Source organism: Ruegeria sp. AB5 (genome assembly GCF_056542645.1).
Genome location: NZ_JBQGAE010000008.1, coordinates 1 through 57,671, shown reverse-complemented (window position 1 = coordinate 57,671; position 57,671 = coordinate 1). Strand labels below are relative to the sequence as shown.

General features: G+C 57.5%; 48 protein-coding genes and 3 tRNA genes (1 of these 51 running past the window's edge). 28 read left to right on the top strand and 23 right to left on the bottom strand.

Annotation, left to right across the window (positions count from 1 at the left end):
• Window positions 1–893, bottom strand: partial view of a DUF1214 domain-containing protein gene (locus tag ACR0L4_RS14670; protein WP_480513760.1) — the 5' portion only. 118 nt of this gene lie to the left of the window's left edge; 893 of the gene's 1,011 nt are visible here — the first part of the coding sequence; it begins with the start codon at window positions 891–893; the stop codon falls past the left edge of the window.
• Between the two features lie 17 nt (window positions 894–910).
• A complete protein-coding gene (locus ACR0L4_RS14665) occupies window positions 911–1,969 on the bottom strand; it encodes a DUF1214 domain-containing protein (protein WP_480513758.1) in 1,059 nt (352 codons plus the stop codon).
• A 451-nt stretch (window positions 1,970–2,420) separates the two neighbouring features.
• On the opposite strand from ACR0L4_RS14665, the gene ACR0L4_RS14660 reads away from it, so the two are divergent.
• Together ACR0L4_RS14660 and ACR0L4_RS14655 are read left to right on the top strand one after the other, a co-directional pair.
• Window positions 2,421–3,497, top strand: coding sequence for an AraC family transcriptional regulator (locus ACR0L4_RS14660; protein ID WP_480513756.1), 1,077 nt, complete (start codon window positions 2,421–2,423; stop codon window positions 3,495–3,497).
• 95 nt (window positions 3,498–3,592) lie between these two features.
• Window positions 3,593–4,312: a porin family protein gene (locus ACR0L4_RS14655; RefSeq protein WP_480513754.1), complete on the top strand. Its 720-nt coding sequence runs from the start codon at window positions 3,593–3,595 to the stop codon at window positions 4,310–4,312.
• 445 nt (window positions 4,313–4,757) lie between these two features.
• On the opposite strand, the gene ACR0L4_RS14650 is transcribed toward ACR0L4_RS14655, so the two are convergent.
• Window positions 4,758–4,832: transfer RNA gene (locus ACR0L4_RS14650), tRNA-Thr, on the bottom strand.
• 83 nt (window positions 4,833–4,915) lie between these two features.
• Between ACR0L4_RS14650 and ACR0L4_RS14645 the strand changes: the two genes are divergently transcribed.
• The 11 genes from ACR0L4_RS14645 (at window position 4,916) to ACR0L4_RS14595 (ending at window position 11,834) form a co-directional block, all read left to right on the top strand.
• Window positions 4,916–5,071: a hypothetical protein gene (locus tag ACR0L4_RS14645; protein WP_170752452.1), complete on the top strand. Its 156-nt coding sequence runs from the start codon at window positions 4,916–4,918 to the stop codon at window positions 5,069–5,071.
• A gap of 6 nt (window positions 5,072–5,077) precedes the next feature.
• Window positions 5,078–6,346: a UDP-N-acetylglucosamine 1-carboxyvinyltransferase gene (gene murA / locus ACR0L4_RS14640; protein WP_170752453.1), complete on the top strand. Its 1,269-nt coding sequence runs from the start codon at window positions 5,078–5,080 to the stop codon at window positions 6,344–6,346.
• The gene (locus ACR0L4_RS14635) at window positions 6,343–6,819 is read left to right on the top strand and encodes a DUF2948 family protein (RefSeq protein ID WP_480513751.1); all 477 of its coding nucleotides are present in this window, start codon (window positions 6,343–6,345) and stop codon (window positions 6,817–6,819) included. The genes murA and ACR0L4_RS14635 overlap by 4 nt, the downstream gene beginning before the upstream one ends.
• Before the next feature lie 46 nt (window positions 6,820–6,865).
• Window positions 6,866–7,336 (top strand): GNAT family N-acetyltransferase, encoded by a 471-nt coding sequence (locus tag ACR0L4_RS14630; RefSeq protein ID WP_480513749.1) that lies wholly within the window; start codon window positions 6,866–6,868, stop codon window positions 7,334–7,336.
• A gap of 53 nt (window positions 7,337–7,389) precedes the next feature.
• The gene (gene hisD / locus ACR0L4_RS14625; protein ID WP_480513747.1) at window positions 7,390–8,691 is read left to right on the top strand and encodes a histidinol dehydrogenase; all 1,302 of its coding nucleotides are present in this window, start codon (window positions 7,390–7,392) and stop codon (window positions 8,689–8,691) included.
• Between the two features lie 98 nt (window positions 8,692–8,789).
• A complete protein-coding gene (locus ACR0L4_RS14620) occupies window positions 8,790–9,269 on the top strand; it encodes a UPF0262 family protein (RefSeq protein WP_170752459.1) in 480 nt (159 codons plus the stop codon).
• Between the two features lie 3 nt (window positions 9,270–9,272).
• Entirely contained in the window at window positions 9,273–9,725 is a 453-nt protein-coding gene (locus ACR0L4_RS14615; RefSeq protein WP_170752461.1) for an arsenate-mycothiol transferase ArsC, read from the top strand.
• A gap of 3 nt (window positions 9,726–9,728) precedes the next feature.
• Window positions 9,729–10,127, top strand: a complete 399-nt coding sequence (locus ACR0L4_RS14610; protein WP_170752463.1) for a ketosteroid isomerase-related protein — start codon at window positions 9,729–9,731, stop codon at window positions 10,125–10,127.
• Entirely contained in the window at window positions 10,120–10,713 is a 594-nt protein-coding gene (locus tag ACR0L4_RS14605; protein WP_480513744.1) for a GNAT family N-acetyltransferase, read from the top strand. Before ACR0L4_RS14610 ends, ACR0L4_RS14605 begins: the two co-directional genes overlap by 8 nt.
• A 332-nt stretch (window positions 10,714–11,045) precedes the next feature.
• Window positions 11,046–11,303, top strand: coding sequence for a YjhX family toxin (locus ACR0L4_RS14600; protein WP_170752467.1), 258 nt, complete (start codon window positions 11,046–11,048; stop codon window positions 11,301–11,303).
• 9 nt (window positions 11,304–11,312) lie between these two features.
• A complete protein-coding gene (locus ACR0L4_RS14595; protein WP_170752470.1) occupies window positions 11,313–11,834 on the top strand; it encodes a GNAT family N-acetyltransferase in 522 nt (173 codons plus the stop codon).
• Window positions 11,835–12,269: 435 nt separating this feature from the next.
• Here ACR0L4_RS14595 and ACR0L4_RS14590 read toward each other — a convergent pair.
• A tRNA-Ser gene (locus ACR0L4_RS14590) sits at window positions 12,270–12,359 on the bottom strand.
• Between the two features lie 362 nt (window positions 12,360–12,721).
• The gene (locus ACR0L4_RS14585; RefSeq protein ID WP_480513741.1) at window positions 12,722–13,363 is read right to left on the bottom strand and encodes a TetR/AcrR family transcriptional regulator; all 642 of its coding nucleotides are present in this window, start codon (window positions 13,361–13,363) and stop codon (window positions 12,722–12,724) included.
• Window positions 13,364–13,450: 87 nt separating this feature from the next.
• Between ACR0L4_RS14585 and ACR0L4_RS14580 the strand changes: the two genes are divergently transcribed.
• The 3 genes from ACR0L4_RS14580 to ACR0L4_RS14570 all read left to right on the top strand — a co-directional run bounded on the left by ACR0L4_RS14580 (window position 13,451) and on the right by ACR0L4_RS14570 (window position 24,710).
• A complete protein-coding gene (locus tag ACR0L4_RS14580) occupies window positions 13,451–14,611 on the top strand; it encodes an efflux RND transporter periplasmic adaptor subunit (RefSeq protein ID WP_480513739.1) in 1,161 nt (386 codons plus the stop codon).
• 12 nt (window positions 14,612–14,623) lie between these two features.
• Window positions 14,624–17,767 carry an efflux RND transporter permease subunit gene (locus tag ACR0L4_RS14575; RefSeq protein WP_480513737.1) on the top strand — a complete coding sequence of 1,048 codons (3,144 nt, stop codon included), beginning with the start codon at window positions 14,624–14,626 and terminating at the stop codon, window positions 17,765–17,767.
• A 481-nt stretch (window positions 17,768–18,248) separates the two neighbouring features.
• Window positions 18,249–24,710, top strand: a complete 6,462-nt coding sequence (locus tag ACR0L4_RS14570; protein WP_480513735.1) for a choice-of-anchor I family protein — start codon at window positions 18,249–18,251, stop codon at window positions 24,708–24,710.
• A gap of 453 nt (window positions 24,711–25,163) precedes the next feature.
• Here the strand turns inward: ACR0L4_RS14570 and ACR0L4_RS14565 are convergent, their stop codons facing one another.
• Together ACR0L4_RS14565 and ACR0L4_RS14560 are read right to left on the bottom strand one after the other, a co-directional pair.
• Complete coding sequence (locus ACR0L4_RS14565; RefSeq protein WP_170752478.1) at window positions 25,164–25,580, bottom strand: VOC family protein; 417 nt, start codon at window positions 25,578–25,580, stop codon at window positions 25,164–25,166.
• A gap of 101 nt (window positions 25,581–25,681) precedes the next feature.
• On the bottom strand, window positions 25,682–26,608 hold the full coding sequence (locus ACR0L4_RS14560; RefSeq protein ID WP_480513733.1) for a LysR family transcriptional regulator: 927 nt from the start codon (window positions 26,606–26,608) through the stop codon (window positions 25,682–25,684).
• Window positions 26,609–26,712: 104 nt separating this feature from the next.
• Here ACR0L4_RS14560 and ACR0L4_RS14555 point away from each other — a divergent pair, with 104 nt between their 5' ends.
• Genes ACR0L4_RS14555 through ACR0L4_RS14515 form a run of 9 tightly spaced genes read left to right on the top strand, consistent with a single transcriptional unit; the run spans window position 26,713 to window position 36,023 of the window.
• Window positions 26,713–27,774, top strand: coding sequence for a maleylacetate reductase (locus ACR0L4_RS14555; protein WP_480513731.1), 1,062 nt, complete (start codon window positions 26,713–26,715; stop codon window positions 27,772–27,774).
• Between the two features lie 25 nt (window positions 27,775–27,799).
• Window positions 27,800–29,074: an ABC transporter substrate-binding protein gene (locus tag ACR0L4_RS14550; RefSeq protein WP_480513728.1), complete on the top strand. Its 1,275-nt coding sequence runs from the start codon at window positions 27,800–27,802 to the stop codon at window positions 29,072–29,074.
• Between the two features lie 50 nt (window positions 29,075–29,124).
• The gene (locus ACR0L4_RS14545; protein ID WP_170752486.1) at window positions 29,125–29,844 is read left to right on the top strand and encodes an ABC transporter ATP-binding protein; all 720 of its coding nucleotides are present in this window, start codon (window positions 29,125–29,127) and stop codon (window positions 29,842–29,844) included.
• Window positions 29,844–30,554, top strand: coding sequence for an ABC transporter ATP-binding protein (locus tag ACR0L4_RS14540; RefSeq protein ID WP_480513726.1), 711 nt, complete (start codon window positions 29,844–29,846; stop codon window positions 30,552–30,554). The genes ACR0L4_RS14545 and ACR0L4_RS14540 overlap by 1 nt, the downstream gene beginning before the upstream one ends.
• Window positions 30,551–31,414, top strand: a complete 864-nt coding sequence (locus ACR0L4_RS14535; RefSeq protein WP_480513724.1) for a branched-chain amino acid ABC transporter permease — start codon at window positions 30,551–30,553, stop codon at window positions 31,412–31,414. Before ACR0L4_RS14540 ends, ACR0L4_RS14535 begins: the two co-directional genes overlap by 4 nt.
• Window positions 31,414–32,499 carry a branched-chain amino acid ABC transporter permease gene (locus ACR0L4_RS14530; RefSeq protein ID WP_480513722.1) on the top strand — a complete coding sequence of 362 codons (1,086 nt, stop codon included), beginning with the start codon at window positions 31,414–31,416 and terminating at the stop codon, window positions 32,497–32,499. The genes ACR0L4_RS14535 and ACR0L4_RS14530 overlap by 1 nt, the downstream gene beginning before the upstream one ends.
• Before the next feature lie 13 nt (window positions 32,500–32,512).
• Window positions 32,513–34,270, top strand: a complete 1,758-nt coding sequence (locus ACR0L4_RS14525) for an FAD-dependent oxidoreductase (protein WP_480513720.1) — start codon at window positions 32,513–32,515, stop codon at window positions 34,268–34,270.
• 39 nt (window positions 34,271–34,309) lie between these two features.
• Window positions 34,310–35,194 carry a dioxygenase family protein gene (locus ACR0L4_RS14520; protein ID WP_480513718.1) on the top strand — a complete coding sequence of 295 codons (885 nt, stop codon included), beginning with the start codon at window positions 34,310–34,312 and terminating at the stop codon, window positions 35,192–35,194.
• A gap of 1 nt (window position 35,195) precedes the next feature.
• The gene (locus tag ACR0L4_RS14515) at window positions 35,196–36,023 is read left to right on the top strand and encodes a 3-oxoadipate:acetyl-CoA acetyltransferase (RefSeq protein WP_480513716.1); all 828 of its coding nucleotides are present in this window, start codon (window positions 35,196–35,198) and stop codon (window positions 36,021–36,023) included.
• 50 nt (window positions 36,024–36,073) lie between these two features.
• Here the strand turns inward: ACR0L4_RS14515 and ACR0L4_RS14510 are convergent, their stop codons facing one another.
• Complete coding sequence (locus ACR0L4_RS14510; RefSeq protein WP_480513714.1) at window positions 36,074–37,354, bottom strand: cytochrome-c peroxidase; 1,281 nt, start codon at window positions 37,352–37,354, stop codon at window positions 36,074–36,076.
• A gap of 3 nt (window positions 37,355–37,357) precedes the next feature.
• Here ACR0L4_RS14510 and ACR0L4_RS14505 point away from each other — a divergent pair, with 3 nt between their 5' ends.
• Window positions 37,358–37,828 (top strand): tetratricopeptide repeat protein, encoded by a 471-nt coding sequence (locus ACR0L4_RS14505; RefSeq protein ID WP_480513712.1) that lies wholly within the window; start codon window positions 37,358–37,360, stop codon window positions 37,826–37,828.
• A 31-nt stretch (window positions 37,829–37,859) separates the two neighbouring features.
• On the opposite strand, the gene ACR0L4_RS14500 is transcribed toward ACR0L4_RS14505, so the two are convergent.
• The 6 genes from ACR0L4_RS14500 to ACR0L4_RS14475 are packed head-to-tail and all read right to left on the bottom strand — an operon-like array spanning window position 37,860 to window position 43,436.
• Window positions 37,860–38,921, bottom strand: coding sequence for a TRAP transporter substrate-binding protein (locus ACR0L4_RS14500; protein WP_480513710.1), 1,062 nt, complete (start codon window positions 38,919–38,921; stop codon window positions 37,860–37,862).
• A gap of 24 nt (window positions 38,922–38,945) precedes the next feature.
• Window positions 38,946–40,235: a TRAP transporter large permease gene (locus ACR0L4_RS14495; RefSeq protein WP_170752503.1), complete on the bottom strand. Its 1,290-nt coding sequence runs from the start codon at window positions 40,233–40,235 to the stop codon at window positions 38,946–38,948.
• Window positions 40,236–40,823, bottom strand: coding sequence for a TRAP transporter small permease (locus ACR0L4_RS14490; RefSeq protein ID WP_480513707.1), 588 nt, complete (start codon window positions 40,821–40,823; stop codon window positions 40,236–40,238). It lies immediately after the preceding gene.
• A gap of 53 nt (window positions 40,824–40,876) precedes the next feature.
• Window positions 40,877–41,392, bottom strand: coding sequence for a flavin reductase family protein (locus ACR0L4_RS14485; RefSeq protein WP_170752506.1), 516 nt, complete (start codon window positions 41,390–41,392; stop codon window positions 40,877–40,879).
• Window positions 41,392–42,282, bottom strand: coding sequence for an aldo/keto reductase (locus ACR0L4_RS14480; RefSeq protein ID WP_480513705.1), 891 nt, complete (start codon window positions 42,280–42,282; stop codon window positions 41,392–41,394). Before ACR0L4_RS14480 ends, ACR0L4_RS14485 begins: the two co-directional genes overlap by 1 nt.
• Window positions 42,282–43,436: an LLM class flavin-dependent oxidoreductase gene (locus ACR0L4_RS14475; protein ID WP_480513703.1), complete on the bottom strand. Its 1,155-nt coding sequence runs from the start codon at window positions 43,434–43,436 to the stop codon at window positions 42,282–42,284. Before ACR0L4_RS14475 ends, ACR0L4_RS14480 begins: the two co-directional genes overlap by 1 nt.
• Before the next feature lie 107 nt (window positions 43,437–43,543).
• Here ACR0L4_RS14475 and ACR0L4_RS14470 point away from each other — a divergent pair, with 107 nt between their 5' ends.
• Together ACR0L4_RS14470 and ACR0L4_RS14465 are read left to right on the top strand one after the other, a co-directional pair.
• The gene (locus tag ACR0L4_RS14470) at window positions 43,544–44,254 is read left to right on the top strand and encodes a GntR family transcriptional regulator (protein ID WP_480513701.1); all 711 of its coding nucleotides are present in this window, start codon (window positions 43,544–43,546) and stop codon (window positions 44,252–44,254) included.
• Between the two features lie 12 nt (window positions 44,255–44,266).
• Window positions 44,267–45,364, top strand: coding sequence for a Gfo/Idh/MocA family protein (locus tag ACR0L4_RS14465; protein ID WP_480513699.1), 1,098 nt, complete (start codon window positions 44,267–44,269; stop codon window positions 45,362–45,364).
• An 8-nt stretch (window positions 45,365–45,372) separates the two neighbouring features.
• Here ACR0L4_RS14465 and ACR0L4_RS14460 read toward each other — a convergent pair whose 3' ends face one another.
• The 9 genes from ACR0L4_RS14460 to ACR0L4_RS14420 form a co-directional block, all read right to left on the bottom strand.
• A complete protein-coding gene (locus tag ACR0L4_RS14460) occupies window positions 45,373–48,072 on the bottom strand; it encodes a molybdopterin-dependent oxidoreductase (RefSeq protein WP_480513697.1) in 2,700 nt (899 codons plus the stop codon).
• Window positions 48,072–48,404: a nitrite reductase small subunit NirD gene (nirD, locus tag ACR0L4_RS14455; protein WP_170752516.1), complete on the bottom strand. Its 333-nt coding sequence runs from the start codon at window positions 48,402–48,404 to the stop codon at window positions 48,072–48,074. The genes ACR0L4_RS14460 and nirD overlap by 1 nt, the downstream gene beginning before the upstream one ends.
• Window positions 48,401–50,836: a nitrite reductase large subunit NirB gene (gene nirB / locus ACR0L4_RS14450; RefSeq protein WP_480513695.1), complete on the bottom strand. Its 2,436-nt coding sequence runs from the start codon at window positions 50,834–50,836 to the stop codon at window positions 48,401–48,403. Before nirB ends, nirD begins: the two co-directional genes overlap by 4 nt.
• A 4-nt stretch (window positions 50,837–50,840) precedes the next feature.
• Window positions 50,841–52,520, bottom strand: coding sequence for an ABC transporter ATP-binding protein (locus ACR0L4_RS14445; protein ID WP_170752520.1), 1,680 nt, complete (start codon window positions 52,518–52,520; stop codon window positions 50,841–50,843).
• 5 nt (window positions 52,521–52,525) lie between these two features.
• Entirely contained in the window at window positions 52,526–53,608 is a 1,083-nt protein-coding gene (locus ACR0L4_RS14440) for an ABC transporter permease (protein WP_480513692.1), read from the bottom strand.
• A 73-nt stretch (window positions 53,609–53,681) separates the two neighbouring features.
• Complete coding sequence (locus tag ACR0L4_RS14435; protein ID WP_480513690.1) at window positions 53,682–55,046, bottom strand: CmpA/NrtA family ABC transporter substrate-binding protein; 1,365 nt, start codon at window positions 55,044–55,046, stop codon at window positions 53,682–53,684.
• 268 nt (window positions 55,047–55,314) lie between these two features.
• Window positions 55,315–56,484 carry an ABC transporter substrate-binding protein gene (locus ACR0L4_RS14430; RefSeq protein WP_480513688.1) on the bottom strand — a complete coding sequence of 390 codons (1,170 nt, stop codon included), beginning with the start codon at window positions 56,482–56,484 and terminating at the stop codon, window positions 55,315–55,317.
• Entirely contained in the window at window positions 56,481–57,065 is a 585-nt protein-coding gene (locus tag ACR0L4_RS14425; RefSeq protein ID WP_170752543.1) for an ANTAR domain-containing protein, read from the bottom strand. Before ACR0L4_RS14425 ends, ACR0L4_RS14430 begins: the two co-directional genes overlap by 4 nt.
• A 515-nt stretch (window positions 57,066–57,580) precedes the next feature.
• Window positions 57,581–57,657, bottom strand: a tRNA-Met gene (locus ACR0L4_RS14420).
• Window positions 57,658–57,671 lie beyond the last annotated feature (14 nt).

Sequence of the window (57,671 nt, the reverse complement as noted above, 5' to 3'; positions counted from 1 at the left end):
CCATCCTCGCAGCCACCGAAATGGAGTGTGATTGACCCATCTTCGGCGGCTTCGGCGGTGTAATTATTGAAGCTGTTCACACCCAGATCGTTGGCTTCCAAATAACCGTCGCCATTGTAGACTGTCACCGACCAAAAAGCCCGAACCGGGACGTCCTTGACTGTGACCGCATGCGGTTTTGTACCGTCATTCTCGTCAACCTCGCCCAGTTGGTAAATCGCTGCCTCGGGGGGTAGACCACCCCAACCTGAAAACGCCCCTATCAGAAATTGAACCGGATCGATTTCGTCCCTGGTTCTGCCAAAGGCAAGTGATGGGTCAGAACCAAGCAATGCCAGATCGCTGATCGCCTGACGCGCAGTGGCAAGTTGCTCGGTGTCCCAATTGGGCGCATCAAACGGACCGGCCCCTCCGCCACCGACAACAATCATGTCCTGTGCCGCATGCGCTGCCACAACGTCATCTGGTTCCGTGACATCGGCAAAGGTACGGAAAGAGATGAACGCAAATGGTGTACCCAGGTCCTCTTGCGTGATTTGATAGGTGCCCGGTGATGCTTTGGCGTACATGAAATGATCCTGGTTGATAACGTGCATCGACATGTAGCGCCCACCTATCTCGGGCATCGTCACTTCGACCGGTTTACTCAAATCTACAACGATAGCCGAATACAGCGTGTCCTGATTCATCCGGATAACAGGCTGATTGTCGGGCGTGGTCGGTTCACGCAGATGCCCAAGTTCGCCGACTTGAAGGTTGAGGGCGCCCATGTTGGCACGGAACATATGATCCGTTTCCGCGCGAACGAGCTTGGCCACGGTCACATCGACCACGTCCTCGGCCCAGACGCCTGTCGGGAGTGTAAGGGCGACTGTGAGAAGAAACTTTTTCATCATAGGCATCCTGTTGTTCAGTTGACGGGTTGTACGGACGGGAAGACCCAGCTGCCGTCGATCACGTCCGGATTGGGTTGATAAAGTCGTACGGCATAGTTCCAGCCATCCATGATCGGAAGGCAGTTGACGCGGCCATCGTCGCAGCCGCCGAAATGCACGGTGGTGCTGCCATCGTCATTCTCGGTGCCCGAAACCGAGTTGATTACATAGGAGTCGTGGGAATTGAGTTCAAAAAACCCTTCTTCGTTATAAAGGCTCACGGACCAAAATGCGTTTACCGGCACGTCGGCCGGTACGTGAATCTTGTATTCTCCCACCGGCAGGCCGGGCTCAATGTTCAGATAAAACGCCTCGTCCTCGGGTAGGCCGCCAAAGCCGACTGCGGTGCCCAGAAAGTGGCGCAGCGAATCTGTATGATCGGCCGTACCGAAGGTCCGCACACTGTCTGTGGCGAACCTTCCCAGCTCAATCGCGGCTTGGCGCAAGGCCGCTAAGCTTTCCGCGTCGTAACTGGGCGTCTCAAAGGGCGTTGCTGAGGCCGCGTCGATGGAGAATCCATTCTGAATCGCATTGACCGCCGCCACATCTTCTGGGTTCTCGGCATCCACCAGTATCCTTGTGAAAACAAGCACGTAAGGGGTGTGGAATGTGTCCATGTCGAGCTGAAACACACCGCCACCGTCAAACACGTCATTGATGAAATGATCCTGATTGATCACCATCGTCGTCATGTATCGGTCGCCCACCTCTGGCAGCGTCAAATCTGCACCTTTGCTGATATCAATAACCGCAGCACTGTAAAGCGTGTCCCGGTTCATCCGAATAGTGGGCTGATTGTCGATGGGTGTGGGCTCTTTGAAGTGAAAGAACTGATTCACGCCCCCTGCCAGCGCGCTATACGTGTTCAACTCGGTGTCCGTCGCTGCGCGAACAAAGTTGTTGATGTTAACAGGCACCTCATATGTCTCAGCCAGTGTTTCGACCGTTGTATCGAAGTTCTGGGCGGCCGCCGTGCCCCCGAACGCAACGACCAAAGCAGCAAGTTTCCAGCGTTTCTGCGTAAGACTGATCATGTGTCTGCTCCCTTCATCAATTTCAGCGATGCATGCTTGATGGCCCGGGGTCCTTGTCACCTGCGCCCATTTGCGGCCTGCAGCCAATGCGCAATCAGGGCTGTTGCCATCCCGGTGGAACAAATCACAAAATGCGAATACATACCCTGACAAATACGTGCCGCCAGGCCGAAAAACTGGTTGAAAATGACAGGTTGCGACAATGCGTCCGCCTGCTCATCAAAACTTCTAGTCTTGGCGCGGCTGTGCGCGTGACCGACCATTCCTTATGCCAAGTCAATTTGTCGGACTGCGCTCAGCAGGCGGTATGCATCAGAAAACGCCGATCTTTGGAAACCTGACTTTTTCACCGCAAAAAGTGACTTCGGCTTTGACGCAGGTCAGAGACATGAGGTCGCGGTGCTTTATGGTTGATGTGCTCGGCCGTGCATTTTCGGCAACTATTAGGTGAATGATGATCAGGCAGGACGCACACGCTCAGAACGGCACGCCACCACTCGCTCGTGGGCGGGTCATCTTGCCGCTTGTGACTGCGTATCGGGAATCCGGTCAGTCCGCAGAAAACCTTCTTTCGGGGTTCGGTCTTTCATTTTCCGAGTTGAACGCCCCGAATTGCTTTGTTCCGCATGATACGGTTTATGCCGTTTTTGAAGCTGTTGCGCAAAAAACCTCCCCGGACTTCCCAGCACTTGTGGGGCAGACTTCAGATCCAACCGTCTTGTCCCCATTCGGGCAAGCAGTTCGCAGCGCAACGTCTCTGGCCGATTTCATCGCCAGATTCTGTGTTCACGCGGGACACAATACAAATGCGGTGACAATGACGCTTGATGTCTCCGGAGAGTTCGCCGTGCTGTCTGCCAAACGCAGGTTCACGCCCCGCAACTCCCCAGCCTATATGGACGCATTTCAGATCAGTCGCTGGGCCACTTTGCTGCACGAAACCGCCGGTCAAAATTGGGAACCAAACAAGGTGCTTGTTCGGGTGAATCGTCCCGATCTGCTGCCGTCCTACATTTATGGTATCCGGGCCGTCGGCGCAGGCCCAGATGGGTACTCCATCCGCTTCCCGAGCGTCTGGCTTCTGTTTGATATGGTCGGCCGTGGTGCGACCGAAGCCGTGTCTTCTACGCAGGATGCCAAAATTCCGGTACCGACGGATTTGTTGAGTTCGATCCAGAGCGTTGCCAGCTCAATGGTTGGGCGAACTGACTTATCGATTGCGTCGCTCGCCCGGGCGTGCGGCTTTCGCGGTGCGGCGCTGAACCGACGGCTTGCGGCGTACGGGACATCACTTTCCCGTATCGTTATCGAAGCCAAATGCGACCGCGCGAAACACCTGCTTTCCAAGTCCGAGAAATCAATGGGCGATATTGCTGATCAGCTCGGGTACTCTGACGCCACCGCCATGACACGGGCATTCAAAAAATGGACAGGTCAAACACCTTCGGAATTTCGGGCCAGAGAACTGAATAGCCACAGAGCGACTATCCCGATATTGGACCCTATCGAATGCAATTGTGAAACATAGCAGAAAATTGGCGCGACACATCTACCACCGCGCTTCAAACTCGGGACAATCAACAAGGGGAACAGGTTATGGAATGCACGCAGGTCAGGGGTATTTTGAGCAGCTTCCTGGTTGCGACCGCCACGCTGCTTGGCGGATCGGCGGCGGTGGCACAGGATTCAGGGTGGAGCTTTTTCGGCAGCTTCTACATTTACGGTGCGGACACCGACACAACCATTGGCCCGCTGGAGTCTGAGCTGAGTTTCAGCGACGCGCTTGAGAACCTTGACTTGGCACTGATGGGCACGTTCGAAGCGCGAAAGGGCAGATGGTCGCTGATCGCGGACTACATGCTCACGGACCTGTCCTTTGACGGAGAAACCCCAGGTCCGGTGTTCAGTGGCGCGGAAACCAGCCTCAAGACACAGTTCTTCACAGGCTATGCCGCCTATACGGCCTATCAGGATCAATCCGTGGCCGTGGATGTCGGGGGTGGATTTCGTTGGTTTGATACAAGCAGTACAATCACTCTGGTTGGCGGACCCACCCCGGCGCCCAGTTCAAGCATAAGTGACGATTGGTTCACCCCCCTGATCGCAGCCCGCATCCGGTATCAGATCAATGACCGGTGGTCAGCCGTCGCCTTGGCCGACTATGGCGGGTTTCGTTCAGATCGCGAAACGGCGCAGTTTCTGGCGACGGTGGGCTATGCCATCTCTCCAAGTTGGAATTTACGCGCAGGGTATCGCTACATCATGGTCGACAACGATGAAGGTCAAAACAGGTTCAAGCTGTCACAATCCGGGCCCGTAGTGGGTGTGACCTACAGCTTCTAAGTACGTAAGTGTCGCGAAAGACATTCATGCCAAACACAAACAAGTCCGGGGTTCTGGAAGTGCGCTAAGACACAAGGGGTACTACCTGCATGCCTGCAAGCCAACCATTGGTACAGGGTGCGACCATTCGGGCAGAAACAAGTGGTTAAAGGAGTGGTGAGTCGTCTGAGTGCCAAGGCTTGGTGGTTTCATTGTGCAACGAAATGCGGCCTGATTGCCGTACCAGTCCCGGATGGCCTTCGGAATCGGAAGGTTGAAATGGACGGTCTTGCGACCTCGTTACGCTCCGGGGACTTTTGGAAGTTCACTATACGAGATGCAGACGGCGTTCTAAGAGATGACCTGCGTTAGTTGCTTCTCGCACCAACGCTGGCTCAAAAACCCGCGCACAAAAGTCAGCTAGACCGCTGAATTTTCTTAAGTTATTGATATTAGAGAAAGTTTGTGGTGCTGCTGGAGAGAATTGAACTCTCGACCTCTCCCTTACCAAGGGAGTGCTCTACCTCTGAGCTACAGCAGCATCGTGGGCGGGTGATTAGACTCAAACGAAACGCGGCGCAAGGGTGTCTGGACGGTTTTTTTCGCCTCCTGTAGAGAAAGACCATGGCGGACAAAGACACACCCAAAAAACACGGTAAATCCGGTGGTGCGCGCGAAGAGCGGCTGAAGGCCGCGCTCAAGGCGAATATGGCGCGACGCAAGGCGCAAGCCAAGGCGCGTGCTGCATCCGAGGACAAGGCCGGCAAGGACGAGGGATAAGAGCAGATGGATTCAATTCTGGTGACGGGCAATGGTCCGCTGAATGGGCAGATTCCCATTGCGGGGGCCAAGAACGCGTGTCTGACGCTGATGCCCGCAACATTGCTCAGCGAAGAACCGCTGACGCTGACCAATGCGCCGCGGCTAAGTGATATCAAGACCATGACAGCCCTGCTGCAATCGCTGGGGGCCGAGGTCTCATCGCTGCAGGATGGTCAGGTGATCGCGATGTCGAGCCACGACCTGACCAGCCAGACGGCGGACTATGACATCGTGCGCAAGATGCGCGCCTCGAACCTTGTGCTGGGGCCGTTGCTGGCCCGGTTCGGGCAAGCGGTCGTGTCGCTGCCCGGCGGGTGCGCGATTGGCGCGCGGCCGATGGACCTGCATGTCGAAGGGCTTGAGGCACTTGGGGCAGAGATCGAGCTGAACGACGGGTATCTGCACGCCAAGGCCCATGGTGGGTTGAAGGGCGCTGTGCATGAAATGCGCTTTGCCTCGGTCGGGGCCACGGAAAACATCGTCATGGCCGCAACGCTGGCCAAGGGCACAACCGTGTTGAAGAATGCCGCGCGCGAGCCCGAGATTGTTGATCTGGTCGAATGCCTGCGCAAGATGGGCGCACAGATTTCCGGCGAGGGCACATCGACCATCGAAATTCAGGGCGTTGACCGTCTGCATGGTGCGACCCATCAGGTTGTGACCGACCGGATTGAGCTGGGCACCTATATGTTGGCTCCAGCGATTTGCGGGGGCGAGGTGGAACTGCTGGGCGGGCGGATGTCGTTGGTGACTTCCTTTGCCGAAAAGCTGGATGCAGCGGGCATCAGCGTATCGGAAACCGACGGGGGTCTAAAAGTGGCGCGCAAGAACGGTCGCGTGACCGCAGTGGATGTGATCACCGAACCCTTCCCCGGATTCCCTACGGACCTGCAAGCGCAGATGATGGCGCTGATGTGCACGGCCGAAGGGACCTCGGTTCTGGAGGAACGGATTTTCGAGAACCGCTTCATGCACGCCCCTGAGTTGGTGCGCATGGGGGCAAACATCGAGGTGCATGGCGGAACGGCGACCGTCACCGGTGTTGAACGTCTGAAAGGCGCGCCGGTCATGGCAACTGATCTGCGGGCGTCGGTCTCGTTGATTCTTGCCGGTCTGGCAGCAGAAGGTGAGACAACAGTCAGCCGGGTCTATCATCTGGACCGCGGATATGAACATGTGGTGCGTAAGCTGGAAGGCGTGGGTGCCAAAATCGAACGGATCAAGGGCGAATGACAGACGCAAGTTTTGAAGACGGCCGCGAAGCGCCGCTGAATCTGGGCGCCGAAGACGGTGATGACCTGCAGGTGATCTCATCGCTTGCGCAGGATGCGGTGTTCCCGTTGACCGAGATGAAGTGGCAGCCCTCGCAGCGCCGGTTCGGTCTGCTGCTGAACCGCTTCCGGTGGGAAGACAAAGACGCCGCCACCCGCCGTGAGCGTCCGTTTGAACGCGTGCAGTCCGTTCTGGTATTCGACTCGGTGCTCTCGGTTGCCAGCCAGGGCATCGACCGCCGCGACACCGATATGGTGATGTCGCTGCTCTCGGTCGATTTCGAAGCGCGCGAGGATGGCGCGGGCCAGATTTTGTTGACCCTGGCGGGGGATGGTGCGATCCGCCTGACGGTCGAGGCGATCGATGCGACCCTGAAAGACGTGACACGTCCCTATCAGGCGCCGTCGGGTCAGGCCCCGCACCATCCGGAATAAACGCGGTATATCGCAGGCCTTCGCCGGACCCGCCCCGGGTTTGGAGTTGCGACGTGCGACTGTCTTCGATGTGTTCCAGATCAGCCGGGTGTTGATCCGGTCGATCACCCATCTTTGCGCAGCCGACCACGGGAATGATCCGCGACTCCTGTCGCTCTGGACAGCCAACAAGGACCCGCAGACGGTCCGGGGCTGGGTCCAGAACGGAGCAGAGATCTGGGTGGCCGAACTGTCCGGGCAGATCGCAGCTGTCGGCGGTTTGCGAAACGGGTCCATGATCTCTCTGCTCTATGTCGATCCGGGTTCTGTACGGCGCGGCATCGGGCGGGCACTGTTGGCCCGGCTGGAACACGAGCTTGCGGATCAGGGCTGCGCACAGGCCTATCTGGATGCAACCCACACGGCACGGGCCTTCTACCTCAGATATGGCTGGGTTTCGGCAGGCGATATGGAAGAGTGGCACGGGATGACCCAATTCCCCCTGCGCAAATCGCTGCACCCGGTCGAGAAGGGTTGAGACCAACCCGTACGGGCGATATGTCCCCGTCAAACGCTCCGGAGTGCCAGACCATGCCCGTTTTCCTCGACACCACCTCGCCCGAGTTTGAGGCCGCCTTTCAAACTCTGCTATCCGCCAAACGCGAGGACAGCCCGGACGTGGATGCCGTGGTTGCCGGCATCATCCAAGACGTGCGGACCCGTGGGGATGCCGCTGTGATCGAGCTGACCTCGAAATTCGATCGCCTTGATCTGACATCCGAGACGCTGGCCTTTTCCTCTGACGAGATCACAGATGCCGTCACGCGTGTCACACCCGAAGACCGCGCCGCGCTTGAGCTGGCCGCCAAGCGCATCCGCGCATATCACGAAAGGCAGATGCCCGACGACCAGCAGTGGACGGATGAAGCCGGGGCAACCCTTGGCTGGCGCTGGTCGGCCGTGTCAGCGGCAGGGCTTTACGTGCCGGGTGGCCTGGCGTCCTACCCGTCGTCGGTTTTGATGAACGCGATCCCTGCTAAGGTGGCAGGGGTCGAGCGTTTGGCCATTGTCGTACCTACACCGGATGGGCAGGCCAACCCGCTGGTCTTGCTGGCGGCACAATTGTCGGGCGTGGACGAAATCTATCGCATCGGCGGCGCGCAGGCCATAGCTGCCCTGGCCTATGGAACGGAAACCATCGCTCCGGTCGACAAGATCACCGGCCCGGGCAACGCCTTTGTCGCCGCTGCCAAACGCCGGGTGTTCGGGAAGGTTGGCATCGACATGATCGCGGGTCCTTCGGAAATCCTGGTGATTGCCGACAAGGAGAACGATCCCGATTGGATCGCGCTGGACCTGCTTAGCCAGGCCGAACACGATGAAAGCGCACAGTCCATTCTGATCACCGACGATGCCGGATTCGGTCAGGCCGTGGCGCAGGCTGTTGAAAAACGCCTTGAGACCCTGCAGCGCCGTGCCATCGCCGGGGCCAGCTGGCGTGACTTTGGGGCCGTCATCACCGTGCGCGATCTGGATGAGGCCGCAGCGCTATCGAACCGCATCGCGCCAGAACACCTTGAGCTGTGCGTGGCTGACCCGGTGGCGCTGAGCGAACAGACCATCCACGCGGGCGCCATTTTTCTGGGTCAGTACACGCCCGAGGCCATCGGTGACTATGTCGGCGGCCCCAACCATGTACTGCCCACGGCACGGTCGGCGCGGTTCTCATCTGGCCTCAGCGTGATGGACTTCCTCAAGCGCACCACACTCAGCCAGATGACCCCCGAAGCACTACGTGCAATCGGCCCCGCGGCCGAGACATTGGCGCAATCAGAAAGCCTGGAAGCCCATGGTTTGTCTGTGGCGGCCCGTCTCAACCGGCTGAACGGCTGATGAGACGCACAGACTGCCGAAATACAGCGTTTCTGTGCGTTGCCCATTGAAATCCGTTGTTATAGGTCTGAGCAGACGTGAAGGATGTGACCGTAAAGATGACCCGTATTTCGCATATCGAACTGGATGACCGCAATCTGCCCCCGCCGACTCCCGAGATCGAGCAGGAGCGAAAGGTCGCCATCTATGATCTGCTGGAAGATAACAGCTTTAGCCTGCCGCAGCGGGATGATCGTGCCATTCCCGATGGTCCCTATCACCTGCAGCTCTCGATCCGCGACAAACGGCTGGTCTTCGACATCGCGACCGAGAACAGCGAGAAGGCCGCCGAGTTTCACCTGTCGCTTGGGCCCTTCCGGCAAGTGGTGAAAGACTACTTTCAGATTTGCGAAAGCTATTTCGACGCGGTGAAGTCTTTGCCCCCCAGTCAGATCGAAACCATCGACATGGCAAGGCGTGGCATCCACAACGAAGGCAGCCGCGTTTTGCAGGAACGGCTTGAAGGCAAAGCCGACGTGGACACCGACACCGCCCGCCGCCTGTTCACGCTGATCTGCGTGCTGCATTTCGGGGGGTGACGGGTGACGTCTCTGCCGCAGTCCATCCTGTTCTGTTGCGACCACAATTCGGTCCGGTCGCCGATGGCCGAAGGCATCATGAAAAAGTTCTACGGCACCGGCACCTACGTCCAATCCGCCGGAGTGCACAGCGATCTGGATATTGACGGATTCTGCATCGCCGTCTGTCAGGAGATCGACGTTGAACTGTCTCGCCACCGCACTCGGTCCTTTGACGAGATGGAAGAATGGGGCGATGACCTCAGCTCGTTCGATCTGATCGTCGCACTGTCCCCGGCCAGCCAGCGGCGCGCATTGGAACTGACCCGGATTTTTCATCTGGATGTCGATTATTGGCCAATAATGGACCCAACCGGGATGGGCGAAACGCGCGAGACAAAGCTAAACCACTACCGACAGACCCGCGATCAGATCATCAAGCACCTGAAAGACCGCTGGGGCGAACCTACGGAGTGACCCATGAACCAGACCGTCAAGACCTATTTCAACGCCTTCAACGCCGGTGATGTCGATGGCATGCTGGCCTGTCTGTCCGATGACGTGGCGCATCACGTGAACGAAGGCCTGATCCGTGTCGGCAAAGAGAAATTCGCCGCGTTCTGCGCCCATATGAACCGCTGCTACAAAGAGAACCTGACCGATATCGTGGTGTTCGACGCCGAGGGCGGCACCCGCGCTGCAGCCGAGTTCATCGTGAACGGTACCTATCTTGAAACCGACGAAGGCCTGCCGGACGCAAACGGTCAGACCTATCGCCTTCCCGCCGGGTCGTTCTTCGACCTCAAAGACGGCAAGATCACCCGCGTCACCACCTTCTACAACCTCGCGGACTGGACCAAACAGGTCTCAAATGGCTAAGGTCACTGCGGTCCGTCCCCTGACCGGAGCGGCGCTGGAGGCCGCTCTGGGCGACGTGGCGCGTCTGCGGATCGAGGTGTTTCGCGCCTGGCCATACCTCTATGACGGCGACCTCGAATACGAGCGCAAGTATCTGCAATCTTACCGCGACAGCAACGATGCAATCGTAGTTGGCGCATTCGACGAACAGCGCCTGATTGGCGCATCAACCGGCGCACCCCTGGCCGATCACGCCGATGATTTCGCCGCGGCGTTTGAAGGCACCGGCCTGGACCTTTCACAAATTTTCTACTGCGCTGAATCTGTCCTGCTGCCCGACTACAGAGGGCAACGCGTCGGCCACATGTTTTTTGATCTGCGCGAGGCGCACGCGCGCGCTTTGGGTTTTGCCAAATGCGCCTTCTGCAGCGTGCAACGCCCTTCGGATCATCCGATGCGACCCGCCACGTACCGACCCCTGGACGAATTTTGGCGCGCGCGCGGCTATAACCCCATGCCCGGCGTCATCGCGCAGTTTTCCTGGAAAGATCTGGGGGACGAAGACGAAACATCCAAACCGCTGCAGTTCTGGACTAGAAATCTTTGAACCTGTCAGATCGGCTTTGATCGCAAGTCAGCAATCCACCACCCGATGATCCCACCAAGCACTTGGTACCCCGCGCTGTTCAAAACGTTCAGCACACAACAGTATTTTGATCTTTAGACCATCTGAGACAGCTTGACACACAAGTGACGGCTGACTACCTCCAAAGAAGCTGGAGGCATGCCGCCTCGTGCAACGGAGATTTTATGAAAGAGACCCGGGCATAACGCCCGTTCCTGGCGACCCAAATACAGGAACACAAACATTGATAGGCACACTCACGCGCCATGCTGAGTGGACCTGTTTCTGTACTTTCGTAAGATCGAGACATCCCAATGAATATTTCAAAGCACGAACAACGTGTTTTGCACGAACTCGCCCTGGGCGGATCAATCCATCATAAGCGCTTGGAAAACGGCAAAATCCAAGACGTCACTTGCTATACGCGCGATGGCCATATCCTCGCCGACTGCACCACGGGCGTCTTCAAGCGCCTTTTGAAGCGCCGTTTCATACGTTCGAAAAACGGCAGCCCCTATCGCGCATCCGCGTTGGGCATCAAATCCGTGCGTGCGCAAATGAACCAGAGATAGGAGAAAACCATGAACCAAACAGAAATCGAAGCGATATCACGTATTCATCGCCTCGCATTTGGCGACGCAGAAGGACCCGAAGTGGCCCGGCTTGCCGAAGACTTCTTGGCGCTTTCAGACACGATCTCGATCAGTGTCAGACGCGACGGAGAGATCGTCGGCAACGTGCTGTTCACGCCATTTGTGTTCGAGGATCACCCAATGGCCAAGTGTTTCTTGTTAGCCCCATGTGCCGTTTCGCCGAACTACCAGGGTCAAGGCGTTGGCAACGAATTGATGGAAAGAAGCATCGCACACCTCACTTCAATCCACGCAGACGCTGTGTTTGTGTTGGGTGTGCCTGGTTTCTACCCACGATACGGTTTTGTTCCGACAGACAAGCAAACACCCTATCCCAAGCTGTTGACCTTACCAAATTCTTGGATGGAGCTTGAGTTGAACACCGGATCCGCCAAAGCATTGGGTGGCAGAACAATCGCTGTCGCACCGATCATGGAACCTGGTTTTTGGGATACGTCCGCATATGGTTGAACCCACGGAACAGATACCGAGAAGCATCGGGCAGCACGTGCTTGATCGTGGAGACATCCGAAACCAATCATTTTGCCTTTGCGCAAACCCTATGAGTTCGATGACTACGACGACGGGGCGCACAGTCGTGACGTCCTGGCAGCCGGAAAAAAACTGATCATACGACAGCCACTGTAGTTGTCTCATGCCCTTCGCCAGCCATTTGGCGGAGGGCACCGCATGCCATATGAAAAAATGATCAGACAGCCCTCAATGAGAAAGTCGATCAAGGTGATCACTTGGTCCACGCCACAAATAAAGGGGCAATGTTTGGCGGGCAGGAAAATCCGAGGATCGTATGGTAAGACTGAGAGTCAGAGACTATTGGAATGCCGCAGGCGCAGAAAAGCACCTACAATTACATCACATTAAGGGTATTCACTTATATTGTTTAGGTGGCGGAGACGAAGGGATTCGAACCCTCGAGACGGTTTCCCGCCTACTCCCTTAGCAGGGGAGCGCCTTCGACCACTCGGCCACGTCTCCGTCGGTGGGTGTAGTCGATTTGATCGAATGAACACAAGGGCTTTCGCGGAAAAAATTTTGGAATCTGTCCGTCACAGAGATTTGTGATTTTCGCAGGTATTCTACGGCGATCGGAAAGCTTGTTCGGAATTTCCGTGCAAAATCCATGCGAGTGTGCCCGACCCGTTCGTCTCAGCATCTACGCAAAATCGAAGCGACAGACGCATTCCTCCAGATCACAGGCAACATCGGAAAAGCTTTCTAGGCTCATACCGACGGTATCGGACCCGACCGGTTGCAGGCTTCTGGTCTTCATAAAAGGTGCCTCACCGCAAAGCCTTGGTCTCAAAGGTCCAGAATACCAAACTCCGGCAAAGCGGACATCAACGCAGCATTCTTTCAGATACATCTTCGAGAAGATCATGCAAATCGAACTCGTGGCCTTTTTCCGCAAGACCTCTGTCGCGCAGTATGAAAGACAGACCGTGTACAAAGCTCCATAACAGAAACCCCCGGCGGCGAACTTCATCTGTGATGCCTGTTTCGCCCAGGCATTTTGCGACCTCAGTCAAAAGAATCGCAAAGCTTTGTTGCCCGCCTTCTTCCAGACGGGGATCTTCGATGCGATCCGTGAAGCCGCCGAACTTAAGCCGGAAAATTCCCGGTTCGCTCAGGGCAAAAGCAACGTATTCCATACCGATTGCGGTAATACGCTCGGGTGATCCTTCGGGAATACCGTCCAGCGCGGCAAGCATTTTGCGGCGATGCCGGCCCATCCCCTCAAGCACAGCGGCAACCAGCATTTCTGTCTTGTCTTTGAAGTGCTTATAGGGTGCCGCAGTAGAAACGCCAGCCAATCTGCAGGCTTCGGAAACCGAAAAGCTATCGGGACCTTTTTCTTCGACCAACTGTCGGGTTGCTTCGATGAGCGCCGCGCGAAGATCACCATGATGGTAGGCTTTTTTCTCTACCGGGCGCATATCCAATTGGCTACCCGGCGCGAGATTTTTTTCAGTACTCGTCATGATCCAACATGTGGCAGATTACGTATCCCTTGTCAAAGTGAGAACTTCTAACATATGTTAGAGATGCTAACTTGGTGAGGCCCGCAAATGTCGAATCCCGGAAAAACCCGCTCAGAAACCGCCCGGAAAAACCTGCTTTCGCGCGTAGTGCGCGGTACGCTTCGACTGGGTTTGACCGTCAGCGTTATCGCAGTTGCAGTCGCCGCCGTGAATTTCGGGGCGTCCGAACTGTCGCGTAGAGCCGATGCCGTACCCGCACCGGATGCCGCCGCCGTGACCCCGGTTTCCGTGACGCCCATCAAGATCGAGAGTGAATATACCGTTGATCGCGTCTTTATTGGCCAAGTCGAACCCCAACGGTCAGCGGATATCTCGTTCGAACTGAACGGCAGGCTGGATCAAATCCTGGTGGATGAAGGGGATGAAGTGGCAAAGGGTCAACTTCTCGCGACATTGGATATCGCGCTGCTGGAGGTCGAGCGCGATCGTCTGACGGCGTCACGCGATGCCATCGTCGCGCAACTTGACTTTGCACGGAAGACCGTCGGGCGAAACGCCAAGCTCATCGAACAGGGCTTTACCAGCCAGGCCCGTCTGGATGAGGCAATGGCACAGCAGGATGAGTTGTTGTCCAGAATCGGAGAACTGGATGCGGCATTGCGCGACGTGACGGTCCGGATAGAAAAATCCAGCATTGAGGCACCTTTTGCCGGCCAGATTACCACTCGGCAGGTGGATGGGGGCGAGACATTACGCTCGGGCGCAGTGGTGCTGGGCATGGTCGAACTCGTTTCGCCTCAGGTTCGAATAGGCATCCCGCTGGACGTTGAACCCGAACTGCTGTCGGATGTCGAGATCGAGATCGCCAACAGAAGCTATCGCGCGACCTTGGCAACGCTGCGTCCCGATATCGATCCTGTTACCCGCACGCGGACAGCTTTGTTCGACCTGAAGAACGGACCGGATGTGGCATTCGGGCAGACCGCACGGGTACACATCCTGAATTCCGTGGAAAGCCCCGGAACCTGGGTTCCGACAACCGCCCTGCATGAAGGGACGCGTGGGCAGTGGACATTGCTGGTCTCGGATGCCGAGAAAACAGTACGCTTGGCAACGGTCGAGGTGCTTCACGCGGAGAATGACCGCGTGTTCGTTCGGGGGCAGTTTCCCGCTGGTACCGTCCTGATCGATCAAGGACCCCAGCGCGTGACCGTTGGTCAGCGCGTGGCCTTCGGCACCAACGAGTAACGGAGCGTTCTGATGGAAACCCTTACCTTTCGCCACCCCAGACTTGTTGCTCTGATCATCCTGGTGCTTGTATCCTCGGGGCTGTCGTCCTTTTTGTCGCTCGGGCGGCAGGAAGATCCGACGATTACCAACCTGTTCGCAACCGTGACGACGCAGTTCCCCGGCGCTGATCCTGAACGCGTCGAAGCGTTGGTCACGTCAAAAATCGAGGAAGAGCTTCGGAAGATCGCCGAGGTGGACGAGATCGGATCGGTGTCCCGTTCAGGCGTTTCGGTGGTCTCGGTTGAACTGCTCGAGACATTGGACGAAGCCTCAATAGAACAGGTTTGGGCCGAGGCGCGGGATGCCGTTGACGATGCCAGCCAGAATTTCCCGGTGGGTGTTCTGCCTCCGGACTTCGATTCCGAAGGCATTGCAGCTTATTCCGCCGTCATTGCAGTGGCAGCTGAGGCACCGGATTTCTCGGTCACGTTGTTGTCGCGTCATGCCGAAGCTCTGGGCGACCGTCTGCGCGCGATACCGTCAACGCGGGCCGTTGAATACTTTGGTCAGCCGGATGAGGAAGTCCTTGTCAGTGTCGACATGGACAAGGCGGCGGCATTGGGGCTGAGCGCCACCGAAATATCGCGGCGCATTGCCGAGGCTGACGGCAAGGTTCAGTCCGGCAGGCTGCAATCCGACGTGGATCTGACCATCAATATCAGCGGTGAAATCGAAACACTGGATCGCATCCGAAGCATCGTCCTGCGTGAAAACGCCGAAGGTGCTGTGGTGCTGCTGGGCGACATCGCCAGCGTGGATCGGGGCGCGCGCAAGCCGCAAAACTCTATTGCATTCGCCAACGGCCAACCCGCCGTTCTGGTGGGTGTTCTGGCACAGAGTGGCGTTCAGATCGACCGTTGGACCGGCTTCCTGAAGGACGAGCTTGAAGCAGGCGCTGCGTCCGTCCCCTTGGGTATTCAGGAAGTCCTGCTATTCGATCAAAGCCAATATACGACGGATCGATTGACCGAGGTTGGTATCAACATGGCAATCGGTGTGGCGCTGGTGGTTGCAGTTTTGTTTGTGACGCTGGGTGTGCGGGCGGCGGCAATTGTGGCTTTGGTGCTGCCGGTCGTTTCTCTGGCCACGCTGGCCTCCATGAACATGATCGGTTTGCCCATCCATCAGATGTCTGTCACGGGTCTGATTGTGGCTTTGGGTTTGCTGGTCGACGCGGCCATTGTGATGACGGATGAAATCCGGCGTCGCTTGCAGGAGGGGATGGAACGTCTGGCAGCGGTACGGGACGCTGTACGCCGTTTGGCTGCACCCCTGTTGGCGTCGACTGTCACAACCGCGCTGGCTTTCACGCCAATGATCCTGCTTCCTGGTGGAGCCGGGGATTTTGTCGGGGCCATCGCTATCGCTGTGGTGCTTATGCTGGTTTGGTCATTGATCGTTGCTTTGACCGTGACGCCAGCGATTGCCGGATGGGTTCTGTCCGACCGTCCGGACGCCGGGATGCTGAGCCGGGGTATCAGTATTCCGCCGCTTGCCAGACTGTTCGAAGCCTCCATTCGGTTGTCCGTGTCCAACCCGGTGCGGTCCATTGCCTTGGCTCTGGTTTTACCCGTGCTCGGTTTTGCCGCCTTTCCGACACTGACCGCTCAGTTCTTTCCGGGTGTCGACCGCAACCAGTTCTATATCGAGATCGACATGCCCGGTGGGACATCAATTGCCACCACGGAAGCTACCGCGCGGCAGATCGACGAAATCCTGCTGGCCGATGAGGGGGTCAAAAGCGTCTATTGGACCGTGGGTGAATCCGGTCCGTCCTTCTACTACAATATTGCCGGCAGCCGCTCGCGCGAGCCGGGTTTTGCGCAAGCAATGATCACAACCGACACTGCAGCCGACGCTGCACGTCTTGTTGGTGCGTTGCAAAGCCGTCTGGACAATGAGTTTCAAGATGCGCAGATCATTGTGCGCAATCTTGTTCAGGGCCCGCCGGTTGCCGCACCTGTCGAAGTCAAGATACAGGGGCAGGACATCGCAGTTCTTCGGCACTTGGGCGACGAAGTCCGCTCGGTCATGGCGAACCTTGATTTGGTGACGCAGGCACGGGCAAGCGTAAACGGCGGCAATCCCCAGATCCGGTTTGAAATTGATGAGGTCAAAGCCCGTCTGCTGGGGCTGGACGTGGCGGATATCGCGGGTCAGCTGGATACTGCTTTGGTCGGCATTACCGGAGGCTCCCTTCTCGAAGGGACCGAGCAACTGCCTGTTCGTGTGCGCTTGGGAGACGAAGTCCGATCGGACCTGAGAACAATCGTCGGCATGCCCATTCTGCTTCCAAACGCGGCCGAAGTCTCTGCAACCGGAGTGTTTCCGGCGGTCCCGCTGTCAGAATTGGCCCGGCTGATCATTGAACCCGCAGAAAGTGTCATAACCCGAACAGATGGCATCCGCGAAAACACCATTCAGGCGTTCATTGTACCGGGCGTGTTGCCAGAAGAGGCATTGCAGGACGTGCTGCAAGCGCTGGATGCGTCCGGGTTTGCGCTGCCGCAAGGCTACACGATGTCACTGGGTGGTGACAGCGACGCGCGGTCGAGTACGGTCGGAAATCTGATGGCGTCGGTCGGATTGATCGTAACACTGTCATTTGCGACCATTGTTCTGACCTTCAACTCCTTCAGGCTGACATTGGTCACCCTTGTGGTCTGTGTGTTGTCTGCTGGTCTTTCCATACTGTCGCTGGCGATCATGCAGTTCCCGTTTGGTATTCAGGCCATCATCGGCGTGATTGGTTCGATTGGCGTTTCCATAAACGCAGCAATCATCATTCTGACCGGACTGCAGCAAGACCGGCAAGCAAGCAGCGGCGATCGAATGGCCATGGCGCGCGTCGTAACTGGTTCCAGCCGTCACATCATCTCGACAACGGTTACGACCTTTGGTGGCTTCTTGCCGCTGATTTTGGGTGGAGGGGCGTTCTGGCCACCCTTCGCGGTCGCCATAGCAGGAGGCGTTTTGCTGTCGACGGTTGTTTCATTCTACTTCACGCCGCCTGTTTTTGCCTTGGTGTATCGGGGCAGGTTCAAAAAACCGCGCGTGTTCACGCACCAAAATCCCGAACCCGGCAATTCAGTTGTGACGCTGGTGGCAGAATGAAATTGCCGTTTGATTGATGCGTTTTCTACCCGGGCACACAGACACTGTTGACGCTGACCGCCGCAAAGTTCGCAGCGGGACAGCATTGCAGTGGTGCCGGCATCGCGGGTCAAGCTGAAGACGTACAATTCGAATTTATGCAAAGCTCTCTTCTCGACATGTTCGCCGAGGGGCCGTGGGTTCGGTTCCCTGTTGCTAGGGCAGGAGATTCTTCGCGCGATCTCAAACGTTCCCGAGTCTCGCTGATCGGAAAATACAAGGTCGCACATTCGGTTGTCTGTCGGTCTCCCGACGCCGTCGACCCTTGTCCAACAACCGGGCTCAAGCTCAAAAATCGCGTGTCGCAACTTTGTTATAAATTTGTCAAAAATGTGTCTCTTGCCTTTCAAAAACCAATGAGAGGGTCCGGTCCATTGTCGTCTGACTAACCGAACGTTCCTACGGATCAAAAGTTCCGTTCTTGGCTTTGAAAGGCACCACAATGAATGCTTTTATCAGTGAATTCCAACCCAACCCTGCCGGCTCTGACGCTGACACTCAAACGATTGAACTTTTTGGCCCGGCTGGCGAGACCTTCTCGGCCTGGCTTTTGAGCATCGAAAGCGACCAGGGCGGATCGGCGGGAACAGTGGATCGCGCATTTCAGGTGAACGGCACATTTGATGCATTTGGTATTCTGACTGTAGACGTTCCCGATCTGGAGAACCCCAGCTTTACATACGTTTTGGTTGATGAATTCACTGGGTCGGTTGGGGATGACTTTGACACTGATGATGACGGCATATTGGACGTCGATCTGGCCGCGTTTGGTATCACCCAGGTTCATGACGCAATTGGAATCCCCGATGCCGAGGCTGACGAAAGCTTTGTCTACGGCGCGCAGCTGGGCGGAATTGACTTTGACTTCACCGGCGCCGAGCCGGAACGCGTGTTCCGCAGCGGATCGGACGGTGCGTTCTATGCCGTCAACGTGATTGGCGACAGCCAGGTTTTTAGTACCAGTGGTACCGCGATCAGTGTCAGCGAATTCACCGAAAACCCGGCAGATGCCACGAGTTTTGGTGAGGTCAACGCCTCGTTTGTGGCAGCTGAAAGCGCATTTACGCTGGAATTGCTTCACTTTACGGATCAAGAGGCAAACGCCGCAACCATCGACAACATCGACAACCTGTCCGGTGTTTTGAATGCGTTGCGCGCCGAGGATTTGGGCAATGACGGGCTGGTTGACAACACGTTGACCGTGTCGTCAGGCGACGCCATCATCCCCGGCCTGTTCTTCGACGCGTCCGAGGCCGTCTTTGGCGCGCAAGGAATTGCAGACATTCAAATCCAAAACGAACTGGGCGTTCAGGCCATCGCACTGGGCAACCACGAATTCGATCTGGGTACAGGCCTGTTGGCGGGTCTGATCGACGGCTCGGCACCGGGTGATTTTTCGGCGCTGACAAGTGGTACGGCGCTGGATGGGCAGGATTTTACCGGCGCGGCTTTCCCATACCTGTCTGCGAACCTCGACTTTTCAACCGATCCGAACCTGGCCCCGCTGGAAACCGCTGGTGGACAGGATGCGGCGACGCTGAGCAATGTTGTGACCTCGTCCACGGTGTCGGATGTGAATGGTGAACTCATTGGTATTGTTGGTGCAACGGTTCCGACCATTCGCTCGATTTCCAGCCCCGGCGACGATCTGGGGATTGCACCCGACTGGGCCAGCGGCACCCCGACCAGTGAAGAGCTGGATGCGCTGGCAGCCATTCTGCAGGCAGAAGTTGACCAGTTGCTGGCCGACAATCCCGATATGAACAAGGTCGTTTTGCTGTCGCACATGCAGCAGATCACCATCGAACAAGAGCTTGCAGCACGTCTTGAGAATGTCGACATCATCGTCGCAGGCGGATCGAACACCCGTCTCTTTGACGACAATGACCGCATTCGGGACGGCGACAGCGATCAGGGTCAGTATCCGTTGTTCATAGAAAATGGCGGTGGCACCACAACAGCGGTGGTCAACACGGATGGCAACTACAAATATGTCGGGCGTCTGGTCATCGACTTTGACAAAGATGGCAACATCATACCAACCAGCTATGATCAGGATGTCTCGGGTGCTTATGCGACCGACGATCAGGGTGTTGCGGACCTGAACGCCGAAGGTTTGATTGATCCGGAAATCGACGCAATCACCGATGCGATTCAGGCGCAGATCGTGGCGACCGAAAGCAATGTATACGGCGTTTCGAACGTATTCCTGAACGGCAACCGCTCGGGCACCTTTGCGGCGGATGATCCCGACGGCGTGCGCACGCAGGAAACCAATCTAGGCAACCTGACCGCTGACGCAAATCTGGAGTATGCCCAAAGCTTTGACGACACCGTGGTTGTTTCGATCAAGAATGGCGGCGGTATCCGGGCAAGTATCGGTGAGATCGTTGTGCCGGCGGGCGGTACCGAAGCGGTGCGCTTGCCGAACTCGGCCGTGCTTGACGAAAACGGGGTCGAGGTGAAGCCGGAAGGCGGCATCAGCCAAAATGACATCGCGACAACGCTGGCGTTCAACAATGGTCTGACCCTGCTCGACATGACCGGGCAAGAGCTGAAGGACTTTCTGGAAGGGGCCGTGTCCGCGTTGCCAACCGGCGTTTCGGGTGGCTTCCCGCAGCTATCCGGTCTTCGGTTTTCGTTCGACGAGACCCAAACGGCACAGACCTATGATGTCGATGGCAATATTCTGGTGGCCGGTGAACGCGTGATCAACGCAGGCATCTTTGACGAGAGTGGCGAACTGATCGCCGAGATCGTGCGCGACGGAGAGGTCGTCGGGGATGGCAATGAAACCTACCGCGTCGTGACGTTGAACTTCCTTGCCAATGCAGGTGACGAAATCCTGTCGAACCTGTCCAACCCGAACCGGGTGGACCTGATCGATCTGGATGGTGACGGCGTTGACGACGACCTTTTCACCGGGGACGCGGTCTTTGCTGCGGATGGCAGCGAGCAGGATGCGCTGGCCGAATATCTCGATGACAATTTCCCGGACGCAGAAAACGCCTTTGATCACGTCGACGTTGGCCCCGAAGGTGATCTGCGTATCCAGAACCTGAGCTTTACCGAAGACACGATTTTTGATGATGCGCCTGATCCAGAACCGGTGCCCGAGGCAACCGGAGATGTGATCTTTGAACAGGTTGCCATTTTCCAGGGCGAAGGCGAAGAGTCCGGTGATGGTGATGGCGCGGCTGAGTCTGTGGCGCATGAAGGCGGCAAACTATATGTGACCAATGGCGCGCAGGATCGCATCGATGTTTTCACCATCCCCGACTCAGCGGGGGCGGAACCAGCTCCGGCGGACGCGATCGATCTGAGCGGTCTGGACGGGTACGACGGGGTACAGTCGGTCGCTGTCAAAAATGGCGTCGTAGCGGTCGCAATCTCGCGTGCTCCGGTTGAGACATCGGTTTTCGGTGGTGCGGCAGTTCTGTCGCAGGCGGGTTTTGTTGCTCTGTTCGATGCGGAGACTCTGGAGCTGCTGTCGACCATTGATGTCGGCAACTTACCCGACCAACTGACCTTCAACGAAGACGGCACACAGCTGCTGGTCGCGGGCGAAGGTGAAAAGAACGACGACAGCGACAACGACGACAACCCGCTGGGGACAATCGCTATCATCGACACCACCGACCCGACTGCGCCGAGCGCTGAAATTCTGGACTTCGCCCAATTCAACGGTCTGGAAGATCTGGCTCGCGATGCTGGTATCCGCATTCAGGACGGCGTCAGCTTTGCCGAAGATGTTGAGCCGGAATACATCGCAATCAGCCCCGATGGTACAACGGCCTTTGTCTCGCTGCAGGAAAACAACGCTATCGCCAAGATCGATCTGGCCACCAACACGGTTGCCGACGTCTTCTCGCTGGGCACTGTAGATTTCAGTGGCGAAAGCGCGCTGGACGCCGATGACAATGGCGAAATCAACATCACCAACTTCGACAATCTGGTCGGGTTCCGCATGGCGGATGCGATTACCTCGTTCGAAGTGAACGGCCAAACCTTCATCACCACGGCAAACGAAGGCGACAGCCGCGACTTTGACGAAGACCGTGTGGGTGATCTGGCTGAGGCCGGTCTGATCGACGAAAGCGTCGACATCACCGGGCTTGAACGTCTTGAGGTTTCGACCATTGATGGTGACACCGATGGCGACGGTGACATTGATGTGCTGCACATCTTCTCGTCGCGGTCCTTCTCGATCTTCGATGCGGATGGCAATCTTGTCTTTGATTCCGGTTCCCAGTTCGAACAGATCATTGCCGATCTCGCACCCGAGCGGTTCAACGACGATGACGGCGACGATGGCGAGGATCGTTCGGACGCCAAGGGCCCCGAGCCCGAAGCAATCAATGTCGGTGAAGTTGGCGGTCGTCTCTATGCCTTCATCGGGCTGGAGCGCGACAGTGGCATCATGATCTACGACATCTCTGAGCCTGAAAATGCGTTCTTCGTGAACTACATCCCGCCGCTGCATGTGGACAATGCGCCAGAAGGTGAGCCTGCACTGCATTCGCCTGAGGTGATTGCCTTCATCTCTGAGGATGAAAGCGGCACGGGCAATGCGCAAATCGCAGTGTCCTATGAGGTCTCCGGAACAACGGCTGTCTATGATCTTGTTTCGGTCAATCCAATCGTCACGATCATGGATATTCAAGGTGAAGGACACCTCTCGGACTACGAAGGGCGCACGGTCACGACCACGGGTATTGTCACGGCGGTCGATACCAACGGCTACTACCTGCAGGACGCCGAAGGGGATGGCAATGACGCCACCTCGGACGGTATCTTCATCTTCACCGGCTCGGCCCCAATCGTAGCCATGGGCGATGAGGTCACCGTATCCGGCGATGTGTCCGAATTCATTCCGGGCGGCGCAGGAACCGGCAACCTGTCGATCACGCAGATCAGTGTCAACACCGAAGAGGTTTTGTCCTCTGGCAACACGCTGGACGCATTGGTTCTGGGGGCAAATGGGCGTCCGATCCCGACCGAAGTGGTGATCTCGGAAGGTGAAACACCGGTCAATCTGCAAACCGATCCTGGCGCCTTCAATCCGGGAACAGACGGCATCGATTTCTACGAAAGCCTCGAAGGGATGCTGGTCACTGTGGACAACCCGGTCGCCATCTCGGCCACCAACCGGTTTGGTGAAAGTTGGGTTGTGGCAGACGACGGCGAAGGCACCACGCCGGGCCTGAATGACCGGGGTGGTCTCAACCTGAATGCAAATGCAGACGGTTTGGGCGATCTCAACCCCGAGCGAATTCAGATCCAGTATGACAGCGGGTTGTTGCCCGAAGGCTTTACCGGGCCCGAGCTGAATGTCGGCGACAACCTCAGCAATGTGACTGGCGTGGTCGGATACGGCTTCGGCAATTATGAGATCAACGTGACCGAGGCGTTCGCCGTCGAACAACCGACAGCGAACACAGCCGAAGTCACCGAGATTGCCGGGTCAGACAGCGAACTCACCGTTGCGACATACAATGTACTCAACGTCACCTCGAACGAGGCCGATGGCGACGCGGATCAGATCGCGCAACTGGCGCAGCAAATCGTCAACAATCTGGGCAGTCCGGATATCCTCGCTTTGCAAGAGATTCAGGACAATTCGGGTGTAACCGATGACGGCACACTGGATGCGGATGAAACCCTGCAGGCCATCGTTGATGCCATCGCGGCAGCCGGTGGTCCGGTCTACAGCTTCCAAAGCGCGGTTGTCGACGAAGACGGTGAAAACGGCGGTATACCGGGCGGCAACATCCGCAACGCGTTCCTTTACAACGAAGAGCGGGTTGAGGCGAACAGCTTCCTGACACTGGAAAGCAATGTGCTGACGGATCTGGGCGTCACCAATCCCGATGCGTTCGAAGGCTCACGCGATCCGCTGCTGGGAGTGTTCACCTTCAACGGTCAGGAAATCACGCTGATCAACAACCACTTCTCGTCGCGCTTTGGGTCCGAGCCGATTTTTGGCGGACCGCAGCCCTTCAATCAGGGCGGTGAAGATGAGCGTGAGGCGCAATCCCTGACGATCAACGAGGTTGTGGATGGCTTGTTGGCCAATGACCCGGATGCAAGTGTTGCGGTTCTGGGTGATCTCAACACGTTCGACTTCACCGATGAACTGACCGAAGATTTGCCGGGCGTCGGGGATGAGAAGGTCCTGACCAACCTGATCGACAAAGCGGAAGGGGACGAAGCCTACACCTTCAACTTCCAGGGCAACTCTCAGGCGCTGGACCACATCTTTGTCACCGACAGCCTGCTGGACGGCGCAAATGTCGACTTTGTTCACGTCAACGTGGACTTCGCGGATGCGACATCAGATCACGAGCCAATTGTCGCCAGCTTCACGTTGGAGGCGCCAGAGGTCGAAGGTCAATTCCTGATCGGCACGCGCAAGAAAGACGCGCTGGAAGGCGATGCGGGTGACGATACCATCCTGGGCTTGAATGGGCGCGACCTTCTGATCGGCAATGACGGCGACGACATCATCCTGGGTGGCCGTGGCCGCGACATGATCAAGGGAGGCGACGGCAATGACTCGCTCTTCGGTGGTCGTGGCCGCGACGAGATCTCTGGTGGCGAAGGCGATGACCTGATCAACGGCGGGCGCGGCCGGGACAAATTGGACGGCGGTGCGGGGGATGACCTCTTCATCAATGTCGATGGCGGGGATGTTTTCCACTTCGCCGGCGACTTCGGCAACGATGAGGTCTATGGTGACTCGGTCGAGATCGACCAGTTTGTCTTTGCCAATGCGGATCTGGATGACATCGAAGTTGAACAGGTCGATGGTGCCCATGTCGTGACTGTCAGCGGGGAAGAAACCTTTGGGACCGTCACGATCTTCGGCGCTGAATGCGACGACAACTGTCTGATCTTCGCGTAAACCCGCATCAGGGCCGGTGGTGCCAGCACCCCGGCCCTGACGCACTGAGCAGTGGAAAGACCGCAGAGCTTCAAGTCGAGATTGGCCGTCTCACTCATGGTCTCCAATGGGCGATTTGGACCGATGGTTGGACGGGTTTCTCAAATAGTTGTCTTCACGGGGGCGCTGTGTCTGGAAAATCGATTGTGTGGTCTCGGTGCTATACAGGTCGAGTTGACAAATCGGATTCACTCTAAGCGGTGGTCGGGTGCCCAGCTGCGCATTTGCTATAGAATCTCGCCTGGCACAAGACCTTGTCTAGGGTGCGGAACGGACGTGTTTTGAGGGTTTCAATCTCTATGTCTGTGCCCGAAAACGACGTAGCTCCACCAGTCTCCACCCGGATTTTAGGGGGATTTTATGGCTCGCGCGAACTGGTGCCCCAAGGTGGCCACCATTCCGGCTCAACCCCTATCAATCATCTCGCCCCGGCTCATTGGGATTGCTGGAGAACAATGCGATCTTGTTGCCTTGTGGGTCGCGAAGGTAGCCTACGAAGAAATTGGCCCCATACGACGCGCGAAAACCGGGCTGGCCTTCATCCGATCCCCCAGCGGCAAGCGCGGCGGCGTGAAGATCACGAACCTGTTGCTGATTGCGGGCCTGAAAGGCAACCATTGTTCCGTTCCCGGCAGATGCAGGACATCCGTCAAATGGCGCTTTAACGTAGAACTCAGGCAAACCCGGCAGGTGGTCAGGCGTTTCAGGCAACGCGTAACTCAGATCACCATGATAGATCTCTAGCCTGTAGCCCAAGTCTGGCAGAAACGCAGAATAAAAACGTTCTGCGCGTTGTATATCATCAACGCCAACGGTGATGTAGGCAATCATTCTGCAAATTCCTTTCCGAGTATCGGACCAATAGCAGTGAACTTAATTGCGTCTTGGCAACTCAAAACAAGTCGTCGGTTAATACGCGAGCACAGATTTCCTCATACGCTGCAAATCAATCGATCAAGCATTTCGAATTTCTGTTCGATGAACTCAAGCGCTCTGTTCGATGACGCTGACAATCTACGGTCACTTAGCGTAACGCATCCCAGATGACGGTCCGGGTCGCCGATTTTTATGGGGAGTGCTGTCAGTGTCTTTTGGCGCTGCATCATGAAAACCACCGAGAAAGGCAGAACGGTCAGTGAATCCGAGCCTGTCAAAACATTCACAACCGCGCTCAGCGAACCGCCGGTGAAACTGATCTTGAAATCGCGAACGCCGATGCCATCCAGCGTGTTTCGCAAATCGCGAAAGAGAGGGCTGTTTGCTGGTGGCGCAATCCAGGAATACTCGGCAATGTCTTCCAGTTTCACCTCTTTTTTGCGCGCCAACGGGTGCCCTGCCCGGCAGGCGATTACGTTTCGCCCCGGCAAGATTTGACGGAACTGATATTCTTCGGAGACATCCGCCGGGCGCATAGGAAGTATGGCCACATCCAGGGTTTCACCAGACAGCTTGGACAAAAGCTCGGTCGGGTACCCATAGGACTGGTCAATGCGAATATTGGGATGGTCTGCCTGAAACTCTGCGAGGACGCTTGAGATAACGCCATCCATGAAGATCGGTGTACCTGCGACCCGTATCGCACCGGCAAGACCCTGACGGTACTCATCCACCAGACGACTTGCATGACGACCGGCATTCAGAATTGTCTGACCTTCCTGAGCAAGGGCAAGACCAAGTTCAGTGGGTTGAAGAGGTCTTCGGATTGGCAGGAATAGCGGCTCGCCTACCCTGTCCTCCAACAAAGAGACAGTTCTGGATACGCTGGGCTGTGACTTCCCAAGCAGTGCCGCCCCTTCGGTCAATCCGCCTGCTTCAACGATGGCGGCGAGAATTTCCAGATGTCTTGGGTCAAGCTTCATAACCCAAAGTTATATTGTTCGTCGATAATTCGATCAAGAGCGCAGGCTTGGCCTGCTAGCGTTTTCCTTAGTCCGCAATTCCGCGCATGTGAGGAAATCGCCCGATGGCGTTCAGCACCAAAAGCATCAATGGCCAGAAAGTGCGGTTCGCCGCCGGTTTGCGGAACGATGTCTGCGCAGAATTGTCCGCGCTGGGTTCGAAGAAGGCGCTGGTCCTGTCGACGCCGCAGCAAGTTGATATGGCAATGGAGCTTGCGGCAACTATCGGGGATCGCGCTGCAGGTGTCTTTACCAGGGCAACGATGCACACACCGGTCGATGTGACCCAAGAAGCGGTTGAACACGCCTTGTCTGTGCATGCCGACAGCATTGTGTCCATCGGGGGCGGCTCAACCATTGGGTTGGGTAAGGCAATTGCGCTGCGCACCGGGCTACCACAGATCGCGATACCGACGACCTATGCTGGCAGCGAAGCCACTCCGATACTGGGTCAGACCGAGGACGGGGTCAAAACAACCCTGACGGACGCAAAAATTCTGCCGCGTATCATTCTCTATGATCCCGAACTCGTCTCCTCATTGCCACCCGCGATGACAGTGACCAGCGCATTGAACGCAATGGCCCATGCGGCCGAGGCGCTTTATGCAAAGGACCGCACGGAGCAGACGACCAAGCTGGCCATCGAAGGTTTGAAAGCTTTTGCTGAGGGTTTGCCAAATGTCACCGCCAACCCAAACGACCTGAAGGCCAGAGCAGAAACACAACACGGTGCCTGGGCATGTGGGACAGTCCTTGGTCTGGTCGGGATGGCACTGCACCACAAGCTTTGCCACACGTTGGGCGGCTCTTTCAATCTGCCGCACGCGGAAACCCACGCGATCGTTCTGCCCCATGCTATTGCCTACAATGCCACGGGGGTACCGGCCCTTCTGGCACCGGTTTCAGACATTCTCGGTGGTTCGGAACCCGGTCAGGCGCTTTGGGATTTTTCCAAAGAAATGGGTGCGCCATTGGCTTTGAAAGACCTTGGTCTTTCCGAAACCGATCTGGATCGCGCCACGGAAATCGCACTCAGGAAACCGTATTGGAATCCGCGGCCAGTCACTGCTGACGGTCTGCGGGCGCTTTTGCAAAACGCCTGGGCGGGCAACGCCCCGGGCGCTTGAATTCACCGTGTCAAAGGAGGGACACATGATCACACGACGCAAATTGCTGCAATCCAGCGCCGCAACCGGCCTCGGGCTGGCCGCTGGTGGCCTCGCTGCACCCGTTATCGCACAAGGGGCGAAGATCAAGCTGGGCTATGTCAGCCCGCAATCCGGCCCTCTGGCCGCGTTTTCCGAGGCGGACAAATTCATCCTAGAAAACTTTGCGGCCTCGGAGGCTGGCGCAATTTTCGAAGTTATCGTCAAGGACAGCCAGTCCAACCCGAACCGCGCCGCTGATGTTGCGGGGGAGTTGATCGTGGATGATGAGATTGACTTGATGCTGGTCGCCTCAACCCCCGAAACGACAAACCCGGTTGCGTCCACCTGTGAGGCCGAGGAAGTGCCCTGCATTTCGACCGTTGCCCCTTGGCAGCCCTGGTTTATCGGACAGCAGGGCAATCCCGGTGATCCCTCAAGCTGGGAGCCGTTTTACTACGCCTATCACTTCTTCTGGGGTCTTGAAGATGTGATCTCGGTCTTCACGGCGATGTGGAATCAATTGGACACAAATAAACAGGTCGGCGCGTTGTTCCCGAATGACGGTGATGGCAATGCGTGGGGCGATCCGAATGTGGGCTTTCCACCGGTTCTGTCGGAACAGGGCTATTCGCTGACAGATCCCGGACGGTATCAGAACCTGACCGACGATTTCTCGGCGCAGATCAACGCTTTCCGTCAAGCGAATGTAGAAATCGTGACCGGAGTTCCGATTCCGCCCGATTTCACCACGTTCTGGAGCCAGGCCAAGCAACAGGGATTCACCCCAAAAGCCGCAAGCATCGGCAAAGCCATCCTGTTCCCGCAGGCGGTCGAGGCTTTGGGCAACGCGGGGAACAACCTGAGTTCCGAGGTGTGGTGGTCGCCCACGCATCCGTTTTCATCCTCGTTGACTGGCGCAAGCTCTGCGGAATTGGCGCAGGGCTACATGGCCTCCAGCAACCGCCAATGGACTCAACCCATCGGCTTTGTGCACGCTTTGTTTGAAATGGCAGCCAACGTCATGGGTCGTGTCGATGACGCGGGTGATGGAGACGCCGTGGCCGAAGCGATCGCCGCGACACAGCTGGAGTCAATCGTTGGCCGCATCGCCTTTGACGGCGCTGGCCTGCCGCCCTTTGCCGCAAAGAATGTCGCAAAGACACCTTTGGTTGGTGGTCAGTGGAGGCTGCTCGACGATGGCAGCTATGACCTCGTGATCGTCGACAACTCTTCGGCACCCGAGATTCCAACGGCGGGTGTGATGGAAGAAATCTCCTGATCGCAACGAAACCCAACGCCCCGGATCACATCCGGGGCAGGAACATCAGCATGACAATTCTATCACTCAAAAACGTCTCAAAAAGCTTCGGCGCGCTGACCGTCACCGACGATGTCAGCTTTGACGTCGTGCAGGGACAAGCCCTTGGGATCATCGGCCCGAATGGGGCCGGGAAATCGACGCTGTTCAACCTGATCACGGGTAACCTGACGTCTGACGCGGGCTCGATCCATTTCGATGGAACAGATGTGACCCGTGTTCCACCGATGCAGCGGTGTTTGTCCGGGATCGGGCGCTCGTTCCAGATTCCTCAGCCATTTGACCATCTGACGGTGTTCGAAAACCTGCTTGTGGCGGCAACACATGGGCAGGGCAAGTCCGAAGGGGAAGTAGAACAGGACTGCGCTCGAATTCTCGAGCAGACGGAAATGGTGGATGTGGCCAATGATACAGCCGGTGGCCTCCGACTTCTGCAACGCAAGCGTCTGGAACTGGCGCGGGCTATGGCGACCAGTCCAAAGCTTTTGTTGCTGGATGAAATCGCCGGGGGGCTTACCGACGCCGAATGCACGGCCTTGATCAAAACGATCAAGGGTCTGAACGCCGGCGGGGTGACGATCATCTGGATCGAACATGTCCTCCATGCACTTACCTCGGTCGTCGAACGGCTGCTGGTTCTGGATTTCGGAAAGGTGATCGGCCTTGGCGATCCTGATGAGATCATGAACAGCCGGGAAGTCAAAGAGATCTATCTGGGGATTGAAGTCTGATGAGCTTACTAGAGACCCAAGCACTTACAGCCCACTACGGCGATTTTCAGGCTCTGTTCGGTGTCGATATTCATCTCGCCGAGGGCGAAACCGTCGCCATTATTGGCGCGAACGGGGCGGGAAAATCGACCCTGATGCGATCCATATCGGGCGTGCTGGCGAACGGAGCAGATCAAGTGCGCTTTGACGGTCAGCCGATTGGCAACCTGAAAGCAGATGAGATCATGGCGCGCGGTGTGGCAATGGTGCCAGAAGGGCGCAAGCTGTTCCCCTCGCTCAGTGTTGAAGAAAACCTGATGATCGGAACGTTTGGCCGGAAAGTTCAGGGGTATTGGTCGTTGCAGACGATCTATGACCTGTTCCCAATTCTGGAAGAACGCCGAAAACATCCGGGCACCGCCCTTTCAGGCGGTCAACAGCAGATGGTGGCCATTGGCCGGGCGCTGATGAGCAACCCGCGCGTTCTATTGTGTGACGAAATCAGCCTCGGCCTGGCCCCGGTGATCATCAAGGACATCTACGCCGCCGTGCCGCGCATTCAGGAAGCCGGGGCAAGCCTGATCGTGGTGGAACAAGACATCGGGCAAGCCTTGAAGGTCTCGGATCGCGTCTACTGCATGATGGAAGGCCGCGTGACGCTGGAGGGCGCCGCGGACGCGCTCAGCCGCGAGGCCATTCATGACGCCTATTTCGGAGGAGTGGCCGCATGATCTGGATTGATACCATTATTCAGGGCGTGCTGCTGGGTGGGCTGTATGCGCTTTTCGCAGCGGGGCTGAGCCTCGTGTTCGGGATCATGCGGTTGGTCAATCTGGCCCATGGCGACCTGATCGTCTTCGCCGCCTATCTGATCCTTTTGCTGGTCTCGCTACTCGGGTTGTCCCCATTCCTGGCGGCGCTCATTGCCGCGCCGATCATGTTCGGGGTCGGATGGGTTCTGCAGCGGCATGTTCTGAACCGGGTGCTTGGGCCTGACATCCTGCCGCCATTGCTGGTGACATTCGGCCTGTCGGTCGTTTTACAGAACGCGCTGCTTGAGGGATTTTCAGCGGATAGCCAACGTCTGCCAGCGGGCGAGATCGCCACAGCGTCGGTTCAGATGGGCGGTTTGAATCTCGGCGTCTTACCTTTGCTGACATTTGCTTCGGCGATCCTTGTCATCGTTGGTCTGAACCAGCTTTTTTACCGCACGGAATTGGGCCGGGCGTTCCGCGCAACCTCGGACGACGCGGTGACCGCCGGCCTGATGGGCATCCGCCCCGAACGCATCTTCGCCACCGCGACCGCAATCGCGATGCTGGTCGTGACGCTTGCCGCGCTTTATCTGGGTATGCGCGCCAACTTTGATCCCAATGTCGGCCCTGCACGTCTGATCTATGCCTTCGAGGCGGTGATTATCGGAGGGTTGGGCAGCCTTTGGGGCACGCTGGTTGGGGGCATCATCATCGGTGTCGCGCAGACGGTTGGTGCTGCAATCAATCCCGAATGGCAAATCCTCGCCGGTCACCTGGCGTTTCTCATCGTGCTTCTGATCAAGCCCAGAGGCCTGTTTCCAAGGGCGGTGGACTGATGGCTGATACCACGATGTACCGCATCCTGACACAGACACGCGCGTCCTATAGCGCCGGAGCCGTCTGCGTCGCTCTGATCGTTCTGTTCATCCTGCTGCCCAGCTTTGCCAGCCGGGGTTTGATCCAGGACCTGTTTTTCATCTTTACCATGTTGGTGCTGGCACAGTTGTGGAACCTGCTGGCGGGATATGGCGGGCTTGTGTCCGTTGGCCAGCAAGCCTTTGTGGGCATGGGCGCTTACGCCATGTTCGGCGGTGTCATCCTGTGGGGCATGGATCCGGTCTCTGCAATCCTGCTGGGCGGCGTCGCAGCCTTGCTTGTCGCCATCCCGACAGCTTTTTTCGCCTTCCGCCTGCAAGGGGCCTATTTCGCCATCGGAACTTGGGTGATTGCCGAAGTCATGCGTCTGTTGGTGGCCCAGTGGAAGGTTCTGGGGGGCGGCACTGGAACGTCCCTGCCCCGCGCCGCGACGCGCGAGATGTGGGCGACGGACTGGATACAGACAACCTTTGACGTACGGGGTGCCGCTGCGCGGGATATCCTGACCTATTGGTTGGCCCTGGCGCTGGTGATTGCAACGATCGCAGGCATCTATTGGCTGCTCAGAACCAAACGTGGGCTGGCACTGGCAGCCGTTCGGGACAATGTCGAAGCGGCAAAGTCTGTCGGCGTCGATGCAGTACGGATGAAGTGGTTCGTCTACCTTGTCTCAGCCGCCGGAACAGGGCTGACCGGCGCGCTGATCTATGTTCAGAAGCTGCGGATTTCACCGGATGCCGCTTTCTCAGTCACCGACTGGACGGCCTATGTGATCTTCATTGTTGTGATCGGCGGCATCGGAACCATCGAAGGCCCGATCCTGGGCGTGCTGGTCTTCTTCCTGCTGCAAAGCCTGCTGGCCGATTTTGGCTCTTGGTACCTGATGGTTCTGGGTTTGATCGGTGTTGCGGTCATGCTCTTCGCCCCGCGCGGCCTGTGGGGGCTGATCTCGGAAAAAACCGGGCTGCAAATTTTCCCTGTACGCCGTCGCCTTGTCCTGATGGCTCCAGAAGACGGCCCCAACATATCTCAAACTGACAAATAGAGGGAGGCGCATCATGGCCACCATCACAACGGATGTACTGATCATCGGCACGGGCCCGGCGGGTTCTGCGACGGCAGCATTGCTGTCCAGCTATGGCATCGAAAATATGGTCATCAATCGCTATCGTTGGTTGGCCAATACACCACGCGCGCATATCACCAACCAGCGTACAATGGAGGTGCTGCGCGACCTCGGCCATGAGGTCGAAGCCGAGGCCTATATGCACGCCGCGCATCAGGATTTGATGGGCGAAAACGTGTTCTGCGAAAGTCTGGCGGGAGAAGAAATCGGGCGCATGAAAAGCTGGGGCAATCACCCGCTGTCAAAAGCCGAACATCTGCTGTCTAGCCCGACGATGATGAATGATCTGCCGCAAACCTTCATGGAACCCATCCTGTTCGGCACTGCTTGCCGACGTGGCACACAGCCGCGCATGAGCACCGAATACCTGCGCCATGAGCAGGATGCAGACGGCGTAACGACGACATGCCTTGATCGTTTGTCGGGCGAAGAAATCACGATCCGGTCTAAGTATCTGGTCGGCGCCGATGGTGGGAATTCGCTGGTCGCCGAACATGCCGGCCTGCCGTTCGAAGGCCAGATGGGCGTGGGCGGGTCGATGAATATCCTGTTCCGTGCGGATCTCAGCAAATATGTGGCGCATCGCCCGTCGGTCCTCTACTGGGTGATGCAACCTGGCGCAAATGTCGGGGGCATCGGAATGGGTTTGGTCCGCATGGTCCGCCCATGGAACGAATGGCTCATCGTGTGGGGATATGACATCAACCAGCCTGCCCCCGAAGTGGATGACGCCATGGCCACGCAGGTCGCGCGTCAGCTTGTCGGCGATCCAAAGCTTGAGATCGAATTGATCAGCGCCAACACCTGGACGGTCAACAACATGTACGCGACCCATATGCAGAAAGACCGCGTGTTCATCATGGGTGACGCTGCGCACCGGCACCCGCCTTCCAACGGGTTGGGGTCGAATACATCGATCCAGGACAGCTTTAATCTGGCGTGGAAACTGGCAGCGGTTCTGAAGGGACATGCGGGGGAAAGATTGCTGGACAGCTACAGCGAAGAACGTACACCGGTCGCAAAACAGATTGTCACACGCGCCAACCAGTCCATCGGCGAATTCGGACCCATTTTTGAGGCGCTTGGCATGGCCGAAGGCGTCGACCCACAAGTCATGCAAAGCAATCTTGAGGCCCGTACGGGTTCAACGCCCGAAGCAGGGGCGCAGCGAAAGGCAATCCGTGAGGCGATTGCCTTCAAGAAGTATGAGTTCGATGCCCATGGCGTCGAAATGAACCAGCGGTACACGTCCTGTGCGATTGAAACGGACGGACAACCCAACCCCGGTTTCGATCGCGACGCTGAATTGCACTACCAGCCGACAACTTGGCCGGGCGCTCGCATTCCGCATGTTTGGGTGTTTGACCACGAGACGGGCGACAAGCATTCAACGCTGGATCTGTGTGGGCGCGGGGAATTCACTTTGCTCACGGGTATCGGTGGCGAAGATTGGGTGACAGCAGCCGCAACCGTGTCTCAGGAACTGGGACTGCCTATCCGCTGTCACGTTATTGGCCCTCGCCAGACCTATGTCGACCACACTGGCGACTGGGCCCGCGCGTCCGAGGTTGCGGATACAGGTTGTCTGCTGGTCCGCCCTGATCAACACGTCGCATGGCGCGCGACCGACATGGCCGCAGATGCCGAAGGCGAGTTGCGCCGGGCACTGACCAAAATCCTTTCGCGTTGAGCGGTAACGGATCAGACTTAGACAGGCTAGGAGGTCACAATGGACTCGCATGAGATGGGATACTTCACCGAAGAAAACTCGGCCGAGGTTGTCGCTGCACGCAATAAAAATGCACAAAGCGAACGGCTGAAACACGTGATGGAGGTCATCACCCGCAAGCTCCACGAAGCGGTGAAAGAGATTGAGCCAACGCAGGAGGAATGGTTCGAGACGATCATGTTCCTGACCAAGGTGGGCCATATGTGCGACGACTGGCGGCAAGAGTACATTCTTCTGTCCGATGTTCTGGGCGTGTCGATGCTGGTGGATGCGGTGAACTCTCGTCGCCCAACCGGAGCCTCCGAGAACACTGTGCTAGGGCCGTTCCATGTGGGCGGCGCACCGGAATACGAGATGGGGCACAACATCTGTCTGGACCAGAAAGGTGAGGATATGGTCGTGCGGGGCCGAGTCACCGACGTGGATGGGAACCCGCTGGAAGGCGTCAAGATCGATGTCTGGCAGGCCAATGACGACGGGTTTTACGACGTGCAGCAAAAAGGCATCCAACCTGATTTCAACCTGCGCGGTGTATTCACCACTGGGGCTGACGGGATGTACTGGTTCCGGGCCGTACGACCCAAGAACTATTCAATTCCCGATGATGGTCCAGTGGCTGATCTGCTGCATCGCCTTGGCCGGCACACGTACCGGCCGGCGCATCTCCACTATATCGTTTCAAAAGAAGGGTTTGATGACCTGACCACCCATATCTTTGATCCCGATGACGAATACATCAACTCGGACGCGGTGTTTGGTGTCAAAGAAAGTTTGATCGCCGCGTTCAACCGCGTCGATGACCCGGCGCGGTCTGAAGACGTCGGCTTTGACGGTCCCTATTGGGATGTCGAATTCGATTTTGTTCTGGCACCGAAAGAGGCGTAGAATGGCAGATCCTTGCATCATATGCGTGGCGATCACCGGGTCTGTGCCGACCAAGGCCAACAATCCGGCCGTGCCTGTAACGGTCGAGGAGCAAGTGGAAAGCACGCATGCCGCGTTTGAGGCAGGCGCCACAATCTGCCACGCACACGTGCGCAACGATGACGAGACACCATCGAGCGATCCGGAAAAATTTGCACGGTTGAAAGAGGGGTTAGTTAAACACTGCCCCGGCATGATCATACAGTTTTCGACCGGCGGTCGATCAGGTGCTGGCAAGACGCGAGGTGGCATGTTGCCACTGCGACCGGACATGGCCTCTTTGTCGGTGGGCTCGAACAATTTCCCGACGCGCGTCTACGAAAACCCGCCTGACCTGATCGATTGGTTGGCGGCCGAGATGGCGGCCTATGGCGTCAAGCCCGAGATCGAAGCCTTCGATCTCAGTCATATTCTGAAGGCGGCTGAGATGCACAAACAAGGACAAATCAAGGACACGCCTTATGTGCAGTTTGTCATGGGCGTCAAAAACGCGATGCCCGCCAACAAAGATGTCTTTGATTTTTATGTAAAAACGGTCAACAAATTGTTCCCCGGCGCGCCGTGGTGCGCTGCGGGGATTGGTGCACAGCAAGAGGTTCTGAACCATTGGGCGATTTCCGCAGGCGGTCACGCGCGCACTGGTCTGGAAGATAACGTGCGGCTGGACCGGACCACGCTGGCACCGTCAAACGCAGCGCTTGTCCAGCGGACCGTTGAAATATGTGCCCAGTACGAACGCCCGGTCGCAACAGCCGAGCAGGCGCGTAAATTGCTGGGGTTGCAGGCCTGACAAACCGGTGAAGATTCACTGACAACATTGACGCACTAGCCGTTGGATAGTTAGGGAACAAATCCTTCGGGCACACCGAACACCGGCGAGTTCACTCCGGACCCTGTCAACGCTTGCAGAAAGTCCACGAGGTTTTGGATCTCTGAATCCGTGAGTGTGATCGGATGTATGTCAATCTTTTTGCGTTGAAGTTCCATTTCAAGATGATCGCTCCAAATCAGGAAATCCGTTTTTTGTAACCATGGAACGTCTGGCAGCCCCGCCATTTGAGGCGTCCAGGTCCTGAGGCTTGCCCGGGGGTTCAGGTGATGGCGAACGATGCCTTCAAGATCGGGGAACGCACCGTTATGACCATACGGCGCGGTCAGAGCAACATTGCGCAGCATCGGGGTGCGGAACCTGTAGGCGTCTTCGAGGCGGTTGCTTTCCCCCATACGACCGACGTCGCGCGCAAGCGGGTCCCATTGGCGCGTTCGCCCCGGCCCAAAGGGCGGCAAAGCCAACGCGTGGAACCGCTGGTCCGACATCAACGGGCCTTGATGGCAGGTAAAACACTGCGCCTTTCCATAGAACAGCGCCATCCCATCTTTCTGAGTATGCGACAGCGCATCCGTGTCCCCAGCCAGATACTGATCAAAAAGGCTGTCCGTGCTGCGCCATTCGACAGCCATGAACGCAGCCAAAGCGTTCGCAACATGTGTGATCGAAATATCCTCGGTTGTTTCGATCTCATCAAAGGCTGCGACGATTGCGGGGCCATATCGTGGATCGGTCCGCACGCGTTTGGCAAGGATCGGCCAGCCTTTGTCGATCCGATCATGCACGGCGCCAGTGACCTGATTTTCGGCCACGTTGCCCGCCATTTCGAACTGTGAGGTCAGCGGAAACAGCGCTTGCGCGGCCAGCAACGAGTTCAACCCGTCCGGCAACCACTCCTGAGCTGGTGAATTGAACCCGTTGCCGTAGATATCCGAGATGCTCAGACGACCATCGTGAAAGACGGTGTGGATCTCTTTTGCCCCAAGGTTCCAGAGCCCCGGCGAATTGCGCGGAATGCGTTTGCGTATTTTGTCCGCTCCGATGCCGGGCGTACGATCCGGACCCAGCCCTTGCCCGCCCTCGCCGATCCCCAGCGACAGCCCATCTGACGTACCGAAATCCGGGTGGTGGCAATGGGCGCATGCGATGTTCTGGTTGCCCGACAGGATCGGATCGTAAAACAGTTGATGACCGATGGCGGCCTGTTCCATATCAAAAGGAATGAAGTCATCATCGGTCAGCGGACGCGGCAAGTCTTGCGCTGCCGCCGCTCCGGCGAAAAGGAAAGCCAACCCATGCGTCAGTTTGTATTTGCCCTGTGTATGCTTGCCACCCCGGCGCTGGCCGAACTGGAACAGGCGCGCGATCTGATGGAGGCAGGGGCATTCGAGGCAGCGCGGCAGGAACTGCTGCCCGCTGCGCGGTCGGGCAATGCCGAGGCCGAGGAATTGATCGGCGTGATGTACGGGTTGGGGCTTGGGGTCGAACAGGACTATGAGCGGGCATTCGAATGGTACCTGCGTGCCTCGATGAAGGGGCATCCGGGGGCGCAGTCGGGTGTAGGATGGTATTACGAACTGGGGTTGGGAATGCCCGCGCCTGATCTGGTGCGGGCTTACATGTGGTACACGCTCAGCGCCATTGGCGGCGATCCCGACGCGGCGATCAGCCTTGAAGAAGTGGTCAAGAAAATGTCGCCGGAGCAGATCGAAAAAGCGCATGTCCTGGTCAACGACTACAAAGGGTGGCTGTACCCGTTTCGGTAAGGGCCGGGCTGAACGCCCGACCCAAGTTGGCTTAGTTCAGGTCCGCATCGCGCGAGGCGTTGACGTCTGCCTCGGCCGCTGCAACCGCTTCGGTCAGCGCAACGAAGATTTCATCTCCGCGGGCGACGTTGGATTGGAACCAGTCATAGACAGGTGTTGCGGCCTCTTTGAACGCGGCTTTCTGGTCGGGCGTGAGGACGTAGAGATCACCACCACCGGCAACAAAATCTTCATAGGCCTGGATCGACTTGCGCTTGGGCGACGCAAATGTGGCCTGCTGCAGCGCATAGAACCCGTCCACCACCACGCGGCGCATATCTTCGGGCATCTCCTGGAATTTGGCGTTGTTCATCCACCACAACGCGCCCATGTAGGCGTGACCGTCCAGCGTGACATATTGCAGGCCTGCATCCGGGAACTTCATGCCCATGATGTCGGTGATGCCGTTCTTTGACCCCTCAACCACGCCGGTCTGAAAGCTGGTGAACAGTTCCGGCCATGGGATCGGTGTCGGCGACGCGCCCAGCGCTTTGACCAGTTCCTGCGGCAGGTCGGCGACCACGGTGCGGATTTTCAGCCCGTCCATATCGGCAGGTTCGGCAATCCGGCGCTGGGTATTCGCAAAGTTGCGCCAGCCTCCGGTGTTGCCGATGGTCATCAGACGGATCGCGCCACCGGAATCCTCCAGCGCCATGTCGCGCATGGTGCGGGTGAAGTCACCGGAAAGAACATGCTCGGCAATCCGGTCATCGGCCATCAGATAGGGCAGGTCCAGAACCTGCACGTAAGGAAAGATGCCCGAGGCCCCGCCCGAGGTGGAAATGTAGATATCAATGGTGCCGTCGGCCACGCCTTGCAGGCATTCGGCCCCGTTTGAACACAGCTGGGTACCGATGAACAGCTCGACCTCGATCGCGCCGTTCGATGCTGCTTCCACGTAGTTTTTGAAGACGACGAGGCCATCATAGTCTTCGTCGTTTTCGTTCGAGTTTGCGGTTGCGCGTAGTGTGAAATCGGCGGCTGCGGCGGCCATGGCGGACGCGGCCACAAGCGAAGTGGCCACCGCTGCGGTTTTGATGAAGTCTCTGAGCATGCGTTTCCTCCCTGTGGAACTCAGTTAGTTGGCAAATCCCGTTATCCTCGGGATCGTCATGGACAGTGCGGGGATATAGGTGATCAGGAAGATCACTATGATTTCAACGGCCAGAAACGGCAGGATCGCCTTGGCGATGGTCTCGACCCGTTCGCGCGATACAGCGGCGGCGACGAACAGCACCAAGCCCATTGGCGGGGTGGCGAGGCCGACGGTCAGGTTGACGCTCATGATGATGGCAAAATGGATCGGGTCGACGCCGAGGCTGGTGAAGATGGGGCCAAGGATCGGACCAAGGATGATGATCGCAGGTCCTGCATCCAGAAACATGCCGACGATGAACAGCAGCAGGTTGATCAGGAACAGCAGGATCAGAGGGTTCTCCGACAGGCTGAGGATCAGCGAGGCCAGTTGTTCCGGCGCATGGCTGAGGCTGACAACCGTCTTGAACGCCATCGCCGCGCCGACCAGCAACAGGACGACCGCCGATGTCATGCCTGCATTGCTGAGCACTTCTGGAACTTCTTTCCACGTGAGCGTGCGCAGGACAAAGAAGCCGATGATAAAGGCGTAGCCCACAGCGACGGCAGCGGCCTCGGTGGGCGTAAAGATACCGCCCAGAATACCGCCCAGAATGATGACCGGCGTCATCAGTGGAAAGAATGCCTTGAGGCTGGCCTTGCGGCGCTCGGGCCAGGTGTACTTGCGGCTGGCGACGGGGAAATCATAGCGGTCTGCCATCAGTTTGATCATGAACATCAGACCGACACCGACCATCACACCGGGCACAATCCCCGCAAGAAACAGCGCCGCAACGCTTTCGCCCATGACATAGGCATAGATGATCATAATGCCCGAAGGAGGAATGATCGGCCCGATCACCGAACTGGCCGCCGTGATCGCGGCGGCGAATTTGCGGGTATATCCCTGTTTCTCCATCGCCGGGATCAGCATCGACCCCAGCGCCGACGTGTCGGCCACGGCAGACCCCGAAAGCCCCGCAAACAGGATCGAGCTGAGGACGTTCACATGGGCCAGACCCCCGCGCAGGTGGCCCATCAGGGCCTGGCTGAATTCGACCAAGCGGATGGTGATGCCACCGCGATTCATCAGCTCTCCGGCCAGCATGAAGAAGGGGATCGCCATCAGCGGAAAGCTGTCCATGCCGTTATAGACATTCCGATACAGCAGCGTGATGTCGTTGGTTTGACCGTTCAGCCACAGCAGGATACCGGGCGCGGCCAAAAGGGCGAAAAAGACCGGCAGGCCGATCAGCAGGAAAATCAAGAAGGTGGGCAGGAACCAGATCAGCATTTATTCGGCCCCCACAGCAGCATCGGGAATTTCGGGCAGAAGGTGACCGCCACCCAATAGCGTGACGATGGACCGCAGGATCAGTTCGATATTCACCGAAATCATCAGGATGATCCCCACCAGCAGCGAAGCCATCATCCAACTGCGCGGTATGCGATACCATTCGTCGAACCCGAAAGACGTCGGCAAGTACAGCGCAGCCGTGGCAAATCTGCCGCCAAAGCCCGTGACCTCTGACCAACCGATACGGACAGCAACCATCAGGACGGCCAGTGAGACCAGCAAAAGGAACAGGTTGAGAGACAGACCCAATATGCGCGGCAAAAACCGTTGCAACATATCGATGGCAACGAAACCGCCCCGCCGAAAGGCAGTGGGGGCCATCAGGCCAGTCATCCACAACATACAAAACCGCGCGGCCTCATCCGGCCAGGGCAGTGCATTACCCAGTACATACCGGAAGAACACCTGGATCAGGATCGCGATCACCATGAGTGCAATCGCAACGACACCCACCGCGCGGCCCAATCGCAGCACGGTTTCGTTCACGAATGCAATCGGTGCCAGCACCGATGCCAGTCCGCCCATGCGGATCCTCCCTTGTTCAGTCGCGGGTATGTCCCGCGATCATCAGAACGCGCTTAGTGCTGCGCGAATTGGCCGAGTTTCCCGGCATAAAAGGTCAGCGCGTCTCCATCCGCCATGCTAACCTTAAGGACTTTCCCCACGACAATAACGTGATCGCCCGCATCGTGATACGCATGTTGTTCGCATTCGAACCGCGCCAGACAATCCGACAGCAAAGGCGTTCCGTTTTCGCAGCGCTCATGCGCAATGTCGCGCAAGGCAAAAGCATCTTTCGAGCAGCCAAAGCACAGTTCGGCCTGCTCAGACGACAGCACATGAACACTGAAATGGCGTGCCTTGTGGAAATACGGGAAGCGGCGAGAATTACGGTCGCCGGCCCACATGATCAGGGGCGGGTCCAGCGACAGCGACGAGAAGCTGTTTGCGGTGATACAGACCGGGCCGTCCGTGCTGTTGCAGGTGACGATCGTCACGCCAGTGGCAAAGCGGCCAAACGCGTCGCGCAGGGTGCGGGTGTCATCCTTATGCGGGATGAACGTATGGTTCATGTCCTTTGAGATTGCATTCATCATGGTACCTCATGGCCCAGTGCCGCCTCATAGAGGCGATACCAGCTCTCGCGATCCAGATTGACTTTCAAAGCGTCCGAGATCTGTTTGATCCGGCCCAGATTGTTGGTGCCCAGCACCGGCAGGATGCCTGCGGGATGGGCCAGAAGGAAGGCCACGGCCACCGCTGCCCTGTCCACTCCGAATTCCGCGGCGATCTCATCCGCGACCACACCGACCGGAGGGTTCCCGGCCATCAGCAGCCCGCCACCCAGCGGCGACCACGCCATCACCGGCTGCCCATGCTGTTGATGAAACGCCAGATCGCCATTGGTGAAGGGGCGGATTTCGCCCAGCGAAATTTCAATCTGGTTGGTGACCAGTTGGGTCTTCGTCGCTGATTGCAGCTGGGTCCAATCCCACGGGCGGAAGTTAGAAACGCCAACCGCGCCGACCTTGCCGCTGGCCACAACCTCGTCCAGCGCAGCGCCGGTTTCATGGTGGTCCATAAAGGGGTCAGGGCGGTGGATCAGCAGCAGGTCGATATGGTCAACCGCCATTTCGGACAGCGAGGTTTCAACCGATTTCAGGATATGCGCGCGCGACGTGTCATAATATTTGACCTTGGCATCCGCGTATCGGCCCACAGGCGCAACGATGTCGCATTTGGTCACAATCTCCATCCGTTGCCGCAGGCCGGGATTGGCGCGCAGGGCGTTGCCCAGAACCGCCTCGGCCGCGTAACCGCCATAGATATCGGCCTGATCGAATGTGGTGATGCCCTGATCCAGACAGGCCTGAATCTTTGCCTCGACATGGCGCACAGATGTGTCTTCATCATCGCCCAAGCGCCACATGCCATAGACCAGACGGCTCATTTCCAGCGTGTCGGATAGTTTTACACGTTGCATCAGCGGCGCACTCCGTTGCCCAGCGGGGTGGCCGGGGTGGTTTTGGGCACGCGTCCGTATTCCTCGGGCAGCGAGCAGGTTTTCAGGTTCGGCATCACGCGGGCGCCAAAGTGCTTGGCCTCGTCCATGTGCGGATAGCCCGAGAAGATGAAGGCGCGGATGCCCATCTTTTGGTAGTCTTCAATCTTGGACATGACCTGATCAGTTGACCCGACCAGCGCCGCCCCACAGCCCGACCGCGCGCGGCCAACGCCGGTCCAGAGACCGGGTTCGACATAGCCATATTCATCCGCCAGATCACGGTTCTTGGCCTGATGTGCCACACCCAGCGAGGTCGAATCCAGCGCCCGTTCACGAATGGCCCGGCCATATTCGTCGTCCAGCTTGGACACGATGTAATCCGCGTATTCCTGCGCCTCGGCCTCGGTATCGCGGACGATCATGTGAACGCGCAGGCCGTAATCCAGCGTCCGGTTGTAATTCTCGGCCACCGCATGAACCGCCTTCATCCGCTCGGCCAGTTGGTCCTTGGTTTCCGGCCACATCAGATAGACATCGCAATGCTCGCCACACAGATCCAGCGCTGACGGAGAATACCCGCCAAAATACAACAGCGGCCCGCCGGTTTGATAGGGCTTGGCCGGATCGGTGGTCAGGCCCGAGAAATTATAGACCTCGCCCGCGTGATTGATCTCATCCCGCGTCCAGGCCTGTTTCAGAATTTCGACAACCTCGCGTGAGCGTTGATAGCGGAAGGCGCTGTCGGCTTTCTCGCCGGGAAAATCGGATGAGATGATGTTGACCGTCAGCCGCCCCTGCAGCATGTGATCCAGCGTCGCGATGGTGCGGGCCAGCATGATGGGCTGCATCTCACCGCAGCGCACAGCGGCCAAAAGGTTGATCTTGTCGGTGATCGGCGCGCAGCCGGCGACAAAGCTCAGCGTGTCCTGACCAACCTGATAAGATGACGGGCACAGGATGTTGCGAAACCCCTGCGCCTCGGCCTCTTTCACGATGGCGGAACAATGATCCCAACTGGACCGCAGATCGCCCTCGGGCACCCCCAGAAACTGATAATCGTCCGAGCACAGCGCCGAAAACCACGAGACCTCGGCCGCGTCCAGATCGGGGGATGTGATGGGGACGATTGTCATCTGAGTCGGTCTCCGCACGGCATTTGCTTTTTCTCTTGCGTAGCAAGCGCTTTGATGTAGATCAATAGTGTATCAATTTTTCCCGCGACCAAGTGAAGCGACTGACCGTGCCCACTGCCAATCGAAACCCCAACGCACTTCCGGTGTACATCCAGATTGCGGAACTGCTGATCCGTGACATCGCGGCGGGGCGGCTGATTGATGGCGAGCGCCTGCCACCCGAACGCGAGCTGGCAGCAGAGCTGAAAGTCTCGGTCGGGACGTTGCGGAAATCGCTTGCCGAGCTTGAAAAAAAAGGAATGCTTGAGCGCGTTCAAGGCTCGGGCAACTACATCCGGGAAACCGGAACCCAGAACAGCGTTTATGCGATGTTCAGGCTTGAACTGCCTGAAGGGGGCGGCCTGCCGCGCGCGGATATCCTGTCGGTCGACCATCTGGGCAAGCCATCCAATCTGCCGCAATTCGGAGCGTCACGCCGCGGCTCACGTGTACGCCGCATGCGCTATCTGAATGATACAATCATCGCGGTCGAAGAAATCTGGCTGGACGAATCAGTTGGTCTGATCGACCAGAACCTCTTGTCCGACTCACTTTACCGCTACTACCAACACCAATTGGGGTTTTGGATCACGCGGGCTGAAGACAGGGTTTCTGTCGCATCGCTTCCGGAATGGACCCCACCGTCCTTTACCAAACGCGCAGGCCAAACGGTTGGATACATTGAACGGTATAGTTGGTCGGAAAACGCTGAACCCGTTGAATTCTCTAAAACATGGTTCGACCCGGATCGGGCGACCTATGTCCAACGTTTGAAGTAAAAGGAAACGTGCATGACCCGGACCCTCAACTATGGGCTGATCGGATGCGGCATGATGGGGCAAGAACACTTGCACAATATCGGCCTGCTGGAAGGGACACGCGTATCGGCGATTTTCGAACCTGATCCAGCAATGGCTGCGGCGGCCAAGGCAATTGCTCCAGACGCTGCAATGGTTGGCTCGGTCAAGGCGCTTCTCGCGGTCGAGGATTTGGATTGCATCATCATAGCAAGCCCAAATCACCTGCATGTAGACCAGATCTGCCAAGTGGCAGAGACGCGGCCACTACCGCTGTTGGTGGAAAAACCGTTGTGTACCGACCCGCAGGATGTGGCTCGGTTGGCCCGGATCGAGCGCGACTACCCCTGCCCGATCTGGATTGCAATGGAGTACCGATACATGCCGCCCATTGCCGCTTTGATCGACAAGGCCAATGCGACCGGCGGTGTAAAGATGCTGTCTATCCGAGAGCACCGTTTTCCGTTTCTGCAAAAGGTTGGGAACTGGAACCGGTTCAATCAAAATACCGGCGGTACCTTCGTCGAAAAGTGCTGCCACTTCTTCGATCTCATGCGCTTGATCCTTCAGTCCAACCCTGTGCGCATAACGGCAAGCGGTGGACAGGCCGTCAACCATCTGGATGAAGTGTACCAAGGCGAAACCCCGGACATACTGGACCACGGGTATGTCATCGTCGATTTCGCCTCGGGCGCGCGCGCAATGTTGGAGCTTTGCATGTTTGCCGAAGGCTCTCGCTATCAGGAAGAGATATCGGCCGTCGGCCCCGACGCCAAAATTGAGGCGCTGGTCCCCGGGCCGGGACGCTTTTGGCCGGATCATCTGGGCGAACCACCGCTACCGCAGGTGATCCTGAGCCCGCGCAATCCCAAAGGACCAATGACAATGGACGTCCCTGTTGACGCTGCCCTGTTGGCTGCGGGCGATCACAATGGGTCAACCTACTATCAGCACGAAGGGTTTCTTGCGATGCTCCGTGGCCAAAAGGCCAAACCTGACGTGAGTTTGAAGGACGGTCTTTGGGCCGTCAGAATGGGACAAGCAGCACAACAGGCGATAGTTTCCGGCGAAACTGTTCACCTGATCGACTGACCGGGATGTCAAGCGAGGTCAGGTTCTGTTGCAGAGTTTGAACGCACCTGCGCGACCCGGTTCTGCATGCAATCCTCGGACGTCGCTTTCGCCCCTGACGAATGCGCATTGATCAAAGTGGCAATCTCGGGTCGGCATGACCCACAGTTCGTACCAGCGTGAAGGGCGGCTCCGATTTCGTTCACGTCTGTCAACTGTTCGTCTTGAATTGCCCGGACAATGGATTTTACCCCAACCCCGAAGCATGAACAGATTATTGGTCCGCAATCCTCGATATCTGCGGATGTCCGACCGGACAAAACCTGTTGAAATTCGCCCTCGGGCAAAGTTGCCAGGTATTCTCGCATGAGCCTGATGGGTTCACGGGAAACAAAGAGCGCCGCCAACACGCGCTGGCCTTCTGAAAATGCAATTCGGAATGACCCACGCTTTGCATCTTTGACCGACGTGGCTGCCGCATTGGGTAAGCCGAACCAGTCTCGGGCGGCGCGTTCCCAATCGTCGAGGATGTTGTAGCCCGCCAATTCCGTCTTGTAGCCGTTTGCCGTTTTGGCCGTAGCCCAGTACGCTGCCTTGGGTGACATGGATACGCCAGATACTGCGAACCCATACCAGGCAGCATTCATACGTCTGACAGAGACAGCCGTTGCCTTGCTCTCGGGTTGTCCCGAGATTGGGTCAGTTTCGCTTGGAACAAGCGCATCGGCACGGGCGGCCGGGGCCGTTTCACCGGTCCAGTGAATTGGCACAAACACCTGGCCAGGTGCCACGGCGTCGGTGATGTGAAGGCGATAGATACCGTTTCCAACAGAGCTGCCGATCTCGACCAAATCAGCGGAAACGAGGCCCAGACGACGCGCATCATTGGGGTTCACATCGACATAGGGCTCTGCGAGATGGCTCGACAGACGGGGCGACAGGCCAGACCGGGTCATAGTGTGCCACTGATCCCGATTTCGCCCCGTGTTCAAAAGAAATGGATATTGCGCCGATGTTTCCGCTTTCAGCGGCGTATGGGTTACCGGAACAAAACGCGCCTTGTGGTCGGGGTGAAAAAACTGCCCATCGCCGAAGAACCGCCCGTCTGCAGTGCGCGATACCATTGGCCAACGTGTCGGGCTGAGCCCTTCATAACCTTCGTCATCGAGGTCAGAAAAGTCTGAAATATCGAAGTCTTTGCCAAAGGATCTGGCTATCGAAGACATCGTTGCATATTCGCGAAAAATCTGCGCCGGAGATTCATAGCTGAAAGCCTTCGTCCAGCCCATCCGACGCCCCACTTCGGCAAGAATATCCCAATCCGCCCGCGCTTGTCCTGGCGGTGTCAAAACCGCGCGTTGTCGACTTATTGTGCGGTCCGAATTGGTTACCGTGCCGCTTTTCTCCGCCCACCCTGCTGCGGGCAGCACCACATCTGCAACCCTTGCAGTATCGGTTCGATCGGTAACATCACTGACCACGGTGAAGGGGCAATGCTCAATCGCTGCTCGGACTCGATCAGCGTCCGGCATCGTTGCGGCAGGGTTTGTATGAACAACCCAAAGCGCCTTGATCTGGTCGGTCTCAATCGCACGAAATAGATCGACCGCTTTTAAACCTTGTTTCTGTGGAATGGCCGGGGCATCCCAGAACCGACGCACCGCATCGCGATGGTCTGCATTTTCGATGTCCAAATGGCACGCGAGTGTGTTGGCAAGTCCGCCGACCTCTCTTCCGCCCATTGCGTTGGGTTGGCCCGTTACCGAAAACGGCCCCATGCCTGCACGCCCGATCCGACCGGTTGCCAGATGACAATTCAGAATTGCGTTTACCTTGTCCGTCCCGCTTGATGACTGGTTCACACCCTGACTGAAAACGGTAACGACTCGCTCGGAACGCAGCCAAAGATTACAGAACGCTTTGATTTCGGAAGGATCAAGGCCCGTTACAGCCTCATCGTCCTGTTGGGCCGCGTTCAGGGTTTCCGAGAATCCAACTGTGTGCGTGAGGAAGTCCGGCGCGACCCGCCCCTTTTCGTGGATTCTTTTCAGCAAACCGTTGAACAGGGCAACGTCACTGCCGGGGTTTAGCGCCAGGTGAAGATCGGCCTGATCGCAGCTTGCGGTTCGACGGGGATCGACAACGATGATTCTGGTGCCACGTGCCTGTCGCGCAGCCAGAATCCGCTGGTAGAGAACGGGATGACACCACGCGAGGTTCGACCCGACCAGAACAACCAGATCAGCCTGATCTAGATCCTCGTAGGTTCCCGGCACAGTATCTGTTCCAAAGGCGCGCTTATGCCCCGCGACGGTGGATGCCATGCAAAGTCTGGAATTGGTGTCGATATTGGCAGACCCGATGAAACCTTTCATCAGCTTGTTGGCGACATAGTAGTCTTCGGTGAGCAATTGCCCGGAGACATAGAATGCCACGCTGTCTGGACCATGTTTGGCTATGGTGGACGAAAACCGATCTGCGACCAACTGCAACGCCTCGTCCCATTTAGCGTTCCGTCCAAACACACGAGGAGCCAGCAAGCGATGGTCCAGCCCAACAGTTTCTCCCAAAGACAATCCCTTGGAACACAAGCGACCGTAGTTTGCCGGATGGTCGGGATCACCGTCGACGGTTAACCCGCCTGCACCGTCGGGGCGCAGCAGGACACCGCAGCCAACCCCGCAATATGCACAGGTCGAACGGACCTCGGGCAGGCCGGTTCCGTCCATCAGGCCGCACTCCGTCGGGTCACGGCGCTGTCGTCCAGCAGAATACGACCGTCTTCAAGACGCACAGAATATGTGGTGATCCGGCCATCATCTGCGCCTTTTGCTTCACCTGTATTCAGGTCAAAGACCCAGTTGTGCAGCGGGCAAGTGACCGACTGGCCGTGCACGATACCTTCGGACAAAGGCCCACCCTTGTGCGGGCAGCTATTGGTCGCCGCAAACACCTCGGCCTCTGCCGTGCGGAACACGGCAATACAACCGATATGAGTTTTCACCAACCGAGCCCCACGCAACGGCACCTCGTCGATATGTCCGATGTCGATCCAGCTCATTCCGCGGCCTCCAATGTGAAATCTGCAATCGGCGCGTAGGTCCGCGCTTTTTCTTTGACGTGTTCGGCCCACGGGTCTTTGCGGTAGATGCATTGCGACAGTTCGAACCGGGCGACCAAAGCAGCGCGGTTTTCAAGATCGTCCACGACCTGAGCTTTGACCCAGTCCATGCCAACCTTGCCCAACCATTTATACAGGCGATCCAGATACTTGCCGCCCTCGCGGTAGGCTTGGGTGACGGCCATCACGACCTCGATCGCCTCGTCTTCGGTGGGGACTTGGCACAACAGTTGGGTCTCTTTCACATCCATACCAGCGGCACCGCCGATGCTGATCTGAAAGCCCGAATCCACGCAGACGACGCCAATATCCTTGCACGTCGCCTCGGCGCAGTTGCGCGGGCACCCGGATACGGCCAGCTTCAGCTTGTGCGGCGTCCACGACCCCCACAGGATTTTCTCCAGCTTGATCCCCAGCCCGGTGCTGTCTTGTGTGCCAAACCGGCAATGATCCGTGCCGACGCAGGTTTTGACCGTGCGCAGACCCTTGGAATAAGCGTGGCCCGAGACCAGACCGGCCTTGTTCAGATCCGACCAGATCGCAGGCAGGTCCTCACCCTTTACGCCCAGCAGGTCGATGCGCTGACCGCCAGTGACTTTGACGGTTGGCACGTTGTACTTGTCGGCAGCATTGGCAATGGCGCGCAGCTCTTCGGGTGTGGTGATCCCTCCCCACATGCGGGGCACGACACTGAATGTGCCGTCCTTTTGGATGTTCGCGTGCTTGCGTTCATTGACGAAGCGGCTTTGCGGGTCGTCTTGATACTCAAGCGGCCAATCCGCCAGCAGGTAATAGTTGATCGCCGGGCGGCACACATGGCAGCCGTTGGGCGTGGTCCAGCCGAGTTCCTGCCAGACAGCGGCCTGGCTTTTCAATTCCTGCCCCTTGATCAAACGACGCACATCTTCGTGCGTCAGATCGGTGCAACCGCAGATCGGTTGCGCGGCCGGTATTTGGAAGTCGTCGCCCAGAGTAACCTGCAATACCTGTTCGACCAGCCCGGTGCATGTCCCGCAGGAAGCACTGGCCTTGGTGCATGCACGCACTGCGCCCAAATCATTGGCCCCTGTGTTGATCGCCTCAATGATATCTCCCTTGCATACGCCGTTGCAGCCGCAAATCTCCGCCTCAGGCGGCAATGCTACAACGGCTGAGAGAGGGTCCACGGTGTCGCCCCCCTGATAGGCCGGGCCGAAGATCAGCGTCTCACGCATGTCTTCGATGCTGGTGCCGTCCTTGATCAGGCCAAAGAACCAGCTGCCATCGGCGGTGTCGCCATACATGACTGCGCCAATCAACCGATCCTCTTCGATTACGAGGCGCTTGTAGACGCCGCGCGAAGGGTCGCGAAAGACGATGTCTTCACGCCCCGGCCCGTCAGCGAAATCGCCGGCACTGAACAGATCGCAGCCCGTGACCTTCAGCTTGGTCGAGAGGGTTTTCTGCGCGAATGCGGCGTCTTCGCCCAACAGCGCCTGCGCCGCCACTTTCGCCTGATCATAAAGCGGCGCGACAAGGCCAAAGACCGCCCCGTCATGTTCCACGCATTCGCCGACAGCATAGACACCCGGGTCCGAGGTCAACATCTGATCATCCACATGGATACCACGCCCGGTGGCCAGCCCGGCCGCTTGCGCAAGCGCCGTGTTAGGGCGGATACCTACCGCCATAACCAGCAGGTCACAGGGCAGCTCGGTCCCGTCATCCAACAGCAGTGCGCGGACCTTGCCATCTTGCCCCAGAACTTCCTTGGAATTCGCCTGCAGGCAGATCTTGATGCCTTTGCCTTCCAGCGATTTCTTCAGCAGATAGCCTGCGGCCTCGTCCAGTTGACGCTCCATCAGGTGGCCCATTATGTGGACGACGGTGACGTCAACACCATGCGCGGCCATCCCCGCAGCGGCCTCGAGCCCCAGCAAACCGCCACCGATCACGACGACTTTGTTGTCCGGCCCCATGCCCATCATCTGTTGCGTATCTTCGAGATCGCGATAAGCGATCACACCATCCAGACCATGCCCCGGCAAAGGGATGATGAACGGGTTCGACCCCGTCGCGATGACCAGCTTGTCATAGGGCACATGCCCGTTCGCGCCTTCGACCACCTTCATCTCGCGGTCGATCTTTTCGACCGTCTCGCCAAACCGGCAGGCGATGCCGCGCTCGGTGTACCAAGCGTCGTCATGGGTGACAATCTCGTCATAGGTCTTTTCACCCGAAAGAACCGGGCTGAGCATGATGCGGTTATAGTTCCCACGCGGTTCGGCGTTGAAAAGGGTGATATCGAACGCGTCCGGGGCAGCGTCAGTCAGATGCTCCAGCACCCGACCCGAGGCCATCCCAGCGCCGATCACAACAAGTCTTTGTTTCATGGTTTCACTCCGCTGCAATCGCCTTTGGGGTGGGCGATTTCGGCTTGGCGCCGTGTTCGTATTCTTCAAGGAAGTCGAGAACTTCCTGCCGGTAGGCGTAATAATCCGGGTGCTCCAACAGAGCCTTGCGTGTCCTTGGGCGCGGCAGATCGACCTTGGTGATCTTGCCGATGGTCGCTTGTGGGCCGTTGGTCATCATCACCACCCGGTCGGCCAGCAGGATCGCCTCATCCACGTCATGGGTCACGCAGATCGCGGTCACCTTGGTGCGGGACCAGACCTCCATCAGAACCTCCTGCAACTCCCAGCGCGTCAGGCTGTCGAGCATCCCGAAAGGCTCATCCAGCAGCAAAAGTTTGGGTGACAGGGCAAAGGCGCGCGCGATACCGACGCGCTGTTTCATGCCGTTCGACAGGTCCGAGGCGGATTTGTCCATCGCATCGGCCAGGCCTACGCGCTCCAGATAATATTCAACGACATCCTGCCGCTCGGACATGCTGGCCTTGGGATAGACCTTGTCGACGCCAATCGCGACGTTCTCTTTGGCGGTGAGCCACGGGAACAGGTTGGGCGACTGAAACACCACCGCACGTTCGGGATCCGCGCCTTCGACATGGCGGCCATCCAGCTTGATCGCGCCTTTCGAGATGTCGTTCAGCCCGGCAGCCATTGTCAGAACCGTTGATTTGCCACAGCCGGAATGGCCGATCAGCGAGATGAATTCGCCCTTATCGATCTTCAGGTCAAAATCCTCAACCACAGTCAGCGGGCCTTTGGGCGTCGGATACACCTTGTGCAATTGCGAAAAGTCGAGGAACCGGTTTTCGATCATCCCCTTCTGTGCGTCGGCCACCGCAGTGGGTACGCCATGGATCGGCGTGACATCGGGCAGAATACGCGAGCCTTCGACCTTAGCCTCGATCCCCACATCCATCAGGTATTTGGTGACGTCGGCGCGCAGGCGTTTGAAGACCTCATCGTTGTTCATTGCGCCCCGGTCACGCGGTCGCGGGATCGACACAGGGAACTCCTGCCCCAGCGTCCCATCCGGGTTCAGCGCAATGATACGGTCGGCCAGAATGATTGCTTCATCCACGTCGTTGGTGATCAGCACACAGGTCTTCTTGTCGGCCTCCCAGATGTGTTCGATCTCATCCGCCAGATTGGCGCGGGTCAAAGCGTCGAGCGCGGACAGAGGCTCATCCAGCAGCAGAACTTCGGGGTTCATCGACAGCGCCCGCGCCACGTTGACTCGCTGACGCATCCCGCCGGACAGTTCCGCCGGGCGGCGCGTCGCGGCATGGCTGAGACCCACCATCTGCACGTAACGCGCAACCTTCTCGGCCTTCTCCGCCTTGTTGAGGCTGGGAAAGACCGTATCAACCGCCAGCCCTACGTTACCGCTGACCGTCAGCCAGGGCATCAGCGAGTAGTTTTGAAAGATCACCCCGCGCTCCGGGCCGGGGCCCTTGATCGGGGCGCCTTTGAACGTGACCTCACCGCTGGTCGGACTATCAAGACCGGCCATCAGGTTGATCAGGGTCGTCTTACCGGTACCCGAGAATCCGAGGATCACCAGAAACTCGCCCTCTTGCACGTCCAGATCGATGCCATTCAGCACATCCGCGCGCGCGGTGCCTTCGCCAAAGGATTTAGAGGCGTTTTTAAAGCTTAGTATGCTCATCGCGCTCACCGGTTATTCGTGAAAGTGAAGAGGGATTGCAGCGCGTACATCACCCGGTCCAGCAGGAAGCCGATGATGCCGATGGTAAAGACAGCAACCATGATCTTGGCCAAGGAACTGGAGGAGCCGTTCTGGAACTCATCCCAGACAAACTTGCCCAAACCCGGGTTTTGCGCCAGCATTTCCGCGGCGATCAGGACCATCCAGCCAACACCAAGCGACAGGCGCAGACCGGTGAAGATCAACGGCAAGGCCGAAGGCAGCACCAGCTTGGTGATCTTGGTATAGGTGTTCATTTTCAGAACCTTGGAGACGTTCACCAAATCCTTGTCGATCGACGCCACACCCAGCGCCGTGTTAATCAATGTGGGCCACAGCGAACACAAAGTTACGGTGATGGCCGAGATCAGGAAGGACTTCGCAAACCAGCCGTCGTTGGTGACGTAAACGGCCGAGACGATCATGGTTACGATCGGCAACCAGGCCAGAGGCGAGACCGGTTTGAAGATCTGGATCAGCGGGTTCAGCGCCGCATTTGCTGTCGGAGACAGGCCCGCCGCGATGCCCAGCGGGACCGCAATAACGGTGGCGATCAGAAACCCAAAAAACACGGTTTTGATTGAGGTCCAGATTTGCTGGTAATAGGTCGGAGCACCGGTGAAGGCAACGTCTTTCACTTTCTCCGGCTGTCCGGCATCAATGAACTTTTGATTGCGCGTCTCGACCATTGCCTCGAACTTGGCGCGTTTTGCCGCTTTGGCCTTGGCATCCTCGTTCAGGCTGACCATTTCCGCCCAAACCTGCGTCGGCCCCGGAACCGCGCCGAGAGAGGTTTGCACCTTGGGTGCCAGCGTACCCCACAGCAGCAGGAAGGCGAAGATCGACAGAAGGGGAACGATCAGCAAGCGCCAGATCTCGACCATCTGGGCGCGTGGGTTGTCCCCTGCGGCGGCTTTCAGGACGGGCGTGGCCCAGCTGAGACCCAGAACCTGGAACCACTTATCGGCTGCGTTGATGCGAGTGAAAAGGCGGGCGCGGCGTGCCTCTTGGGCGGGGTCTGCGTTGAATTCGGGATCGACCGTTGTCATCTGATGTGTCCTTGCGATGGCGGGGCACTTTGGGGTCCGCGCCCGACGAAGGCCGGGCGCGGCGTTTGGGGGGTTAGCCTTGTACGTCGGAACCGACGATCTTCTGCTCGCCCTTCAGCCCGATGGACAGGCTTTCGAGATAGGCGTTTGGCGTGCGGCCGTCATAGGCGATACCGTCGATGATATCTTCGGCCGGGGTTGGGGCTTTGTAGCCGTCGCTGTCCCAAGGGAAATCAGCCTCGTTCGCCAGCCCTTCGTCAACCAGCAGACGCGCGGCTTCGAGGTAGATCTCGGGCTTGTAGACCGACTTGGCCACTTCGTCATACCAGCTGTCCGGCTTGGCCTCGGCGATCTGACCCCAGCGGCGCATCTGGGTCAGGTACCAAACGGCGTCCGAGTAGAACGGATAGGTCGCGTTGTAGCGGAAGAACACATTAAAATCGGGAACCTCGCGCTTGTCGCCTTTCTCGTATTCAAAGGTACCGGTCATCGAGTTGGCGATGACGTCATAATCCGCGCCCACATATTCCGCGCGACTCAGGATTTCGACCGCTTCCGGGCGGTTGGCGTTGTCATTTTCATCCAACCACTGCGCCGCGCGGATCAGCGCTTTGGTCACTGCCAGAGTGGTGTTCGGAAATTCCTCGGCAAACTCGGCTGTGATACCAAAGACCTTTTCAGGGTTGTTCTTCCAAAGCTCATAATCGGTGATGACCGGTACACCGATACCCTTGAACACGGCCTGCTGGTTCCACGGCTCGCCCACGCAGTAACCATAGATCGTACCGGCCTCCAACGTGGCCGGCATCTGCGGCGGAGGCGTCACCGACAGGAACACATCCGCGCCGATCTGACCGGTAACGTTTTCGGGGCTGTAGAATCCCGGATGCAACCCGCCCGCCGCCAGCCAATAGCGCAGTTCATAATTGTGCGTCGAAACGGGGAAAACCATGCCCATGTTAAAGGGCTTGCCTTCGGATTTGTACTTCTCAACAACCGGTGCCAGAGCCTCGGCGCTGATCGGATGCTGTGGGCGGCCATCATCCATCACCGGGATGTTCGGCTTCATCTCTTCCCAGATCTCGTTAGAGACGGTGATGCCATTGCCGTTCAGATCCATCGAAAATGGCGTGATGATATGGGCTTCGGTTCCGTACCCGATGGTCGCGGCCAAAGGCTGTCCGGCCAGCATATGCGCCCCATCCAACTGCCCGCCGATCACACCATCCAACAAAACCTTCCAATTGGCTTGAGCTTCCAATGTGACAAACAGACCTTCGTCCAGAAAATACCCCTGCTCGTACGCCACCGCGAGCGGCGCCATGTCAGTCAATTTGATAAAGCCAAAGGTCAACTCGTCTTTTTCCAGCTCCAGCTCAGCCAATGCCGGAGACACAAGCGCCGTAGTCGCCGCCAGACTCAGAAGTAGGTTTTTCATCGCGTTCCCTTTCGGTAAAGCCCAACCCGTTGGGCAAACAAAAAAGCCGCCGACACACACCGCCGGGAGGAGTTGGCGGTTGGTCGAGCGGCTTTGCTCTTGCTTAGTGCCCTGATGCGGGCGAATTCCGTCAGCGGGCGTCGTTGCCCGTCGATGGATTTATTAAGGCAGTTGCGTTTCCGGGCGTCATCCGTTTTAGCGATGTCGGCGCCAAGTTTTCCGCATTGCAGCGTAATTCAATGCTGCAATGCGGAAATTTTAGGCAACATCACCCCGTCGGCTCGAAAATGCGCCGGTCGAAAAACACGTTCTGAGGCAGAATCAGACTGCCATTGACCGACGCTGCAGCCGTTGACTCGGCCAAAGCGCCTTCCAGTTTTTCGGATGCACCAGGAGTTTCGACGCCCAGCCCCTGCAATTCGCGGCGATAGAGATCGCTGCGAAACACTTTTGCGGCCTGACGTTCAGCAGTACCAATGTCCAGCCCGTTGCGAATTGCGAGTTGATGCGCGATCCATTTTGCCTGACTACGCCATGGAAAGGTGGCGGCTCCTTCGAAAAACTCGACAAACCCATCAACATGGCGATGCTCTCCACGCGCGGAGATCCCGAATTGTCCCAGAAGGGCACGGTCGATCAATTCGGCAGAAACACCTAGATAGGTTTTGCGCGACAGCATCTCGGATGCGGTTGTCCGGCTTTCCGGATTGGAAAGCCACCGCCCCGCGCGCCAGACCGCCCGCATGAGGCTGCCTAAAAGGTGCGGCTCGGTTTCTGCCCAGTCGTTTCGGACGGCCAGAACCTTTTCCGGTGCGCAGGTCCATATCGCCCGGCCCGGCAGCAGCAACGTGCCAACATTGTCGTCTACGGCGAAGGACCCCCAAGGCTCGCCCACACAAAACGCATCAATCTCGCCGCTGGCCAGAGCCTGCGCCATCAATGGTGGCGGCACGGTGCGGATTTCGACTTTTTTCGATGCAAGTCCGGTTCCAGCAACCCAATAGCGCAATAGTTCGACATGCATCGAAAATGGAAAGGGCACACCAAAGACAAGAACATCACCCGCAGCCATTGCTAACGCAGTCCCTGCACCCCTGGCATCTGCAAAGTCAAATTCATATCCCAGATTGGTTAGACGTCCCGCCAGTTTGGTCCCAACACCTATCACGTTGCCATTCAGCGACAAAACAGAGACCGCAGAAAGCGGCGTCGCAATGCCGCCCAATCCCAAGGCCATCGCCACAGGGACAGGCGACAACAGATGTGCCGCGTCAACATGACCAAAAGCCAGCATATCGCGCAGAGATGACCAAGACGGGGCCGGGCGCAGGTCGAGCGAGACGCCTTCGGCATGATCAAACCCCATCTCGCGCGCGACGATCAAAGGTGCTGCATCAACCAAAGGCATATAGGCCACGGGCAGGGTTACCGTTCTCATGACAACAACCCCGAAGCTGTCACCAAGGCCTCGGCCACGTCAGCCACGCGTCGGTTCTGGTTCATCGCGGTTTTACGCAACAGGGCGTAGGCCTCATCCTCCTGCAGACCTTTCGCCTTCATTATAAGGCCCTTGGCTCGATCGATCAGCTTGCGCTCTTCCAGTGCGCGGCGCGTTTCTTCCAATTCAACACGCATCTGGCGTAGCATCTGAAACCGAGCGATAGCCGTATCTATGACGGGTTTGACGCGATCGGCCTGAAGGCCATCCACGACATATGCCGATACACCAGCTTCTACGGCCGCCTTGGCCAATCCACCTGCTGCGCCTGATACAAACATTGCAACGGGCCGTTCCATCGGGCCGGATGCAACCGTCAATTCTTCCAGCATATCGCGGGATGGGTTGTCGATATCGATCAGAACAATATCCGGGCTGTGCGTCGCAATCTTGCGCGCCAGTCCCGAGACGCTGCCAATGACAAAGACATCGACGTCTCCGGACTCTTTCAAGGCGTCGACAATTGCAAATGCGCGATCTTGGTTCTGCTCTACGACAACGACAGTAAGGTTATGACTCATGCAGACTCAGCTGGGCCCGGGGAAAGCCGTCCACAACTGGAAAGTCTTCGAAACGGTCAACGAACAACAGATTTGCTTAAATAGCTGGCGCTTTGACGCGCTGTGCAGAACGATTGCGCAGTTCTAATTGCTACCGGACACTGCGCGATACAACGTGTACTGGTCTCTTGGCATAGTTCGCCTCTAAACGGGATTGATACCGTACCATTGACCGATCCACATTCAGGGAGACGCGCCCGACACAAGCTCACCTGTTGCCATGGCACTTTTGTGAGATCACGCCGCCAGACATCGCATTGTCGACTCCCAGGTTATTGATCTGATTATGTGAGATCTAGTTTCAAACGGTCGGGTGGAGTGTTTGTAGATCGAACGTGCTGTGCGGGTATTGGTTGCGGGAGTAGGATTTGAACCTACGACCTTCAGGTTATGAGCCTGACGAGGTGAAGACGTCAAGCAATTGATCCAGTGGATCAATTGTAGTCTGAACGGGCTGTACTGAGATTTTCTGACGCTGGTTGCGGGAGTAGGATTTGAACCTACGACCTTCAGGTTATGAGCCTGACGAGCTACCGGGCTGCTCCATCCCGCGTCAGAGTCAGATTT

Coding starts and splice junctions, on each gene's coding strand:
- ACR0L4_RS14435 (WP_480513690.1), bottom strand. CDS start 55,046: ATGAAAAACCTACTTCTGAGTCTGGCGGCGACTACGGCGCTTGTGTCT.
- ACR0L4_RS14600 (WP_170752467.1), top strand. CDS start 11,046: ATGAATATTTCAAAGCACGAACAACGTGTTTTGCACGAACTCGCCCTG.
- ACR0L4_RS14495 (WP_170752503.1), bottom strand. CDS start 40,235: ATGCTGATCTGGTTCCTGCCCACCTTCTTGATTTTCCTGCTGATCGGC.
- ACR0L4_RS14540 (WP_480513726.1), top strand. CDS start 29,844: ATGAGCTTACTAGAGACCCAAGCACTTACAGCCCACTACGGCGATTTT.
- ACR0L4_RS14535 (WP_480513724.1), top strand. CDS start 30,551: ATGATCTGGATTGATACCATTATTCAGGGCGTGCTGCTGGGTGGGCTG.
- ACR0L4_RS14505 (WP_480513712.1), top strand. CDS start 37,358: ATGCGTCAGTTTGTATTTGCCCTGTGTATGCTTGCCACCCCGGCGCTG.
- hisD (WP_480513747.1), top strand. CDS start 7,390: ATGCCCGTTTTCCTCGACACCACCTCGCCCGAGTTTGAGGCCGCCTTT.
- ACR0L4_RS14610 (WP_170752463.1), top strand. CDS start 9,729: ATGAACCAGACCGTCAAGACCTATTTCAACGCCTTCAACGCCGGTGAT.
- nirB (WP_480513695.1), bottom strand. CDS start 50,836: ATGAAACAAAGACTTGTTGTGATCGGCGCTGGGATGGCCTCGGGTCGG.
- ACR0L4_RS14665 (WP_480513758.1), bottom strand. CDS start 1,969: ATGATCAGTCTTACGCAGAAACGCTGGAAACTTGCTGCTTTGGTCGTT.
- ACR0L4_RS14620 (WP_170752459.1), top strand. CDS start 8,790: ATGACCCGTATTTCGCATATCGAACTGGATGACCGCAATCTGCCCCCG.
- ACR0L4_RS14475 (WP_480513703.1), bottom strand. CDS start 43,436: ATGACAATCGTCCCCATCACATCCCCCGATCTGGACGCGGCCGAGGTC.
- ACR0L4_RS14570 (WP_480513735.1), top strand. CDS start 18,249: ATGAATGCTTTTATCAGTGAATTCCAACCCAACCCTGCCGGCTCTGAC.
- ACR0L4_RS14525 (WP_480513720.1), top strand. CDS start 32,513: ATGGCCACCATCACAACGGATGTACTGATCATCGGCACGGGCCCGGCG.
- ACR0L4_RS14485 (WP_170752506.1), bottom strand. CDS start 41,392: ATGAATGCAATCTCAAAGGACATGAACCATACGTTCATCCCGCATAAG.
- ACR0L4_RS14595 (WP_170752470.1), top strand. CDS start 11,313: ATGAACCAAACAGAAATCGAAGCGATATCACGTATTCATCGCCTCGCA.
- ACR0L4_RS14530 (WP_480513722.1), top strand. CDS start 31,414: ATGGCTGATACCACGATGTACCGCATCCTGACACAGACACGCGCGTCC.
- ACR0L4_RS14635 (WP_480513751.1), top strand. CDS start 6,343: ATGACAGACGCAAGTTTTGAAGACGGCCGCGAAGCGCCGCTGAATCTG.
- ACR0L4_RS14440 (WP_480513692.1), bottom strand. CDS start 53,608: ATGACAACGGTCGATCCCGAATTCAACGCAGACCCCGCCCAAGAGGCA.
- ACR0L4_RS14550 (WP_480513728.1), top strand. CDS start 27,800: ATGATCACACGACGCAAATTGCTGCAATCCAGCGCCGCAACCGGCCTC.
- ACR0L4_RS14605 (WP_480513744.1), top strand. CDS start 10,120: ATGGCTAAGGTCACTGCGGTCCGTCCCCTGACCGGAGCGGCGCTGGAG.
- nirD (WP_170752516.1), bottom strand. CDS start 48,404: ATGAGCTGGATCGACATCGGACATATCGACGAGGTGCCGTTGCGTGGG.
- ACR0L4_RS14560 (WP_480513733.1), bottom strand. CDS start 26,608: ATGAAGCTTGACCCAAGACATCTGGAAATTCTCGCCGCCATCGTTGAA.
- ACR0L4_RS14660 (WP_480513756.1), top strand. CDS start 2,421: ATGATGATCAGGCAGGACGCACACGCTCAGAACGGCACGCCACCACTC.
- ACR0L4_RS14490 (WP_480513707.1), bottom strand. CDS start 40,823: ATGGGCGGACTGGCATCGGTGCTGGCACCGATTGCATTCGTGAACGAA.
- ACR0L4_RS14645 (WP_170752452.1), top strand. CDS start 4,916: ATGGCGGACAAAGACACACCCAAAAAACACGGTAAATCCGGTGGTGCG.
- ACR0L4_RS14425 (WP_170752543.1), bottom strand. CDS start 57,065: ATGAGTCATAACCTTACTGTCGTTGTCGTAGAGCAGAACCAAGATCGC.
- ACR0L4_RS14445 (WP_170752520.1), bottom strand. CDS start 52,520: ATGAGCATACTAAGCTTTAAAAACGCCTCTAAATCCTTTGGCGAAGGC.
- ACR0L4_RS14555 (WP_480513731.1), top strand. CDS start 26,713: ATGGCGTTCAGCACCAAAAGCATCAATGGCCAGAAAGTGCGGTTCGCC.
- ACR0L4_RS14460 (WP_480513697.1), bottom strand. CDS start 48,072: ATGGACGGAACCGGCCTGCCCGAGGTCCGTTCGACCTGTGCATATTGC.
- ACR0L4_RS14520 (WP_480513718.1), top strand. CDS start 34,310: ATGGACTCGCATGAGATGGGATACTTCACCGAAGAAAACTCGGCCGAG.
- ACR0L4_RS14545 (WP_170752486.1), top strand. CDS start 29,125: ATGACAATTCTATCACTCAAAAACGTCTCAAAAAGCTTCGGCGCGCTG.
- ACR0L4_RS14580 (WP_480513739.1), top strand. CDS start 13,451: ATGTCGAATCCCGGAAAAACCCGCTCAGAAACCGCCCGGAAAAACCTG.
- ACR0L4_RS14565 (WP_170752478.1), bottom strand. CDS start 25,580: ATGATTGCCTACATCACCGTTGGCGTTGATGATATACAACGCGCAGAA.
- murA (WP_170752453.1), top strand. CDS start 5,078: ATGGATTCAATTCTGGTGACGGGCAATGGTCCGCTGAATGGGCAGATT.
- ACR0L4_RS14585 (WP_480513741.1), bottom strand. CDS start 13,363: ATGACGAGTACTGAAAAAAATCTCGCGCCGGGTAGCCAATTGGATATG.
- ACR0L4_RS14465 (WP_480513699.1), top strand. CDS start 44,267: ATGACCCGGACCCTCAACTATGGGCTGATCGGATGCGGCATGATGGGG.
- ACR0L4_RS14515 (WP_480513716.1), top strand. CDS start 35,196: ATGGCAGATCCTTGCATCATATGCGTGGCGATCACCGGGTCTGTGCCG.
- ACR0L4_RS14575 (WP_480513737.1), top strand. CDS start 14,624: ATGGAAACCCTTACCTTTCGCCACCCCAGACTTGTTGCTCTGATCATC.
- ACR0L4_RS14480 (WP_480513705.1), bottom strand. CDS start 42,282: ATGCAACGTGTAAAACTATCCGACACGCTGGAAATGAGCCGTCTGGTC.
- ACR0L4_RS14500 (WP_480513710.1), bottom strand. CDS start 38,921: ATGCTCAGAGACTTCATCAAAACCGCAGCGGTGGCCACTTCGCTTGTG.
- ACR0L4_RS14430 (WP_480513688.1), bottom strand. CDS start 56,484: ATGAGAACGGTAACCCTGCCCGTGGCCTATATGCCTTTGGTTGATGCA.